Origin of the sequence: Aquirufa rosea, from assembly GCF_004118285.1 — a bacterium.
Lineage (GTDB): Bacteria > Bacteroidota > Bacteroidia > Cytophagales > Spirosomataceae > Aquirufa > Aquirufa rosea.
This window is the reverse complement of record NZ_SDHY01000005.1, coordinates 57,672-115,342: the sequence shown is the minus strand read 5'-3', so window position 1 is coordinate 115,342 and position 57,671 is coordinate 57,672. Positions and strand designations below refer to the sequence as shown.

Below are 57,671 nucleotides of genomic sequence, written 5' to 3'. Positions count from 1 at the left end.
GGTTAGTACATTGACGGAGAATCCTACCAGATACATGAAGAAAAATACTCCAATCAAGCTGACTGGTATAGCAGTCAATGGGATCAAGGTTGATCTCCAGTCGCGCAAGAACAAGAAAATGATGATAGTTACTAAAAGAATTGCCGTCAAAATAGTCTCTTCCACCTCAACCAATGACTTGCGCACATACTTGGTATTGTCAAAACCTTCCTTCAATTCCACATCAGGAGGAAGAGTTTGACGAATTTGTGGTAGTTTTTTATTGATGGCATCTACAATTTCAATTTGGTTAGAACCTGGCTGAGGAATTACAGCAATTGAAATCATAGGAGTCATGTCTCTCTTGAAAAAGGTCTTGTCATTTTCAGGAGATAATTCAGCAAAGCCTACGTCAGAGAATTTCACCGTGCGCCCATCTTGTTCTTTGATAATTAGGTTGTTGAAGTCTTCTACCGTAGTCATTCTACCTTGAGTACGAACGGTTAATTCGGTATTGGCTCCTTCAATACTTCCAGAAGGTAATTCAATATTTTGCTTACTTAAGGCAGATACAATATCCGGAGCAGTCAGTCGAAAAGAGGCCAAACGCTCTGGGTCAATGTGCATGCGCATAGCATATTTTTTCTCGCCCCATAATTGCACTGAACTTACTCCAGGGATAGTTTGGAATTTTTCTTTTACGTTTCGGGTCGCCAATTCATTTAATTCCAACAATCCACGAGATTTTGAAAAGATGTTGATGTTGTAAATTGGGTTGGCATCTGCGTCCGCTTTTGCTACTACTGGGGGATCCACATCTTTTGGTAATAAGGCCATTGCTCTCGAAACGCGGTCACGTACGTCATTGGCAGCATCTTCGATATTAACTGCTAAATCAAATTCGACTGTAATACTGGAACGTCCATCCCTGCTGGAGCTAGACAATGTTCTTACCCCGGCAATACCATTGATGGATTCCTCAAGTGGCTCAGTAATTTGAGATTCAATGATGTCGGCATTAGCTCCTGTATATGAAGTTTGAACCGTAACTACGGGTGGATCTACTGAAGGGAACTCACGAACTCCCAGATAGGTGTAACCAATGATTCCAAATACAATAATTGTAATGGACATGACAATGGACAATACCGGTCTTTTAATGCTGGTTTCTGATAGAGAGGCCATAGTATATATTATTTATGATTTGGTATTTCAGTAATTAAATGGTGTGTTTCAATACTATTTTGTATTTTTTGCCAAACTTCTTCAAAGCTTAGGTCTTTGGCTGGACCATGTTCACAGTATATCAGATTTGCCAATTTCCCCTGTTGATAGGCACCTGAGTATGACATGTATTTTTTAAAATCTGCAAATTCTCCCAACATGATTAGAGCAGGAATTTGGAAGGCATTGGCGCAATGTGTCGGCCCCGAATCTATACCAATAAAATAGTCGGCCGACTGAACCAAAAATAAACTTTCTTCCACGGTAGTTTTACCTACCAAAGAAAGGAATTTTGGATGGTCGAACTCTAGTCCTTGGCTGGTTCCCATTTCCACAATATTTACATCCCATTCCTCAATGGCCATTTTTACCAATTTCATCCAATTTTCATATGACCATTCCCTACATGGGTCATTGGAAATTCGGTGAATAAGCCAATAATTGCCTTCAAAAGGGGGGATGAATTTCTTTTTGGGCAAATAAATCTGTGGATGCCCACTGATAAGTCCCAAGCCTGCTAATTGAGAAAAATTCTCTAATAAATTATGCTGGTTGTAATAGTTATGAATGTTGATATTAAGCTCATAGGCTTTTTCATTCACTAGTGGGATATGAAAGAATGGGTCTTTTCTTAACTCATTTAAATGGAGATTAAAAAAATGATTACATGGGTTCCATTGACACAGAAAATAGCTAAAAAGCATATTCTCTTCTGTAATTAAACGATACAATCCGGGATGTTGCTCTAGTAAGGGTCTAAAATGCTTTTGTATAATCCAAACCACTTTTGCATTGGGATATTTGGCATTTAATGCAGGAATGATAGGCTCAGAAGCTACGATGTCTCCCAGATGTTGGGCTAATAATACCCCAACAACAGGCCTATTCGGCTGTAAAATGCGTTGAAAAATAACCCAAACACAGAACCGGCAATAGGCAATTAACCCAGCAAATAAATAGCTTAATTTGCGGAATTTATATTGCCAAAGGGCTGTCCTGAGGTAAATGCTGGGCATCTGGAATATTATTGAATTACCTCTTTAATATCGACTTCTCCATCTGGTTTAACCTGGATGATACCATTCGTAATTAGGGTGTCGCCAAGAGAAAGGCCTGATAATATCTCCACATTTTTCTCTCCACGAATACCCAATTCCACCTTGGTAGAAACGGCCTTGCCATTTTTAACAATAAATACTTTACTTCCTTTAGATTCAGGAATGACAGCCTCTGTTGGCACCAAAATAGCTGAACCTTTTGTCTTCAAAATTAAATTTACTTTAGCAAAAGCACCAGGTACTAACACTCCTCCTGGATTAGGAGATAAAGCTCTGATTTGAAGTGTACGAGTTAGAGGATCAATTTTAGGGTCTATCGCATAAACCTTACCCATGAATGTTTTGCTTTCGTTTTCTGTAACAAATTCAATCGTATTCCCTTTGCGAATTTGCGAGGCATATTTTGCAGGAATAGAGAACTCAATTTTAGCAGGATTGGTATTGGTCAGAGTGGCAATTTTAGTGGTAGGAGAAATATAACTTCCCATACTAACATACCGGAAACCAACAGTTCCTGAAAACGGCGCTCGCAAGGTAGTTTTTAAAATTTGAGCTTTTAAATCTTCAATATCTGCCGTGATGGTATTAACGGAATTGACAGCAATATCATATTCTCTCTGAGAGATAGCTTCTCTTTGAAGTAATACCTTTTGACGCGCCTCATTGTCTTCGGCTAGCTTTTTGTTATAACCTAATTTTTTCAATCGCGCTTGTAAATCATCATCATTAATACGAAGTAGGACAGTTCCTTTTTGAACTACATCGCCTTCTTTAATATTTAATTGAATGATGCGTCCAGCAATCTCGGAGCGAATTTCTACTTCTTCGTTGGGCAAAATGGTACCCGTAGAATTAATCATATCGTCTAATCTGGTAGATTTTACTACCATGACTACTACGGTAGTTTTTCCACCTTTTCCTCCTCCTGGTCCACCCTTACCTTTTTCCTTGCTTTCCTCTTTTTTCTCCGCGAAAAAAGTCTTCTTTACCTTCGGGTAAAAGGCAATGCCTAGTATTAATACAATGACTAATAGGCTGACGATTGTTTTTGTAAACTTGTTCATAAGGTCAATTCAAACGATGTTAGTCTTTCTAAGTTAGGTAATTTTATTGGAGCATCTACCCCAATTTATAGGTTTATCTAGTTTTTTCTTGATTTAACCAAGGTAAAATGCTTTCATTTTGTATTTGATTCATCACAAAATGGCTTTGTGCATTTCCAATATTCTTGATACTCGCCAGTTTATGTAGAATAAAATCACGGTATTCATCCATGTCTGCAACCACAATTTTCAGAAGAAAATCACTGTGTCCCGACACACAATAGCATTCTTGTACCTCCAATAAATTCATGACATCTTCCTCAAATTGTTTGAGGTATTCTGCGGCATGTTCTTTGAGTGAAATATCACAAAAAACAGTTAGGGATTTACCTAATTTATTGGGGTTTATGATGGCTTTATAGCCTGTAATAATTCCTTCTTTTTCCATGCGCTTGATGCGTTCATGGATCGGTGTAGGGCTCATTCCCAGGCGTTGCGCTATGTCTTTGTTGGACATGTAAGCATCTTCATGTAAATAGGCGAGTATTTGCTTATCAATATCGTCAATCTTGGACATGTGACCTATGGATTTGGAATTAAAGAAGCGCCCACGGATATGATACCCGCTAAGGTATCTGTTCGCATATCGTGCGACAATAGTAGCGTATATTTCCCTTTTTTAGGGAATTTCAATTGCTTGAAGATGGCGAATTTGTGGCTGTACATATCACCTAAGCCTTTACCCTTGGCTTTACCAGATTTTGGATCATATAAAATAGCCTCCGCCAAAGCTTGTTTGATAACTTGGCCATTAGACCCTAATATCTTGGGTACAAAATAAAAGTTATTGAAAGGGTAATCATTAGATTGCCTGATGGCTACGTAAAGGGTGTAGCTTTGGTCAATTTTTTTGATCTCAAAAGGATAGCTAATTTGATTTTTTTGTAGCCATCCTTTTTCCCCCATTTTGCTAACTTGATCAAAGACCTGATCACCTTGGCAGGCCATCAAAAAGCTCAAGGGCAGAACTAATTCAAAGAATTTAAGCAGTTGGAGTCTCAGGGCCATTTCTAGGAGGTCTCGGTTTAAATTTCTTTTTAAACTTCTTCTTAAAAGGTTTTGGAGTAGCCTCTCCCGAGTTTTCGGCATTTTCAGTACTTGTGCTTCCTGGAGCCGATTTTGGCTTGTTATCAGCTGGACGTTCTGTACGTGCCTCAGGTTTATTACTTGGTTTATTCGAATTAGCCACTTGGTTTTTATTCCCTTTAGCGAAGTCCCCTCGGTTTTTATTCCCTCCGTTATTTTTCTTTTGACCCTCCGAACGTTGATTTGGAGATTTCGATTTCCCATACTTTTTATCCATCCGTTCTAGGTCGGAATTTAACTCTGACAACTTAGGTTTTTCTACTTCAGGAACATCAGGGCTTAGATTTTCAAAGGAATCAGGAATGATACCTTTCTTATTTAGCTCAATGATTTCTTTGACGCGGTCACATGTAACAGGAATCCAGATGGATTCCTCCCCCGCAAAGCCAAACCACATCATACGCTTAAAAATATCCGTTTTCTGCAAAATGGCATCTCCGCGCTTGGTTTTTAATCTTCCTTCAATGCTCGGGATATCTTTCAGCGCATCCATATAAGTTTCCAGCTCATAATTGAGGCAGCACTTCAAGCGGCCACATTGTCCGCTAAGCTTTACTGGATTCAAAGATAGATTTTGATATCTTGCTGCTGAAGTAGTTACATTTTTGAAATCAGTTAACCAAGTTGAACAGCATAACTCCCTACCACAAACACCTATTCCACCCAATCTGCCAGCTTCTTGGCGCAATGAAATCTGTTTCATTTCTATCCGAATTTTAAATTCAGTGGCCAATAATTTGATTAATTCTCTAAAATCCACTCGGTCATCTGAGGAATAATAAAAGACAGCTTTGGTTCCATCCGACAAAAATTCTACGTCAGACAGTTTCATGTTTAATTTTAAATCACCAATGATTTGACGTGTACGATATAGGGTAGGTAAATCTCTTTCTAAGGATTGACGATGCTTTTCCTCATCTTTTTCTGTGGCTATGCGAATGATGTCCTTTAATTTGTCATCATCTTTAATTCCTTTTTTTAGCAATTGCAAGCGTACCAATTCACCTTGAAGAGATACCACGCCTAGCTGTACTCCGGTAGAAGATTCCACTATGACAGAGTCGCCAGTATGTAAAGCTAATTGGTTGGGATTGCGGAAATATTCTTTTCTACCTGCTTTAAATTTTACTTCAACCACATGAAAACGCTGAAATGAAGGTACATCTAAGTCAGATAACCAATCAAATACATTCATTTTATTGCAAGCGCCAGTCCCGCAGCTTCCATTGCTTTGGCAACCAGAAACTTGTTGATCTGCTGATGCTTTGGATCCACAGGATCCAGTAGAACAGGATTTACATGCCATAAGTATATGTGTCAATCAATCTCTCTACGAATTGTATCGTAATACATCGAGACCAATATCGCGTCTAAAGTTTTTACCTTCAAATTGGATAGTCTGAGCAGCCTTTTGAGACTTTTGAATGGCTCTTTCTAAGGTATTTGAAGTGCCAGTTAAAGCCATTACTCGACCTCCTGACGTAATTATTTGTCCGTTTTGTTCACGGGTTCCTGCATGAAAAATCAGTGCATCTTCCACTTTTTCCAAACCAGTCAAGGGATCTCCTTTACGGTATTCTTCAGGATAACCTCCCGCTACCACCATGGTAGTTACAGCATATTGATTGGAAATTTGTAAATTTTCATTCTTTAATTTCCCTTGTGCTGCAGCAATCAGCAAAGATAAGAAATCTGATTCGATTCTAGGTAATACTACTTCAGTTTCAGGATCTCCCATACGAGCATTGTATTCAATGACATAAGGTTCTCCTTCATGATTCATTAATCCAATGAAGATAAATCCTTGATAGGGAATGTTATCTGATTTGAGGCCTTGGATGGTTGGTTCTATCACCTTTTGTTTTACTAATTCCATGAATCGCTCTGTGGCAAATGGAACGGGAGAAACAGCGCCCATTCCCCCAGTATTCAAACCCTCGTCATTTTCACCGATGCGTTTGTAATCCTTCGCTTCTGGAAGTACCACGTAATTGTCCCCATCAGTCAATACGAAAACGGAAAGTTCTATGCCTCGTAAAAATTGTTCGATGACCACTTTTGAACTGGCTTCGCCAAATTTGGCATCAAATATCATCTCTTTGAATGCTTTTTCTGCTTCCGCATGGCTTTGAGCAATGATAACCCCTTTTCCTGCGGCCAGTCCATCCGCTTTTAGAACAATTGGTAGGCTATGATTGGCAATATACGTTAAACCTTCTTCGGCATTAGCATGCGTAAAAGTTTTAGAAGCAGCCGTCGGAATTCCATGTGCTTGCATAAAATTTTTGGAGAAGTCTTTGCTTCCTTCCAATTGGGCTCCTAAGGAACCAGGGCCCACTATAGTAACATGTTTTAAATCTTCCTGCGACTCAATAAAATCACGGATTCCTTTAACTAAAGGTTCTTCAGGGCCAACAATCACCAATTCAATTTGATAGGTTTTAATGGCCTCTATTATGGCAGGGAAATCCGAATATCCAAATGGTAAATTAACGCCTAGTTGGGCAGTTCCAGGGTTGCCTGGGGCAATAAATAATTGACTTAATAATGGACTTTGGGATATTTTCCAGGCAAATGCGTGTTCTCGTCCTCCGGATCCCAAAAGTAATACATTCATAATTTTTGTTAATTGGCTAGTTCACTTAAAAATTTAATTCGCATCAATCGCAATTCTTCTTCACTGACGTCATCGATGTTGCAATTATCTAACGCTTCAGTAATATTATCTGTATCGGCACTTAGGAAATAATCATAAATTTCCTCTTGCTTATCCGGTTCTATTACCTGATTAATATAATAATCAAGATTGAGTTTTGTCCCTGAATAACAAATGGCTTCAATCTCTTCAATCAATTCAGCCATGGTCAATTCTTTTTGATAGGCTATATCATCTAAATCAATTTTACGGTCTACTTGCTGAATGATATAAATCTTGATTTTGGACTTATTGACTGTGGATTTAACCACCACTTCTCGAGCCGTTTCAATTTCATTTTCATCCACATACCTGTTGATCACATCTAAGAAAGGCTTTCCAAATTTGATGACCTTACCCATTCCCACTCCATTGATTTGAGCCATTTCCTCTTGCGTACTTGGATAAGTAGTGGCCATTTCCTCTAGAGAAGGGTCTTGGAAGATCACATAAGGAGGAAGGTTTTTCTCTTTAGCTATCTTTTTGCGCAAATTTTTTAACAACTCAAATAAGGCATCATCGTAGGCTTTGGCACCTACACCTGCACTCATTTCATCATTTTCCTCCGGCTCTGCTTCTTTCTCGTAATCATGATCACGAGAAAAAGTAACAGGATAAGAATCTTGCATGAACTGGAGTCCTTTTTCACTTAATTTAAGTACTCCGTAGTTTTCAATATCCTTTGCCAAATAGCCATGAATGGTTACTTGTTTGATGAATGAAATCCAAGGGGATTTTTCATCATCGGAGTGTTGTTCTTTGGTAGATTTCTTTTTGATTTTTGGTTTTTTAGGAATTGGATTATCTTCATCCTCATCCTCCATTTCATCGTCATCATCGTCATCATCTTCTACTGCCTGTGCGTTCCATGAAACGGTTTTACCAGCACCAAAAATGGATAGTTTATCATGATCATAGCTTTGAACATATTGATTAATCTTACCCTCTAAAACATCTGCAATATGCTCTGCATCAAATTTTTCTTCTGTTTCTTGAACAGCTTTTAGTACTAAAACTACCTCACGCTCAGCTTTGAAAGTAGGTGTCGGGTGTAAACAGTTGTCACAGAATCCACAATTTTCCGCTAAATATTCCCCGAAATAATTGAGTAATTGTTTTCTTCGACATACTCCTAAATTGGCGTAATAGACCATCTCAGCCAGAAGCAACTTGGCATTTTCCTTTTCAGAGAAGGCCTTGTCCTTATTGAACTTATCTAGTTTTAATATATCATCATAAGTATAAAACAAGATGCAGGTTCCATCTAATCCGTCACGACCGGCTCTGCCTGTTTCTTGGTAATAGCCCTCCAACGATTTAGGAGCATCATAATGGATGACAAAACGTACATCCGGCTTATCGATACCCATTCCAAAGGCGATGGTGGCTACCATTACTTCTACTTCTTCATTTAAAAAAGATTCTTGGTTGGCCATACGAACAGCAGGGTCCAAACCTGCATGGTAGGGAAGAGCTTTGATTCCATTGACATGCAATAGATCCGCGATTTCTTCCACCCGTTTTCTGCTTAGACAGTAAATAATACCTGCTTTTCCCGTGTGGGCTTTGATGTATCGAATGAGCTGTTTGTCAATATCCTTTTTGGAACGTATTTCGTAATAGAGATTTTTTCTATTGAAAGAGGATTTAAACACCTTGGCATCTTCAAGATTCAAGGTCTTTTGTATATCTAATTGCACTTTGGGAGTGGCTGTTGCTGTGAGTGCAATGATGGGTAATTTTTCATCTACTGATTCGATGATGGCTCTAATTTTCCTGTATTCAGGTCTAAAATCGTGCCCCCACTCTGAAATACAATGTGCCTCATCTATGGCCACAAAGGAAATATTGGCTTGCTGTAGAAAGCTTAAATTTTCTTGTTTATTCAATGACTCAGGGGCGATGTATAACAATTTTACATCACCGCTGAGGACTTCATTTTTCACTCGATTAATTTCTGCACGGGTTAAAGAAGAGTTCAAAAACTGTGCATTGACACCAAATGCAATCATCTGATCCACTTGGTTTTTCATTAAGGCAATTAGAGGAGAAATAACAATAGCTGTTCCCGGCATCACAATGGCCGGCAGCTGATAGCAGAGGGATTTCCCAGCACCAGTTGGCATAAGAACAAAACTATTATTCCCTTGAAGCGTATTTTGAATGATTGCTTCCTGTTCTCCACGAAATTGGCTAAATCCAAAGGTTCTTTTGAGATGGTCCTTTAAAGTATCGCTGGAAATTTGAATGGGCATAATCTTGAGAACTACTGGTATGTTTCATAATGCAGAAGAATAATTTCGGACATAGTTAATAACTTTGTCTACTCAAATTCTACTAAAATTGAAATTAAACAAAAATATTCAATCCACAGCAAAAAAAGTTTTAAGGCAAGAAGCGGAGGCAATTTTGCAAGTCAGTGCGTATATCAATTCCGATTTTGAAGCTTGTGTGGAACATTTATTGTCCAGTACTGGAAGAATTGTATTTACTGGAATTGGCAAATCAGCCTTAATTGCACAAAAAATTGTAGCTACTTTAAACTCCACAGGAAGCCCTGCTTTATTTATGCATGCTGCTGATGCTATTCATGGTGATTTGGGTATGATACAACGGGGCGATTCAGTTATTTGTATTTCCAAATCGGGTGATACACCTGAAATTAAGGTGTTAGTGCCATTGATTAAGCGATTGGGAGTTTCCCTTATTGCCATGGTATCTAACAAACAATCCTATTTAGCTCAGCAGTCGGACTTTATTTTGCATGCTCAAGCTGATTCTGAGGCGGATTTATTGAATTTAGCCCCAACGACTTCTACTACTGTAGCTTTAGCCCTGGGGGATGCATTGGCGGTGTGTTTACTAGAATGTAAAGGTTTTACTTCCCAAGATTTTGCGAAATATCATCCTGGTGGGGCATTGGGAAAACGTTTGTATTTAAAAGTAGCCGATTTATATCCTCAGCATGAATTTCCCAGAATATTACCCCAAGCTAGTATTCAGGAGGCTATTCATGAAATAAGTTCAAAAAGATTAGGCGCCACTACAGTGATGAATGAGCAGGATGAATTATTGGGAATCATCACGGATGGAGATGTTCGACGGATGCTCGAAAAACATTCTGATTGGGCCAATATTCAAATTGTAGACATGATGAATACGCAGCCTAAGACCATTGATTCGGAAGCCTTTGCTACGGAGGCATTGGCTTTGATGCAGGCTAAAAATATCACACAGTTGGTGGTGATTGAAAATAAAAAGGCCGTGGGATTCATACATCTCCACGACCTTTTGCGAGAGGGTATCCTCTAAAATTATCTCATTCGATTGGAGGATTGCACCAACATCTCATCTTTGCGGATCAAACGATTGGCTATCATGTTGGCCAATAAGGCTACGATTAAGGCATAAAATCCTATTCCATAGGCACCTTGCATTTCTGGGTTGAAAAGAGGAATGGTCTTTTTATAAATGGTGTAAAATACATATCCCATGGTTCCAGCGATCAACATGGAGTTGACTAAGCCTAGCGCCATTTGGAGCATCCTATTTTTGAATTGAAAGATGATAAAAGCGGTTAAGCCAATCGAAATTAACAACAAAACAAGAGGAATATAATTGGCTTCTGTTTGAGTTTTACCTTGTATTTGTGATGTCCATTCGGAAATAAAAACTTGGGCAGTTTCTCCTGACATGCCAGTCTTGTCCCAAAGAGGCCAGCCGGCCACCACTAAGATTTCGGCAAGGAGAACAATAACTAGAAAAATGGATTGCGGTCTTTGAATCATGATTTATCAATTTTCTTCAAAATTACGCATTTTCTTGAAAAAGCTTGGCTGCAATTTTGGCAGAAGAGAGGCATAGGGGAATTCCTCCTCCAGGATGAACACTACCTCCTACCCAATATAAATTTTTAATGGATTGGCGATAATTAGGATGTCTTAGGAAGGCTGCAAAACGGTTGTTGGATGCATTTCCATAAAGAGCTCCTCCTGCGGAAGAAGTTCTGTTTTCGATTCGTCGAGGGTCTAAATAATCTTCTGCGATGATGTATGGACGAATATCTTGGCCTAGCACCCGACTGATTTTTTGAATCACTCTTTCGCGCGTTAATGATACTAATTCATCCCAATTTTGGCCGATATTGGACGGACAGTTAATGAGAATAAACCAGTTTTCTCCACCTTTGGGAGCGTCTTCAGGCGCTACCTTACTTGAAATATGCACGTAGACCGTAGGATCTTCATGCAAGGTTTTGTCAGTAAAAATAGCTTTGAATTCTTCCTGATAATGATCTGAAAAGAAGATGTTATGAACGCCAAGTTCATCCCACGACTTATTCATGCCCCAATAAAAAATGATGCCTGAACTAGATTGTTCTTGTTGAAGTAAACGCTTCGGCTGAATTTGGTCCTGTAATAACTTTTGATAAGAAGGACGAATGTCCATATTGCTTACCACTGCATCAAATGGGTATTGGCCTTTGGCTGTTTCCAAACCTATGGCTTGTTGGTTTTTACAAATTATTCGAGTCACCTTTTCATTAAAGCGAAATCTTACTCCTAAATCCACGGCCAATTGGTGCAAGGACTGGGTAATAGCAATCATTCCACCCCTTGGGAAATAGGCTCCTAGGTTATATTCCAAATGCGGAATAATGGACAGGGTAGCAGGGGTCTGATAAGGATCTGATCCATTGTAAGTTGCGTATCTGTCAAATAGTTGGACAGTCTTAGGATTCTTGAACGTACTTTTATGGTATTGGTGCATGCTAGAAAATAATCCTAAGCGAGGGATATTTAAATAACCTCTCCAGGCCTTTTTGCCCAGCCAAGTACTGGGTTGATGCAGGGAGTTTTCCAAAAATAGTTCGGAGATAATTTGGTATTTATCTTGTAATCCTAGTATGAAATCATGGACTTTTTTCTCGTTTTCACCTAAATTTTGGGCGATCTCATGGGCGGTATCAGCAGGATTTTGGTAAGTAGTTAAGCGGGTTTGATCTTCCCAAAAATAGCGACATATTTCAGGCAATCGTGTGTAATTGAAATAATCTCTAGGATTTTTTTGGGCTAATGTAAATAATTCATCCACTAAATGGGGGAGTGTAAAAAGGGATGGCCCTGCATCAAATCGATAACCCTCAATTTCAAATTCGGACAGTTTACCACCCGGGAAAGCATTGGCTTCAAAAATGTCTACTTGATGTCCTAGACATGCCATTCTTATTCCCATAGCTAGACTAGCCACTCCAGACCCAACTATCCCAATTTGTTTTTTCATCATGATATTTATCAGCTTGTCTAAACTTATTAAAAAGACAAAATGTTTAAGACGGATATTTTGCGTAATTTTGCACAAATTTTTTTAATCCGAGAATAAACTATGCTACGCACTCATACGAATGGCGAATTACGGTTGAATCATGTTGGACAAGAGGTGACCTTATGTGGTTGGATACAGCGAATAAGAGATAAGGGCGGGATGATTTGGGTGGATTTACGTGATCGTTATGGCATTACACAATTAATGTTGGAAGAGGGAAAATCCAGCGCGGAGGCATTGACTTTGGCTAGAAGTTTAGGGCGAGAGTATGTGGTAGAAGCCAAAGGACAAGTAGTAGAGCGTTTAGCCAAAAATGATAAAATTGCTACGGGGGATATTGAAGTGAAAGTGAGTGAGATTAAGGTATTAAATCCAGCTAAATTACCTCCTTTCTTGATTGAAGATGAGACGGATGGGGGTGAGGATTTGCGGATGAAATACCGATACTTAGACCTTCGTCGGACGCCAATCAGAGAAAGTTTACGATTGCGACATACCGTAGCCAAGGAGGTTCGTCGCTACCTAGATGATGCCGATTTCATTGAGGTAGAGACCCCTGTTTTGATTAAGTCCACTCCTGAGGGAGCACGTGATTTTGTGGTGCCATCCAGAATGAATCCGGGCGAGTTTTATGCTTTGCCACAATCTCCACAAACATTTAAGCAATTATTGATGGTTTCTGGTTTTGACCGGTATTATCAACTAGTGAAGTGTTTTAGAGATGAAGATTTGCGAGCAGACCGTCAGCCGGAGTTTACCCAGATAGACTGTGAAATGTCTTTTGTGGAACAGGAAGATATTTTAAACATGTTTGAAGGTTTGATTCGTCACTTGTTTTTACAAGTGAAAGGAATCGATATCGGCGAGGTACCTCGTATGACCTATGCACATGCTATGAAATATTATGGTTCTGATAAGCCAGATATTCGTTTTGACATGCATTTTGTGGAGTTGAAAGGAGAGGAAAATGACTTGACCTCTGGCAAAGATTTTCAGGTTTTTGATGCAGCAAGTCATGTGATTGGTATCTGCGTGAAAGGAGCATCGGAGTATACTCGTAAGCAAATAGATGAACTAACGGATTTTGTTCGTAGACCTCAAATAGGAGCTAAAGGTTTAATTTACGTGCGTCATCAAGCCGATGGGTTGAAATCTTCAGTAGATAAATTTTATGGGGAATCAGAGCTTCATAAATGGGCAATGGCTTTCCAATCTGAGCCAGGAGATTTGATGTTGATTTTAAGTGGTGATGGAGACAAGGTACGTAAGCAACTAAATGAATTGCGCTTGGAGATGGGTAGCAGAATGGGCTTGCGTGATCCTAATAACTATAAAGTCCATTGGGTGGTAGATTTCCCGTTGTTGGAATACAGTGAGGATGAAAATCGTTGGTTTGCGATGCACCATCCCTTTACTAGTCCCAAGCCTGAAGATATAGAATTGATGAAAGCTGGAGAATTAGGAAAGGTGAGAGCCAATGCATACGACTTGGTAGTCAATGGTGTAGAAGTAGGTGGAGGATCTATCCGTATTTTCCAAAAAGAGCTTCAGTCAACCATGTTTGAGGTATTAGGTTTTACCGAAGAGGAGGCGAAAGCGCAATTTGGATTCTTGCTAGATGCTTTTGAATATGGCGCACCGCCACACGGGGGATTAGCCTTTGGGTTTGACCGTTTATGCTCACTTTTTGGAGGGTCTGAATCCATCCGAGATTACATCGCATTCCCTAAAAATAATGCGGGGAGGGATGTGATGATTGATTCACCATCACCCCTAGCGCCTGCACAATTAAAGGAACTAAAAATTAAGGCGGATTTATAATTCCTCGTCGAAATCAAAAGAGAAAACAGAACTTTTCCACTCATTGGGATCAATGTTCAGAATTTCTTTAATTTCTCCATGATGCATATCGAATACCCAGCCATGTAAAAATGGGTATTCGAATTTTTTCCAAGCTTTTTGTATAATAGTTGTTTTGGCTAGGTTTTGAACTTGTTCCATCACATTTAATTCTACTAGGCGGTCGAATTGCTGTTTCTCTGTGGCTAATTCATGGATTTCTTTGAAGTTTTTCTCATAAACTTCCTTGATGTTTCTAAGCCATTTATTAATTAGACCAAAGTCTTTATTGCTCATGGCGGCGCGCACGCCACCACAGTTGTAATGTCCACAAACAATGACATGTTTTACCTGCAAAACTTCCACGGCATATTGTAATACAGACAATAAATTCATGTCAGTATGCACTACCATGTTGGCCACATTTCGGTGGACAAAAATATCACCAGGGTTGGCACTGGTGATATCTTCTGCTGGAACCCTACTATCTGCACAGCCTATCCAAAGAAATAAGGGTTTTTGGTCTTTCGATAGATTATCAAAATAATGCTCATCCACTGCCAACTTCTCTGAAGCCCAAGCTTTATTATTTAAAAGGAGTTTTTTGTATTCTTTCATGTTATTTCTTTTTGATTTCTGTGATTTCAGCTTCGATGCCCCTCTCTCGAGCGGAAGAGATAAATTCTTGGATTAATAGTTGAATATCGTGATCCATAAAATGGACTTTTGTGGTATCTATGTAAACTTCAGTCCCTGAAGGAATTTTTCTGAAAACTTCTTTAATAGCCATTTTGTGCAAAAATGTGACGTCTTTCTGGAATTTAATCAGAATTTCGTTTTGACGATTATAAACTGAAAATACGGAAGAATAATTGGTAATGATCACAAATCCTATTCCCATGGTGGTTCCTATAAAAATTCCCCAAAGTAAGTCCACAGAGACCACTATGATAATTGTAATAATGAATGGAATCCACTGTTTCCAACCTTCGCTGATGACTTTTTTGAATTGTGAGGGATGGGCCAATTTATATCCAGTATATAATAAAATACTAGCTAAACAGGCAAGTGGAATTTTATTGAGGTAGTGCGGTAATAAAAGAACCGCTAACAATAATAATATCCCATGGAAAAAGCCTGACATTTTACTTTTACCACCGGCGTACACATTTGTAGAAGATCGAACAATGACAGAGGTGATAGGAAGTCCACCCAAAAAGCCTGAAATGATATTTCCTGCCCCTTGTGCAAGTAATTCTCTATCTGCCGAGGAAATTCTTTTGGCTGGGTCTAAGGAATCGGTTGCTTCCAAAGATAACAGTGATTCCAAACTAGCCACCAAGGCAAGGGTAAGCGCTAGGCTATAGATTTGTGGATTTGAAAGAACAGTCCAATCGGGGGAAACCATTGACTGAGCAATTTCAGACAAGTTGGAGAATAAAGGAAGCCCAACCATGTGATCTTTTGAGTTGCCTAAGTACCATTCAGGAAGCCAAAGTTCAAACGAGGCATTAAGATAAACTCCAAGTAACACCACAAAAAGAGATGCTGGCAATTGAGATAAAAGGGGTAATTTTTTACTGAGGGTAGTCCAAAAAAACAATAAAAGTAGTCCACATAGAGAAATGATTAATGCTCCCGGATTAATGCTCAACAGTGAGTTGACTAATTCACTGAAAGTATTTTGTCCATCGGCTATTTGGTGGAATTCAAATTCTCCAATGAAATCCAAATCATCTCCGATAGCATGTGGGATTTGTTTGAGGATAATGACAATACCTATCGCTACCAACATTCCCTGAATGACTGATGAGGGGAAAAAGCTTCCCAATTTACCCATTTTGGCCAAGCCAAGAATTACTTGGATGAATCCCGCTAGGACCACTACCACTAGAAAGCCTGAGAAAGAGCCTACTTCTGTGATGGCGTTGGCAACGATAATGGTTAAACCGGCAGCGGGTCCACTGACTGATAATTGTGAGCCTGAGGCCCATGAAACAATAATTCCCCCAACGATACCAGCAATTAAACCAGCTAACAATGGGGCCCCTGAGGCTAGAGCTATACCTAAACACAAGGGTAGGGCGACCAGAAAGACCGCAATTCCTGATTTCCAATCCGTTTGTAAGAAGGATTGGCCGTAACTTTTGATTGACATAAATGTGTGGTTTGATTAAAATCTACAATAATTAAAAATAGAGATTAACCACGCATGTCAGGAGGAGGAGAGAAGCTTTGTAAATGGGGGTATGTAAGCCTGAGAGGCTGAAAAATAGAATCGTACCTGTTGTGATTCTCTGTAAAGGTACTGATATATTCGAAATTTTTGTGGAAATAGGCTAACTCATCATGTCTCGTACTATCCTCGTCCTCTTCTTGCTCTTCCTCTTCACACAATTCCACCCAAGGAGCCATAAACATCTTGGTTGCTAAATTATCTGATTTGATGGAGGTTTTTGAAACAGGAATGGTAGAGGCAGCCGTAATGGAGTTTAGCTGCGAGTAAATCGTAGCAACCATTAAAAAGGCAAATGCCAATAGAGTAAAACCTATCTGTTTCATTAATCAAATTTCTGGGTACTCTGATAGATAATTTTTGCTTGATTATCTCTTTCTTGTACTAGAACCGGCGCAAAGGTATCAAATTTATCTTTCCCATAGCGCCATTCTTTCTTTAATCTTCCTCCACTTCCTTTTTCATGGTATTCTCTCCAGCGACCCACTTTCACGCTGTCATCTAATTTCCCTTCTTCCTTGAGTAATCCATTAGGAAAGAATGATAAATACTGTCCTACTATTTTACCGTAAGCCTTTGGAATAACTTCCTTTATTTTTTTTTGTTCTTTGTCGTAATAACTGATGATGGATTCCGCGGGGAAACCCTTTTTATAATATTGCTTATTTTCCAATTCAAATTCTGGTCCATAATTTTCCCAGCGCCCATCCTTGACCCCCATGTAAAAATGGCCTTCTTCCACTAGATTATCATGGACAAATTTACGGTATGGCCCATGGCAAATTTGTGCATTTTTACTGTCTTTTATGGGACTATTGACAACCCTGGATTGGGCAGGGTCATACCACCAAATTTCCAAGCTATAAGGACTAAGAGCCTCATCTTCTACGTATTTCACCACATTGAGTTCTTCTACAGTCGCCCTATTTCCGCTGCCATAGCTTCCTATCCTTCGCTCTGTTTTTACCCCTTCATACTCATCTTTTATTTCTGTTTTTTTCTTTTTAGGGCTGGTTTTTGACTTGGCCCCAATCTGTTGAATCCCCAATTCGGATAAAATGGCCTTACTTTCCTTTTTCCAATTAGCACTTTCGTCTTTAGCTTTTTGAGTACTATCAAGGCTAGGTTTTTTGCTACTTGTGATAGCTTTACTTTGAGCCAACAGAGAGGATGTTGTTAAGCACAAAATACAAATACCAAGAAAAAGGGAATTTTTACTCATAAAAAATTGAACGATATCACGATAAAATTATTTTGCAAATTAATAATTTAAATATTTAGAACCTGCTTTTATGTATTTTTGCAGTCCTGATCTGTTGAGTCTGAATTTTATTTGAAAATAATTGGAAAAAGAAGCTAAAATATATGTTGCCGGACATCGGGGAATGGTAGGTTCCTCTTTGGTTCGTGAATTAAAGTTACAAGGGTTTAATAACCTGGTATTACGCACTTCAAGTGAGTTAGATTTAAGAAATCAAGCTGCCGTACATGCTTTCTTTGAGCAAGAAAAGCCAGATTATGTATTTCTAGCGGCAGCGAAAGTGGGAGGAATTGTGGCGAATAACACTTATCGGGCTGATTTTTTATATGAAAATTTAGCCATTCAAAATCATGTGATTCACGCTTCCTACCTTCAGAACGTGAAAAAGTTGATGTTTTTGGGTTCTTCCTGCATTTATCCCAAATTGGCTCCTCAGCCATTGAAAGAGTCTTATTTATTGAGCGGATATTTGGAACCCACCAACGAGCCTTATGCTATCGCCAAAATTGCGGGCATTAAGATGTGCGAGGCTTACCGTGCCCAATATGGCTGTCAATTTATTTCTGTAATGCCTACCAATTTATACGGGATAAATGATAATTACGATTTGGAAAACTCCCATGTCCTACCTGCCATGATTCGTAAATTTCATGAAGCAAAATTGAGAGGAGATGAATCGATTACCCTTTGGGGAACAGGTTCCCCTAAAAGAGAGTTTTTGTATGCGGATGATTTGGCTAAAGCCTGTTTATTCTTAATGCAAAATTATGACCAATCGGAATTTATCAATATCGGAACAGGAGAGGATGTTACCATTTTAGAATTAGCCGAAATTGTTAAAAAGGTTATTGGATTCAATGGATCTATCAATTGGGATACTTCCCGTCCTGATGGTACACCTAGAAAGTTGATGGATGTATCTAAGCTACATGGCTTAGGGTGGAAACATCAGGTGAATCTAGAAGAAGGTATACAATTAGCTTATCAAGATTTTTTACAAAACCCCAACTCTAGGAAATAAGGTAAGATGGATGTGAAGGAGTGGTTCAGTACATGGTTTGATTCTCCATATTACCATATTTTATACGCTCAAAGAGATGAAGCAGAGGCTGCAGCATTTATTCGTTCATTGCAGCAGAAACTTAAGCTTAAAAAAGAGACTCGTGTATTGGATGTGGCTTGTGGTAAAGGAAGGCACGCCATTACTTTGCATAATTTTGGACTTGATGTTAAGGCATTTGATTTGTCCCCATCCAATATTGAACAAGCACAAGAATTTGCATCAGAAGGACTAGAGTTTTTTGTCCATGACCTGAGAAAAGCGCTGCCCGATCACTTGAAATTTGAAGTCATTTTCAATTTTTTCACCAGTTTTGGTTATTTCGATACGCCTCAAGAAAATCAGCAAGCATTTCATGTGTTAAGTGATGGCTTATTACCTGAAGGTGTTTTAGTGATGGATTTTTTTAATCCTAGCTATGTGCTAAGTCATTTAATAGAAAAAGAAAGTTTAGTTCGAGGTGGAATTTCCTTCCATATCAAAAGGTGGGCATCAGAAGGATATTTATTTAAATCCATTGACTTTGAAGACCAGGGTCAACAATACCATTTTGAGGAGAGGGTAGAGCTCATCTCGAAAAACGATTTTATTGCCTATGCTGCTCAAGCTGGATTACACTTGGTAGATTTGCTTGGAGATTATAAATTGGGTTCTTTTGATGAAAAGAATTCAGCTCGAATGATTTTTATTTGGGTCAAAAAATAATATTCATGGAACAATTCAAAGCATTGTGGACTCGTCAAATACCCGACGGTACATTTGAGACAAATATTGAAGTTTTACCCATGGATACCATTTACGTTGAAGACAGGGTTCTCATTCAGGTGGAATATTCATCCTTGAATTATAAAGATGCTTTATCTTCCAGTGGGCATACAGGTATTACCAAAAACTTTCCCCATATTCCAGGGATTGATGCCGTCGGAAAAATTGTTCATGATCCAAGTGCTAGGTTCCAAAAAGGGCAAGATGTATTGGTGACTGGTTTTGATTTGGGGATGAATACCCACGGAGGCTTAGCAGAATATATATCCGTTCCAGTGAATTGGATCATCGCTTTGCCTGAAGAAATGACTAGCCTGAAAGCCATGCAATGGGGTACTGCAGGTTTAACAGCAGGAATGGCCATTGAGGCACTTTGGCACCATGGTTTACGACCTAATCAAGGAGAAGTAGTGGTTAGTGGGGCTACAGGAGGGGTAGCTATGATTTCCATCTTGCTATTGAAGCATTTGGGATTTCAGGTGGCCGCCATTACTGGCAAAATGAATCAGCTTGATATTCTCAAACGAATAGGTGCCGACCGAATCATTTCTCGAGAAGATCTTTTATCAGAGAAACCGCGTGCGCTTTATTCCATGCAATTTGCAGGGGCCATTGACGTAGTGGGCGGGGATGTATTGGTTAAAATCATAAAAAGTCTACAGTTGGGGGCAGCGGTATCTGCCTGTGGTATGGCAGGAAGTGTGGATTTGCCTTTGCAGATTTATCCATTTATTCTGCGGGGAGCAAGTATTCTTGGAATCTACTCAGCAGATTCCCCTCTCAATAAAAAACATGAAATTTGGCAAAAATTGGCAAAGGAGTGGAACATCTCATTGGATGCTATCTCTAGAACTATCTCTTTGAGAGACGCTCCTTTCATGCTAAATCAATTGAAAGAAGGTAACCATATGGGTAGGTCCGTTGTTCAAATCAAATCTTAGTATTTAATGAATTTTACGGGGCTTTGAGTTGGATTGTCTGCCACTCTCAACAAGTACGTGCCACCCGGAAGATGTTTGATATCAAGTCTGAAATTATTTTCATTACTAGTCGAGGCATTGATTGTACTTTCCATTACTTTTTTACCCTCAATGTCCCAGATTTCAATTTGGTAAGTATCTCTTATTTGTTCATCTGGTAAACCTATTTGAATAAAATCTTTACTTGGATTTGGGAACAAGGTCAGTTCATGGTAGGGATTTTCTTTCTTGCTAGCTAAGATAAGCACGTTGATATAATCTGATACTGCCAAGCAGCCATTTACATCAGTCACCTTTACTTGATAAGCTCCCGATTGGATCGGAATATAATTGGCCTGTGTCGCACCTGGAATAGGGTTTATTCCAAAATACCATTGATAGGCACTTGCATTGTTAGGAGCCTGTAATACACCGGTGATATAACTAACAATTGGTGTCGGAACGTTCCCAACATTAATGTTTAATGCCTTGCTGGTAACAGGACATGATCCGGCATAGCTGGCCACCATTTCAAATTTCCCTTTGGTGGTGGCTTTGTAAGTTAGACTAGTTGCACCTGCAATCAAATTTCCGTTTTGATACCATTGAATGCTGGTGTTTTCAGAGGCAATTCCTTGAATGGCAACGTTTGCACCTAGGCAAACCGTTAAGTCACCAGAAGGGCTGATAATGGAGGTAGGACTATTTTTGACATTGACTGCCACATTGACTCTTGGGCTTGGACATCCTAATGATTTAAACTTCATGTCATAGAAGTAATAATAACCAGTGGTGATGGTTCCGTTGTTAAAAAGGGCTCCCGGGATATTTAAAATATTGGGTATGGTGTATGGGAACCCCATACCAAGATTGCTCGATTTAGCTACGTTACTTCGGTAGATGGAGGCTCCGTCTAGGCAAGTTTGACTTAAATAATAAGTTCCTGCACTAGGAATTTGTAAATTTAAATAGACTAGCACGCCTTCATCATTACTATCATCTGGCAATTGGCCTGAGAGACCCTCGCTGCTTAGTGTTCTTGTCGCTTTAACCGTTTTGGTGACACTTGAAACGATGCTACCTGTTTCTTTACTAATGACATCAAAGGTAATTCTTCCAGCTGTTCCAACATATATGCGAGCACTCTCCAATAGAACAGGAACTTTGGCTTCCACAATGACGGTGGGCCCAAAGGATGAATAATAGGTTCCTCCTCCAAATTCCGATTTTGATTTGGGTCCTAGTCCGCCAGAAAAATCATTGTAAGAAGCCGAGTATTGGCTATTACTAGGCACTTTAAGATTTAATCCTGAACCTACCAATGCATTATTGCTATTATACCAAAGTGGAAATCCAGAGGTAGCAGATAAATTGATTTCGGTTAAGCCTTCACATTGCGTCCCACTTACAATGGGTGCGGATGGGTTTTCGACGGTTTTTACTAGTGTAAAGGTATTATTGGCTGTATTTTGATCGGTATTTAGTAATGTATTTAGTTCAAAAGAATAGGTTTGTCCAGCGTTCATTTTCAAGTTGACCGTAATGATTTCCTCCGTTTCTTTCCCAGAAATAATTTCCGCAATCGTGCCAGTATATTGAGCAATTTTGTTGCCAGCTTGTAACACATTGAATTGGTAAGGAATATTTACTTGGTTCTTAGTACCTTGATTTTTTACTACAATAGAAAAATTGCTACTACTATTAGATGCACAGAAATTGCCTGTAGGGGAGGAAATAGAAAGAGCAGTGATGTCATTAGAGGCATTGGAACTAAGAAGGACATATTCTTCAATCTCTCCAGTGCCAATTGTTCCGCATGATGCGGCAAGAGATGCCCCAGAACCAAGTTCAGTCACTACTCGCATACGAAAATATTGACCTGATTCAGTGATAGGGAAAGTGGAGGTGGTGGAGCTGAAGGTGGTGGCTGTAATTATGCCGCTATCCGCCATCAATTCCCCTCCATCATCAAAGTCCCCGTCCTGATTCCAATCTACAAATACTTTACTTTGCTTAGATTGATTTGTATTGAAATTGAGAGTAATTGGCAATTTAGAGCCAATCTCTACTGGAATGGCGTTGGAGGTAAAATCCTGACTGCTAGAAATGCTATTTGAATATGTACCTAAAGTAAATTTCTCTAGAGTATTGGCTTTATTTTGGGCTGTTATAGCACAATAGCTTTTGCCTCCAATACCAGATAGTAATAAAGCATAATCTTGCTTACCATTTTTCAAGGTTCCCTTGTGGGATAAGGTTAAGCTATAACTTTTCCCAGGAACTACATTTTTTACCCAAATTTGTTCAATATTATCTCGGATATTATCTCCAGGTATAGCTAATTTGGAAGGATTGTCGGGGTCTAAGGTAAATGGAAGTGTTTGCCCATCCGAGCTTTGGAGTTTAATGTCCAAGTCGTTCATCAACATAGGAATGCGAGAATTAAGACTAGATGTAACTATGGGTAATACTTTGCCGTTGCTTCCTTCATAGGCTGGGTCAGTCCATGCTACAGTTACTCGAAGTGGGCCCTTACCTGATGCGACGATATCCCATTTTTTTGAATTACTATTCAATAAGGTCTCTTCCAAAATTTGGTAGGATTTGTCTTTATTTTGAAGCATTTTGCCTGCCTTCTCCATATCTAATAAACCAAATCCACTGGTATAATCAGGCCCTTCTGCGCCTACATCAAATGCAGTATGTGTAACTAATCCTCGCAGGGTAGAGGCCCACATGAATTTTTTATATATCTGATTATGAAGCTGTTGTAATAAAAATATGGATCCAGACACCTGCGGAGTTGCCATAGAGGTTCCACTCATACGTTCATAATCGGTATTACTTTGATATCCAGTGGAAAATAAATCTTTTCCAATACCGAGAATTTCTGGTTTGATACGGCCATCATCAGTAGGGCCTCTACTAGAAAAGCTGGTTACAGTAACATCGCTAGGTTTCAGGGGAGGTGAAGCTAATGGTTCAGCTGCGCCTATACTCAAAATATTTTTAGCCGTGGCAGGGCTGGCTACCGTATTAAAACCTGTATTGGGTGCTCTGGCAATATTGGATGAATCTTTTGTATTTCCGATTAAATAATATTGGCCCGGAGCAGGACCTGTCTCATCCGCGCTATTTCCGGCTGCGGCTACCATTAAATAATAAGGCGAATTAAAGGCAATTTTGTCCTTGGCCTGAGCATCATCGTCATAAAAGCCAAATACATAATCTTCCAATATGCTCACTTTGTCATCTCCATACCAGCGATATTTATTGACATCTTCATCAAAACTCCACCCCGCAATGGCTCCGTATGAGTGGTTGCTAATTAATAGGTTGGGTGAAGCTGCACTTATTTTGGCATCATCATTTTGAAAATCCCAAGATTTTAAAGTGGCCTCAAATGCCATTCCTCGTGCTTCTGGATTAAATATGCCGGACGCAATCATGGTTCCACCCACATGGGTAGAGTGTTCACCAAATGTAATATTTCTTTCCTGAGGCAATACCCTTCCTGTCAGTTCTTGGTGGGTAGATCTTACCGTTTGCTCATCCCAAATGGCCAATTTGCCATATAAACTGTCCGACTTACCCGTGAGATTAAGTCCTAAAGAACCGCCACTGTAAAATTGATTTGTTTTGGTAGCAATGGAGGCTACCTTGTTGGAAAAAATACCTTTGTAGATGGGTCGTCCATTAGGATTAATACTTTGAAGGTAAATGGTTTTTTTGCCAATTTTTGCGGAGGTTGCAATTCCCTTTTGATTAGCTAATTGTTGGACTTTTAGGTAAAGGCTATCCTTTTGAGCACTAAATTGTTGTGCAAAATTTAGGATGGCTTTTCTCCTCTCTTGGGGGTATAATTCACCTTGGCCCCAAATTGTTTGAGCATTGAGAACGTAGAACGCAACAAGGATCCAAAAGCGAAATAAGGTAGTCTTTTTCAAAACATTAGCGGATATTACTTCACAAAATACGAATTTATTTGATTTGTACACGAAAGGTTTTTCGGTGATATTGGGTTAATCCATGAGATAGAATAGCCCTGCGATGCTCAATGGTAGGATAGCCTGCATTTCGCTGCCAACCATATTCAGGATGCTCCGATGCCAATTTTTCCATCAATTCATCTCGGTATGTTTTAGCTAATATGGAGGCTGCCGCAATGGAAAAGAACTTAGAATCCCCTTTTACGATGCAAGTATGAGGGATTAATGGGTAGCTAATAAAGCGATTTCCGTCGACCAATAAATGGTCAGGTTTATGCTTTAATTGATTAACTGCTTGGTGCATGGCCCTCACACTGGCTTTATAGATGTTGATTTGATCTATGGTGGGTGCATCTACTTCGGCAACAGCGAAGTCGAGGGCGACATTTTCGATCTCTTGCTTTAAAGTCCAGCGTTGTTTCACATTTAACTGCTTGGAATCATTTAAATAGGGATGATAAAAATCTTGGGGTAAAATGACAGCAGCAGCTACCACAGGGCCTGCTAAACAGCCTCTGCCAGCCTCATCTAGACCCGCTTCTAGTCCTAAGTTTGAAAAATAGGGAAGAAGTGTCGACATTTGTATATGAATTATTAAAATAGTTGACTTATAAAGACCTAATTTCTGCAAAATTGATGAATATTTCTCTATACAATCCCCTGCGCACTAAAGTATACTTCTTAGTCATTGTATTTTTTGCTTTGAATCTTTCAATGTCAGCGCAAGTAAATAAACCGAAGAAGATATTTCACTTAGCCGCTAAATCAGTGCGATTTACCGGTGATGGATCTGCAGGTGAGGCATTTTTGTTTAAACCTTCTGTAGAAGTTGGCTTTGGAATGCAATTTCCCATAAATAAGCAATGGAGTTTTAATCCAGAAATTAATTTAGCACAACGAGGTCATCATGGTAAATTGTATAGCTCTGATTCCACATTCAAGGAAAGAACTATCACTCTGAATTACCTCGATTTCAATCCAAATTTTGAGTTGACCTTGGGAAGAGTATCCGAGTTTTCTAGTAATATTTCCATTTGGGGAGGACCTTATTTTGGAATTGGTCTTTGGGATAATACCGTGGAAGTTAGTCGAGTAGTTAATCCAGCAAATCCAAATTTGTATATTACGGTTACCAATAACACAGAGAGTTTTTCAAGTGACTTTCGTCGCTTAGATGCTGGTTTTAAGGTGGGTATCGGTTTGATTTCGAAACGATTTGTAGCTGCAGGGTTCACCTACCAAACGGGAATGGTCAATATTAAAGACGCAACCAGCAAAACATTTAATCAATCATTAGGCATCTACCTAAGAGTCTATTTTGATGATATGTTCTAATCCCGTTGAAACAGTAATCTTTGACCCAACTGACTTTCGTTAAATTGACCATGGGAGTACGCCAAATGTCCTGAAACAAAAGTATGGGCAATGCTAGCTCCAAAGGTATGACCTTCCAACGGGGACCATTGACATTGGTAATGTATATTTGATTTTTCAACCAATTGAGGTTTATTGAAGTCGACTATGGCTAAATCAGCCCAGTATCCTTCTCTAATAAATCCCCGGTCTTCAATTTGGAAAATTTCTGCTACCGTATGGGCTGTTTTTTCGGCAATTTGTTCCAGGGAAAGGACTCCTTCTTTTTCTAGATCAAACAACATCAACAATGGATGTTGAACCAATGGAAGTCCAGCGGGAGATTTCCAATAGCCTTGCTGTTTCTCCTCCCAAGTATGAGGGGCATGGTCAGTAGCTATAATATCCAAACTTCCAGTTTGTAATGCTTTTCTTAGGGCGTTTTTATGTCTAGAATCTTTAATGGCTGGGTTACATTTGATTTGATTTCCCAAAGTTTCGTAATCAGCTGCATCAAACCATAAATGATGGACACAAACCTCAGAAGTAATACGCTTGTTTTTAGAGGCTTTATGGGCTTCAAACAGCGCAAGCTCTTCCTCCGTAGTGATATGTAAAATATGTAGTCTAGTATTCCATTTTTTTGCCAATCCAATGGCCATGGAGGAAGAAAGGTAACATGCCTCCTCGTTTCTAACGAGAGGGTGGATAAATGCCGGTGCCTCTTCTGGGTATTTTTCGCGAAATAATTGCGTGCGTGCTTTGACCGTCGGTTCATCTTCACAATGGGTGGCAATGAGTAATTCGCTTTTGGAAAAGATATTCTCTAAGGTTTGAACATTATCCACCAACATATTGCCGGTGGAAGATCCCATGAAGATTTTAATGCCGCAAACATTTTGCTTATTCGTCTTTAATACTTCTTCCAAATTATCATTACCGGCTCCCATAAAAAACGAATAGTTGGCCAATGAGGAGCGTTGAGCAATGGCGTATTTATCGGATAAAATTTCCTGACTTAAGGCATTTGGTACTGTATTGGGCATTTCCATGAAACTCGTAACGCCACCTGCCACAGCAGCCCTAGCTTCACTAGCTATATGTGCTTTGTGAGTAAGCCCAGGCTCCCTAAAATGCACCTGATCATCAATCATGCCCGGAAATACATGTTTCCCATTTAAATCTATGATTTCTTCGTTTCCTAGAGGACTGATACTGCTGGCAATTTTGTCTATTCGACCGTTCGAAATGCGTAAATCCCCTGCTATAATCTTTCCTTCATTGACAATTTGGGCATTTTTTAATAGGTAATTCGACATATTTATTCGGCTTTTATTTCGGTAATTTTAAACTCAGTTCTTCTGTTTTGTTGATGCATTTCTTCACTACATTCCACTCCATCGGCACATTCATTTACCAGCTGACTTTCTCCATAACCCTTGGCTTTGATTCTCTTAGCATCTATACCTCGCTGGATAATGTATCGAACGGCAGATTCAGCTCTCCTTTGGGATAATTTCTGGTTGTAAGGAACGCTTCCTCGGGAATCTGTGTGAGAGCCTAATTCAATGGAAACATTCGCGTTATCTCTTAGGAATTGTACTATTTTTTCCAATTCTTCTGAGGCATCATTTCGAATTTCTGCTCGGTCTAAATTATAATAGATGGGGTTGATTTGGTATAACTGCGTAATCTCTTTGCCGATTTCCGCTTTATCCATGACAATCTGCCAAACAAAAGTGGTGTCAGTAACCTCCTTTTTTAATAACCTGGCAGGAATTTCGCGCCCTTCCATAGAGAAGGTGGATCTTTTAGTTAAATAATCATCTTTTTCACAGATGAAATCGATTTGGTCATTTTCAGCTAAATCCAGTATTTCTAGTCGCCCTTTTTTATTCGAATAGGCCGGATCTATACTTTGACCATTTCGTCGAATACTCACTTTCACCGAGTCGATAGGTTTACCTGAAGGATCTATAATTTCTGTTTGCAAGAAATATTGGACAATCTTATTCTCAGTAGCCGCAATAACCGGTGGAGCCTCATTTGTCCACCATCTTTCCGAGTTGGCTGAACCAGATTTGAAATAATATATGTCATCATCGCCTTTTCCGCCTAAGCGGTTGGAACTAAAATACCCTGAAAGCGAATCCACTAGGCTGATCCCAAAATCATCTGCGATGGAATTCATAGGAACACCCAGGTGCTCTACCACGATTTCATTTTCATTTCTGGAAGCGACAAATAGGTCAAGTCCGCCCAGGCTAGGGTGTCCATCAGATGAAAAGTATAGCTTTCCATCCTCGCTCACAAATGGGAAAATTTCATCACCAGGGGTATTGATGGCCGAACCTAAATTTATAGGTCGACCAAACCTTCCCGAATTGTCCATGGGCGAGCGATAAATATCTAGTCCACCTTTACCACCCCTTCTGTTGGAACTGAAATAGAGAGTCTTTCCGTCAGCTGAGAAGGTCGGGCTGCCGTCCCAAGCAATAGAATCTGAAATGGCCAGTCTTTCAGGAACGGACCAATCATTGCCATTTTTTCTACTGATGTACAAATCTACATCAGGTGATAAATCTTTGTTTTTGCCAGTATTTCCTCGAGCGAATACGACGGTGTTCCCATCTTTAGAAAAAGCGGGAGTGCCTTCATTGGCATTTTCTTTGTCTATCATCGTACTAAATAGACTCAATGGGCCTATTTCCACAGGACTTTTTAAATTGGCGCGATATAAGCCTAGATATGGGAGCCCATTGTTTTTATAAATATTCTGTTTTCTAGAGCTAGTGATAATCAAATCCTCCCCCAATTTTCTCGCGGAAAATTCTGCCATGGGTGTATTTCCTTGAATAGCTTGAATGTCTACAGGGCTGTTTTTTTTCTGTAATTCACTGACTTGAGGGAGGTTTTCTAGTTCAATTTCCGCTTTAAGCTTAAGTGATTTACTCGGTTTGTTTTGCAGAAAATCAATTAAAGTGGCTTGAGCTAAGCTATAATTTCCAGTTGCTTTCGCAGCAAAAGCCAGATGAAATCGGATGGTATTATCAGTGTTTCCTTTGGCTAAGGCAGTCTGGTAATAAGGTAATGAAGCAGCAATGCGGTTAGAAAGTCGGTAAGATTCAGCAATAAAGTAAGACGTTTGATCTAATTGAAAGCCTTTTTCTGCCAATGGCCTTAGCTGCTGTATAACCAGCTCATATTCTCCTTTATCAAAGGAATTCAAGGCTTTTTTTAGCTTGAATTCATCTCCTTGGCATGCCATAAGGAATAGCGCAAAACTGCATCCTAACAAGGAAAGTATGCTCAATCGCAATGTTGACATCTGTTTGGCGGTTTTCATGGAGTGTAAAAGAAATTCAAATGTAACAAGCTAAGCTCATTTATTTCACGTACCTTTATAGAAATTTCGAAAATCGAAATAATTACAAGACAAAAGCGTCTTGCTTTCTACAGCAGTGATGTTGCAAATTTAGTATTATGAGAAAAAGAATTGATAAGAATGACAACCGTCGTTCAGATTCAAACCCCAAGTCTTCGGACGACCGCCGATCAAGTAGAGGCGGAGAAAGAGCACCATTTACAGGTTCTCATTCCAATTCAGAAGGACGTCCCTATTCAGGTTCACGTTCAGATAACCCAAGAAGTTTTTCTGGCCAAAGAAGAGATTCAGGAGATACCCGTCGCCCTTCAGGTGATGGAGAAAGAAGACCCTATTCAGGACCTCGAGGTGATTCAGACCGCAAACCTTACGAAGGAAATCGTGATGGAGGAGAGCGTCGTTCATTTTCAGGTCCTAGAAGAGATTCAGGAGACGCTCGTAGACCATTTGAAAATAGAGACAAACGTTCATATGAAGGTAATGATAGGCTAAATTCGGACGAAAACTCTTTTAAGCCAAGAGATAATGCTCGTTTTAAAGGGTCCCAAGATAGAGATGAGTCGAAATCAGGATTTGATTCACCTCGTCGTTCTTTTACTCCTAGGGATGAGAATTCAGAGAATAGAGAATCATCAGAAAGAAGCGGCAAGTTTTCTAAAAAGGATGCTTTCAAAAGTAGAAATCGCTACGAAGAAAAGCCAGCATATACCCCTCAGTATAGATTAGATCGATACAGAGAAAAAGCTCCTGCACGTGTACAAAAGAAGTTTATCCAGGAAGATCGGAAAAATGATTCGATTCGATTGAATAGGTTTATCGCAAATGCAGGAATTTGTTCCCGTCGTGATGCTGATAAATTGATTGATGCAGGTGTAATTAAAGTCAACAATAAAGTGGTGACTGAGATGGGTTACCAGGTTCAGCCTACAGACATTGTTAAATACGGGAATCGTAAATTGAATAGAGAGAAACCAGTGTATGTTCTCTTAAATAAGCCAAAAGATTTTATCACGACCACAGAAGATCCGAATGATCGTAAAACTGTGATGGAATTGGTGAAAAATGCGGGAGATGCTCGTATTTATCCAGTTGGCCGCCTAGATAGAAATACTACGGGATTAATTTTGTTGACAAATGATGGAGAATTAGCTGATAAATTGACGCATCCTTCCAATGAAATTGAGAAAATTTATCAGGCGGAATTGGATAAACCTTTAAATGAGGAGGATTTAGAGAAAATCAAAGCAGGTTTGACTTTGGAAGATGGAGAAATTAAGGTAGATGATATTGCCATCGTGACACCGGACCGTTATGTGGTTGGTATTAAAATTCACTCTGGTAAGAATAGAATTGTTCGACGTATTTTTGAGCATGTAGGTTATGAGGTAATGAAATTGGATAGGACTACTTTTGCGGGCTTGAACAAGAAAGATTTACCTAGAGGAAATTGGCGGTATTTAACGGAGAGAGAATTAGTGAAGTTGAAGTATCTTATGTAGGAACATACAAAAGGCCCATTTTCATGGGCCTTTTGTTTTAAATGATTAAAATGAACGAATTATTTTTAGATGTTCATTAAGGATTCTCTTCTTCTCATCTTTCCAGCTGGAATACCAAACATCATTTTGAAACGACGGCAGAAATAGGCAGTGTCTTTGTATCCAACCTCAGAACCAATGGCGCGAATGGACTTTTTCGTAGTTCTCAATAGACCCACCGCTGCTTCCATGCGCTGGTATTCAATGTAATCTTGAGGGTTGATACCTGTCAACATCTTGAAGTATTGACCTACATAATCCTCAGATACATTAGCAACGTTCGCTAAAACTTTATTGGATAAATCACCCCCTAAATTATCTTTGATATAAGCAAAAATGTCAATTAAACGTGGATCCTTGAAGTATGTGCTATTGGTGGCTAATTGCTCTACAAACAAGCGATTGCGAATAATATAGCGGATAACCTCGATAACGATTTCCTCCGTCTTGATTTTGATTATACGGCCTTTTCCAATCTCATCTGACATATCCTCTAACAAAATCTCTTTGATGGATTGAGCTAAGTTGTCATCCTTTTTGATTAAAAATGGAGGAATATCTAAAGAGGTAAAGAAGTTAACCGAGTCGAATACCTTAGCTTCGAAAGCAACCATGCCAAATGAATTATCTGCTTTACCAATGGTAGCAGGATCCATGTTCTGTTCGAAATACAATTCTCTGTGAGTCATAAACTCTTCGTTATTGACTGCCTTAGGTTTTTCAGAATTGCCGTAAGTTACACTAACCATTTTACCACCTGGAATAAAGAGCATATCTCCTTCCTCTACGGGAGTGTCCTCTTCTCCAAAAGAGACCTCTCCTTTGTACAAAATCAAGAGAGAGTTTTCTACATCATAATAATTTTTGATGCGAATTGGTTGTAATATTCTAATGTTTCTCGCCTTAATGAATTTAACGCCAAGGGATTCGATAATCTTGTTATAATCTTCCATTTTTTCGCTTGTTTACAAATATGCAGAACATTTGCTGGATTAAACTTGGACAAAACTAATAAAACAGATAATAATTCCAAATTATTTAATTCAAATTTTTCCTCAAAATGACAAATAAATTATTGTAATAAACCTATAATTGGGGACTTATATGTCCGAAAGTATTTAAAGTGAAGTCTAGGCGCACTTTTATAATTATTTCGAGGATATTCCATTTTTTGATTTAATTTAAATAATTAGCTCGTTTTTTATTGGTAAATTTGTTTTTTAGCACAAGTTCAGCTGCGTCATTAGGATTTATTTTACAATCTATTATGGGAATTTTTAATTTTCTTACCAAGGATATTGCCATTGACTTAGGTACAGCCAATACCTTGATTATTCATAAAAATCAAGTGGTTGTCGATGAGCCATCCATCATTGCATTGGATAGAAACACCAATAAAGTTTTGGCTGTAGGTCGACAAGCCATGATGATGCATGAAAAGACCAATGATAATATCAAAACGATACGTCCATTGAAAGATGGAGTAATTGCCGATTTTACGGCGGCAGAATTGATGATGCGCGGTTTGATCAAGATGATGGACAAGGGCAATTCGTTTTTTTCTCCAGCCTTGCGGATGGTGATTTGTATTCCATCGGGAATCACAGAGGTGGAAAAACGTGCGGTAAAGGACTCTGCTGAACATGCTGGTGCTCGTGAGGTTTATATGGTACATGAGCCAATTGCGGCGGCTATTGGAATTGGAATAGATATCGAACAACCTAACGGTTCCTTAGTGGTAGATATTGGAGGAGGTACTACGGAAGTGGCGATTATTTCTTTGAGTGGGATTGTGGTAGAGAACTCGATTCGTGTGGCGGGAGATGAATTCACCCGTGATATCAAGGATTATTTATTGCGTGAGCACAAATTGATTATCGGGGAGCGTTCTGCAGAGCAAATTAAAATTCAAGTAGGTGCTGCGCTTCCGGAATTAGAAAACCCACCAGCAGATTTTGAGATTCGAGGTAGAGATCAGATGACTGGAATACCTAAAGAAATTCTTATCAATTATTCGGAGATTGCGTATGCCTTAGATTCTTCTATCACCAAAATTGAGGTGGCTATCATGGAAACATTGCAAAGAGCTCCGGCGGAGTTATCTGGTGATATTTTCCATAATGGTATTCACTTAGCGGGTGGTGGTGCCATGCTTCACGGTTTAGACAAGCGTATAGAAAAGAAAACTCAATTAAAGGTCCATGTAGCAGATGATCCTCTAAAGGCAGTGGTACGAGGGACAGGAGAAATCTTGAAAAACTTAGAAAAATATAAGCCTGTTTTAATCACCTAGTATTTCCATCCTTTTGGTATGAATCAACTGTTCCAATTCCTCTTAAGACAAAGGAACTTCCTGCTGTTTTTTGTATTGGAGTTGATTAGTTTATGGTCAGTTTACAAATACAATGATTACCAGAGGACCTTATATTTTAATACCACCAATCAGTGGGTGGCCTCTATGCTAGCTCAAAAGCAAGAGGTGCTTAATTATTATCAACTAAGGGATATTAATAGGGAATTGGCGGCGGAAAATGCCCAATTGCGTCAAGAGGTTTTTCAATTGAAGGCCAAACAAGTTCCTGACTTAAAGTTACCTTATTTCATCAACGAAGGAGTTCTAAACCGTTATCAGCCAGTAGCCTGCAAGGTAATTGATCTATCCACTAGGCAAACCCAAAATTATTTAACCATCGATAAGGGTACCAAGGATGGAATTCATCCAGGTATGGCAGTGATTTCCTCTACTGGGGTGGTAGGTAAAATTCTTTCTTGTACAGAGAATTTATCTCTCGTCATTTCAATCCTGCACACGAATAATACCGTTTCCGCCAAATTGAAATCCAATGGAGAGTTAGGTTATGTTAAATGGGGTGGCTGGCAACCAGAAGTTGCTGAGATGATGGACGTGTCCAAATATAAAAAAGTAGTGAAAGGTGATACAGTAGTTACCTCCGATTATAATGCGGTTTTTCCTCCCAATGTACCCATTGGTATTGTAGCTAAACTTGGTTTAAAAAAGGATGGTAATTTCCATGATATTAAAATCATGTTGCTCACTCACTTTTCCACCTTGCAGTATGTCTATGTGATTAAAAATAGGTTGGCTTGGCAGCAAGCTAAATTGGAACAATCTAAACCTAAGCCTGAATAAGATGGGATCTAGCACCACCTTTCGTTGGATTTTTACGGTTATTCTAACTTGGCTGATTCAAGTCTTGTTTTTAAGAGATTTGACCATCGCCTATTTTGCATTTTGCTTCATTTATGTCTGGCCATTGATTAAAGCACCCATTGATACCGCTCCGGCTTACCTCATGTTGGGTGCTTTTGTATTAGGCTGGCTGGTTGACGTATTTTATAATACTCATGGCATGCATGCCTTCGCCTCGGTCATGATGGCGGCATTTCGTTCTCCCATTTTACGTTTATTGACTCCAGCTAATGGATATGATGAACGCTCTAATGTGAGCTTAAATGAAATGAGACCTTTGTGGTTTTTTACTTATTTGTTCCTCATGCTGATTTGTCACCATGCGGTCTTGTTTCTTTTAGAAGCTAGTGATTTCGAATTAGTAGGTATTAGTTTATTGAGAGCTATTTCTAGTTGCATCTTAGGTATGACGGTATTTGGTATCTTAGAGCTCTTTAATTTGAACAAATAAGCCTTTTTGTCAGATTTTAACTTTCTTTTTTCTTGGACACAAAATTGTAGGAGGGTAATTACGTTATCTGTACCTGATAATGTCTTAAAATTATGACTATGGACGTCCAAGTAGAAAATGAAATTGATCCTTCGCCACATGCAAGGCAAATTTTTGAAAAGGAATTTATGCCGCACCTAGATGCGATGTATAATTTTGCTTTGAGATTAACCAATGACGAGGATGATGCACAAGATTTGGTGCAAGATACCTGTCTAAAGGCTTATCGCTTCATTAATTCTTTTGAGCCAGGTACTTATGCTAAAGCGTGGTTATTTCGAATTCTAAAAAATAATTTCATTAATGATTACCGCAAAAAATCACGAGGCCCGTCCAAAGTAGAATTTGAATGGGTAGAGCAATCATTTGCCGGAGAAGATGATCCTGAGCCTTCACATCAGGCGGATTTGCATGCTGAAACAGTCAATGAAATGCTGGGAGATGAAATCACCAAGGCTATTCAAGCATTGCCAGTAGATTTTCGTATGATCATTATTTTGTGTGATTTAGAAGAGTTTAGCTATGAAGAAATGGCTAAAATTTTAAATATCCCTATCGGTACTGTACGTTCGCGTTTGCATCGGGCTAGAGCCTTGTTGAAAGACTCTTTGGCAACTTATGCTAAATCCAAAGGATATAAAGCTGACACTTTGTCAGGCAATGATTGAACTTTTACACCAAGGCTTACGTTAGCCCAAACAGACAGAATTAATTAAAGAGCATGAAGAAGAGCTGTGAACATCAGAAAGATTGTATGAAGCTAATTCAGCGGATATTGGATAAAGAGGCAAGTCCCGAGGAGGAAGCTGCTTTTTTAGCCAATAAAGACCAATGTATTCCTTGTCAAGAGGGATATGAATTGGAAACATCACTCAAAAAGGCGATCAAGGAAAAGTGTACATCAAAATGTCCAGATGAACTATTTACCCGAATAAAGGAGAAACTTTTTTTATTAATAATCCTTATTTCCATCTTAATTCCCTTATTTTGTTAGCTTAAACATCTATTAAATTATTGGAAGGGAAATTAATTATTTTTTCAGCACCTTCGGGTTCAGGTAAAACGACAATCGTTAAAGAACTCATTGAGCATAATCCCAATCTGGGATTTTCTATATCAGCATGTACCCGAGATAAGCGAGGTAGATCCGAGGAAAACGGGAAAGATTATTATTTTTTGACTCCAGAAGAATTTCGTCAAAAAATTGATGAAGACGCTTTTGTGGAATGGGAGGAGGTTTATCCTGGAGCTTATTATGGCACCTTAAAGTCCGAAATTGAACGTATTTGGGCCTCAGGTAAGCATGTGATATTTGATGTCGACGTCAAGGGAGGTTTGGCCCTTAAAAAATACTATGGAGATCGAGCTTTGGCTATTTTTGTTAAAGTCCCTACGCTTGAAGTTTTGGAAGAAAGGTTGCGCTCTAGGGGAACGGAAACGGAAGAATCTTTATCTAAACGAATATTTAAGATGAAGTTTGAATGGTCTTTTCAAGATCAATTTGATGTAGTGTTGGTCAATGACCAATTAGAAGATGCGATTCAGAAAGCTCAAGCTCTTTTTGATGATTTCACGAAATAATACATGAAAATCGGTTTATTTTTTGGTTCATTTAATCCCATTCATCATGGTCACCTGATGATTGCGCAGGCGGTATTGAACCAAACCGATGTACAGCAAATTTGGTTTGTGGTTTCTCCGCAAAATCCTCATAAGAAAAGTAAGAGCTTGTTGCATGAGTTTGACCGCTTGGATTTGGTTGAAAGGGCCATTGCCGACAACTTTCAGTTTAAGGCCAGCGATATCGAATTCAGTTTAAAGAAACCTTCCTATACCATTGATACGCTCATTCATTTGTCGGAAAAATACCCACAACATGAATTTGAGTTGATTCTTGGTGGAGATAATTTGGAACAATTCAAAAGTTGGAAAAATTACGATAAGATTCTCGATTATTTTGGGCTTTACGTATATCCTAGAGGGGAAGAACCTAGGTCTGATTTATGGGATCATCCTAAAGTTAAAAAAGTGAATGCTCCTGTATTGCATATTTCTGCTACCTATATTCGGAATTGCATTCAGAAAAATCAATCGATCAAATATCTAGTTCCTGATAGTGTAGAGCAATTAATCGCTCAGAAAAAATTCTACATTTAAGCCTTTAGAGCTTAGATATTGTTTTCATTTTTTAGCCCCTTCCCATTTTTAAGGATTTTCCTTTGTTGGATTGTAGGAATTCTGTCGGCTCAATACGTGACGATCGCCGTAGATAGAATCTTATATCTTTCCATAGGAATTTTGGCTTGCTTAGTCCCTTTCTTGTTTGGGCCTTATAAGCGATTGCTTATTTCCTTTATGTTCATTTTGCTCTTTTTTAGTCTAGCGCTGCTCCGTAGCAAAGATGTAAGTGCTAAGTATCAAAAGCTTCCCATTAAGCAGGTAATAGCCTTTCGATTCCGAGTGGCAAGTACGCCATTGGTTAAGTCCAAATCATATGCCCTCATGGGGGAAATTGTCAATTTCTTGGATTATCAAGGTAGATGGCATAAAACCAAATCATTAGGCCAATTCTATCTGGATAAGAAAGCGAAGCTTCCTCAAATAGGCGAAACCTATTTGAGCACTATAAAACTTCAATCCATTCGACCGAGTGCCTTTCCTTTTGGTCAAAACTGGCCTCAATATTATGCTCGTAAAGGAATATATGTTACTGCCTATTTACCTAGCCAAAGTTTTATTTTGGAGAGTTATTCAAAAGAATTTTCATGGCGTTTATTATTTGATCGGTGGCAAAAGATATTCGTTGAGCATCTACATCGGGGTTTACAAAGTGATAGAAACCAGGCGGTAGCAAGCACCATGTTATTGAGTGCCCATGAGGCCATTGATTTTGAAACACAAAAGACCTATGCGGCTTTGGGAGCCATTCATATTTTGTCTGTTTCAGGGATGCATGTGGGGATTTTATGGATGTGCATACAGTTTTTACTTAAGTTTATTCCCTTTCGAGGACCTACTTTTCGATTCTTGAATTTTATGATACCCTTATGTATCATTTGGGTATATGCGGGTATTACAGGTTTTTCAGCCCCTGTGTTAAGAGCAAGTGGGATGTTCACGGTACTATTTTTTGCTCGGAATTTTCGATTTAATGAAAATTCTATCAATTTGTTGTCGTTTACGGCTTTTGTATTATTGGTTTGGAATCCCTTGCAGCTGTTTGATGTTGGATTTCAATTATCTTTTTTGGCTGTTTTAGGTATTTTATTATTTAATACTCCTTTGCAATCCATTTGGACTCCTAAATCAAAAAATTTCATCATTTCCTATTTGTTGGAATCGATTTGGTCAATTACGACAGTGGCCATTTCTGCTCAATTATTAAGTTTCCCCTGGATATTATTTTATTTTCATCAGTTTCCGCATGTGGGGGTATTACTTTTTGCCAATCCATTTCTAACCCTATTTTCATCTCTTTCTTTGATTTTAGGTATGTTGTTTTTAACAGCTGCTCCACTGATGGCGGCATGGGGTTTTATGTCGATTTATCATTTCTTAGCCAAAATTTTTGAGTTTAGCTTGAACTGCTTGCATGATTTTATGTTTTGGGTAGATACCAAGTTCCATCCGACTATCCCATTTCTTCATTGGGAAAGCTGGATGACCTATGCTTATTATGGGATACTATTGTTGGGGATTTTATGGTGGAGAATAAGGTATGTGTTGCTTTTAAAAATTGGTATTTTGCTATTGACTATCAGCGTTTTAGTGTATCAATGGGGCCATTGGAACGCACTAAAACATCAGCAATTCGCATACTTGGCCCAGTATAAAGGAATGCCTGTTTGGCTTACCATCCAAGGCTTGAAGGCACAATTGATAGGACCAGCCCAGATGAAGAAAGATCCACCTTGGATACAGTCATCCATTTCGCCTGTCTTAGCTCATCATTTTGTTAGAGATACTACGCTTGTTTTTTGGAGGGAGGAGATTAATTATTCTTGGCACTGGAAGGGCAAGCTTTTTTATTTTGCCCAGCATGCAAAGATGAAAATTCCCAAAGTCATGGATGTTTTGGTAATCCCTAGTCAGTTAAAAAGGGATGTATTTAAAGGTATAAGCTACCATCCTACGGCTAAATGGATTTGGACTCATTCTTTCAGTGGTTTTTACCTACATAAATTCAATGAAACAGGGTATTTGCCTGCTAAGCAATTTGCATTGGATAGCATGTCTGCTATCTCCTTCTAATAAAAAAGGCTGTCGTAAAGGACAGCCTTTTCATTCAATTATTTATTCTTTTGCTCCTGACGCTTACGTTCGTTGGGATCCAAGTAGATCTTACGCATTCGTAAAGACTTAGGAGTAATCTCCAAGTATTCATCTTTCTGAATAAATTCCATACATTCTTCTAAAGAGAAATTCAATTTAGGAGCAATCTTGGTATTGGAATCTGTACCAGAGGCACGCATGTTGGTCAACTGTTTAGAGTTCTGCAAGTTAACCTCAATGTCGTTTTGACGGTTATGCTCTCCCACTACCATACCTGCATATACCTCCTCACCTGGATCGATGAAGAAAATACCTCTATCTTGTAATTTATCAATGGCGTACGGAGTCGCGACACCTGTATTCATAGAGATCAAGGAGCCATTAATTCTACCTGGAATTGGTCCTTTGAATGGTTCGTAACCGATGAAACGGTGGGCCATAATTGCCTCGCCAAAAGTGGCAGTTAATACTTTGGAACGTAATCCAATCAAACCTCTGGAAGGAATGTTGAATTCTAAGTGTTGTAAGTCACCCTTAGGTTCCATGATTAATAACTCACCTTTTCCTTGAGTGGCTAATTCAATTACTTTACCAGCTACTTCATCAGGGACATCAACTACCAAAGATTCAATAGGCTCTAACTTTTCGCCATTTTCACCTTCTTTATAAATTACTTGAGGTTGCCCCACTTGTAATTCATATCCCTCACGACGCATCGTTTCAATTAAAACAGACAAGTGGAGAATACCACGACCAAACACTAAGAATTTATCTTCACTTTCAGTGGTCATAACACGTAAAGCAAGATTCTTTTCGGTTTCCTTGAATAAACGCTCACGGATGTGACGAGAAGTTACCATTTTACCTTCTCTTCCGAAGAAAGGAGAGTTATTGATGGTAAATAACATGTTCATCGTAGGCTCGTCAATGGCAATGCGCTCTAAAGCTTCAGGATTTTCTGGATCTGCCAATGTATCACCGATTTCAAAATCTTCGATACCTGTAACCGCACAAATTTCACCACATTCTACAGTATCTACGCGAACTTTTCCTAAACCTTCAAAAACCTGAAGTTCTTTGATTCGCATTTTTTTGATGGTGCCGTCTGACTTACATAAGGCGATAGGCATATTTTCTGTCAATGTACCACGCTCCAAACGACCGATCGCGATACGACCGACAAAGGAAGAATAGTCCAAAGAAGTGATTTGCATTTGAGGAGTACCCTCTTTTACTTTGGAAGCTGGGATATGCTCAACAATCGCATCCAATAATGGTACGATATTATCAGTAGGAGTTTTCCAATCCGTATTCATCCATCCTTGTTTAGATGAACCATAAAGACAAGGAAAATCTAATTGTTCTTCCGTCGCATTCAAGTTGAACATTAAGTCAAATACTGACTCATGTACTTCATCTGGGCGACAGTTTTCTTTATCTACTTTGTTCACAACAACGATTGGTTTCAAACCCAAGGCAATGGCCTTCGATAATACAAATCGAGTTTGTGGCATAGGTCCTTCAAAGGCATCTACTAAAAGTAATACACCATCTGCCATACGTAATACACGTTCCACTTCTCCTCCAAAGTCGGCGTGACCAGGAGTATCGATAATGTTGATTTTTACACCATTGTACCTAACGGATACGTTTTTTGATACAATAGTAATACCACGCTCTCTTTCTAAGTCATTGTTATCTAGAATGAGGTCTCCAAATTCTTGATTTTCTCTAAAAATTTTAGAAGCATGAATAATTTTGTCGACTAATGTAGTTTTACCGTGGTCAACGTGGGCAATAATGGCAATGTTGCGAATGCTTTGCATAAAAAAATGGCGCTTTGATGAAATAAAATCTCTCTGCCTAGGAAATTTAAGGTGCAAAGGTAGGTATAATTTCTTAGAAAAGTACTAATTGAAAGAAATCAAATGGTTAAATCTTAGTCTTGATTGACTTTCACCGGAGAGGATTTGATCTTTGTTGGATAGAATTGGGCAATTTTCTGAAGGATACTTTCTGAGTCAATGCCACAAATTTGATATAATTCATTGGGCTCGCCGTGTTCAATGATATCATCAGGCACTCCTAGTCGCATAATTGATTTACTATAGCCATGATCCAGCATAAATTCAGCGATAGCAGATCCGAAGCCTCCTTGAACACAAGCATCTTCGACCGTTATAATCTGATTATAAGAAGCAAATACCTCATGTAGCAAATCCTCATCTAATGGTTTGACGAATCGCATATCATATAATGCAGGATTCATTCCCAATGATTTTGCTTTTTGACAGGCTAATTCTGCCTCATTACCCACATGGCCAATACTCAAAATGGCCACATTTTCACCTTTAAGAATTTGTTGACCTTTACCAATCTGAATTTCTTCGAAGCTTGTTCGCCAGACTGGCATCACACCAGCTCCTCGCGGATATCGGATACTAATGGCTTTTTGATGTTCCTTGAATTTATCCAAAGACGCGGTATACATGATATTTCTAAGTTCTTGCTCATTTCGAGGAGCAGCCACAATCATGTTAGGAATGCAGCGCATGTAAGCTAAATCATATAATCCATGGTGTGTAGGGCCGTCTGCCCCCGCCAGACCAGCACGGTCTAAGCAAAATATAACGGGTAGTTTTTGTAAACAAACATCATGCACCACTTGGTCATAAGCTCTTTGCATGAATGAACTGTAAATATTACAAAAAACAGTTAGTCCCTGAGTCGCTAATCCTGCAGAAAATGTCACGGCATGCTGTTCTGCAATACCCACATCAAAAGCACGATCGGGCATGGCTCTCATCATGATGTTCAAAGAGGAACCAGAAGGCATCGCAGGGGTGATTCCCATAATTTTGGGATTTTGTTCTGCTAATTCCAAAATGGTATGACCAAAAACCTCCTGATATTTAGGAGGCTGAGGATTGTCGTAGGTCTTTTTATGAATTTCTCCAGTGATTTTATCAAATTTACCTGGAGCATGCCAAAGCGTTTGGTCTTTCTCTGCCAAAGAGTAGCCTTTGCCCTTAGTGGTCACACAATGGAGAATTTTAGGGCCAGGAATATCTTTTAAGTCATTTAAAACGGTGGCTAAGTATTGTACATCGTGGCCATCAATAGGGCCAAAATACCTTAAATTAAGCGATTCAAAGAGGTTGCTTTGCTTTAACAAAGTAGCCTTTAAGCCATTTTCGATCTTAGAAACAATCTCTTGTGCTGATTTACCAAACTTGGACATTTTCCCTAGTAGATTCCAAACATCGTCTTTGACACGGTTGTAAGTATGGGAAGTAGTAATGTCTGTTAGGTATTCTTTTAATGCACCTACATTGGGGTCTATGGCCATGCAATTATCATTCAAGATAATCAACATGTTATTGGGAATATCTCCTGCATGATTCATGGCTTCAAAAGCCATTCCAGCTGTCATGGAACCATCCCCAATGACAGCAATATGCTGTTTATGAAATTCTTTTTTATACCTTGATGCCACTGCCATACCTAATGCGGCAGAAATAGAAGTAGATGAATGTCCTACGCCAAAAGCATCGTATTCACTTTCAGAACGTTTAGGGAAGCCACTTATACCTCCTAATAAACGGTTGGTATGAAATACGTCCCGACGACCCGTTAGGATTTTGTGGCCATAAGCCTGGTGTCCAACATCCCAAACGAGTTGGTCTTCAGGGGTATTGAATACATAGTGAAGAGCTACGGTTAATTCCGTTACCCCGAGTGAAGCTCCAAAATGACCTCCATTGACAGAAACATTGTCAATGATAAATTGACGCAATTCATGGCAAACAGCAGGTAATTCTGCAGGAGACAACTTCCGCAAATCCTCTGGGGACTGGATTTTGCTTAAGATAGGTCCGGCTTGAAATTGCATCGTTGAGAGTTAAATTTTGGATGAAGGTTTTGATTTAACAATACAAAGGTAAAAATGTTTTTGGCTGACTAGTCATTTTTTTGACTTGCTTTAAACAAACGTTTTTTCTCATGTTTGGTCAAGCTTTCATAACCCGAAGTGGAAATTTTATCCAATATGGCATTTAATTCATCTTCTTCAATGTCCTCGGCTTCATTTTGTTCTATGAAATCTTGGAATTTCTTTTGAACCGAAATCGAATAAGAATAAATTTTTTCTTCAGGAGCAGGTTTACTTAGCTGTTTTTTCTGGTAGGAATAGGCATATAAAAAGCCTAATAAGGCACCTCCTAAATGAGCAATATTACCCCCTGCATTGGTCCCCGTAGTTTCAATCATGGACCAAATAATGTAGAAGGCAGCAACGTATTTGATGGATACTTCTCCTAAAATTAACAAGTGCACCTTGTAATTAGGTTGTATTGTCGCTGCACCTACTACGATGGCGAATACACTTGCCGAGGCTCCATTTAGGTAAATAGGGCCTTTCATTACAAAATAGGAGAAGCTGTTTAATAGTAAAATAAAGGCAATAGCTCCTGCCAAGCCTCCCAAAAAATACAGTTGAATAAGGCGTTTTTGGCCTACAAATGACTGGATGATGCTTCCAAACCAGTACAAGAAAAGCATGTTGAAAACCAAGTGAAATATTTCAAAATGCGCAAAGAAATAGCTAATGAATGTCCATGGTTTGTATAGGGCTATCTTGGGCTGAGAGGATAGAGCAATTTGTTCTAAGAGCCTATCATACCAGGATTCTTTACCTGCAATTAGGAGAATAACATGACTTAGTGAAATCAGGACAAAAATAAATATATTGGTCAGAATTAGTCGCCATAATCCATTTTCAGGATTTTGGATGATGAGTTTAATATCTTGCCAAATACTTTTCATTTTTTTAATAAAAATTATTTCTTTGGGTTTTCCATACTTTTAGCAGGATGACAGCGAAAATCATTCCTCCTATGTGAGCAAAATGTGCGACATTATCACCTTGACTTTGTTGAATCCCGGCATAAAGCTCATAAAGTCCATAAAAGGTGACAAAATATTTTGCTTTGATGGGAATAGGAAAAGGAAATAAAAACATTTCAGAGTTGGGGAATAAATAACCAAAGGCCATAATAATTCCAAAAATGGCTCCAGAGGCACCTCCTAAGGCTCCTAAGTTGATCAAGGCATCATAATTTGCCAACACCCAATTGGCATTTATCTGACCACCAGGAGCTGAAATGGCTCCGTAATGCTGGGCATAGTCGATTAAATTTTCTGAAGAAGGGTTGGATAAAACCAATTCAGTTGCTCTTCTAAGTTCAGCAAAATCGATGAAGTGCTGAATTCCCATGTATAAAACTCCTGCACCCACACCACAAAAAAAGTAAAAGAAAAGAAAGCGTTGGGCACCCCAAATTCGTTCCAGCAGAGAACCAAACATGTAAAGACCAAACATATTACCCAAAAGGTGCATGAAATTAGCATGAACAAACATATAACTCACCAATTGGTAAATACGAAAATCGCTCGCTCCAAAATAGTGCAGGGTTAGAAATTCTTGTGGAAAGCCGAAGCCCTTGATTAAATAGAGGCCTACATTAATCAGTAACAAGGTTCTAACCGTGGGTGTTAAGTTCTGTAACATGCTTTTTATTCTTCATAACCCCAATCGATGGAGTTTTTCATATCCTTGATAATCAATCCCATGGACTTAAAAGTAGCTCTAATTTCATCTACTTTGTGGTATTGCTTGCTTTGTTTGAATTCCTTGTAAAGCTGCAATAATCCTTGTATCATGCTATCCCAATTTTCTGGAAGCTCTTCTTTAATGCCCAGAATATCCTCCAAAAACGTCATGTAGTTGGATTTTAGTGTTTCAAATGACTCTTTGCCGAGAGAAGCCAAGGAAACTTGTCCTGTATGTAATTGGTTGATTTTTTTGAGCAAGGTAAATAAATTAGCAATACATACCGCAGTATTTAAGTCATCATTCATACCATCATAGCACCCCTGAATGGCAGATTGAATTTCTTCGCCATGTTTTGGATCAATTTCCGTAGGATCTGCTTCAGGCAAAAACTGTATCTTTTTAATAATTCTAAGTCCGTTGGCAATGCGTTTATACCCTTTTTGCGCGGCTTTTAGGGCCTCATTGGAGAAGTCAAGTGTACTTCTGTATTGCGATTGTAGCATGAAAAAACGAACAGTCATAGGACTGTAAGCCTGATCCAGCAAGGGGTGATTGCCGCTAAATAGTTCAGCCGGTAAAAAGGAGTTACCTAAGGATTTACTCATTTTTTGGCCGTTCACCGTTAGCATATTGGTGTGCATCCAGTAGCGAACAGGCTGCTGTCCATAGGTAGCATTTGCCTGAGCTATTTCGCATTCATGGTGTGGGAATTTTAAATCCATTCCACCTCCATGTATATCAAATGTATCTCCTAAATACTTGTGACTCATACAGGTACATTCTAAATGCCATCCAGGAAATCCCTCTCCCCAAGGCGAAGGCCAATGCATTAAATGCTCTGGTGCTGCCTTTTTCCAAAGAGCAAAGTCGAGCGGATTTCTTTTTTCACCTACTCCATCCAAATCACGAGTTTCAGTTAATAAATCCTCTAAAACGCGCCCTGAAAGTTTGCCATATTCTCCTCCTTGTTTATTGTAGGCTTCAATGTCAAAATAAACGGAACCATTGGATTCATAAGCTAAGCCTTTATCCAAGAGAATCTTGGTAGTCTCAATTTGCTCAGAAATATGTCCTGTGGCAGTGGGCTCAATGCTCGGAGGAAGCAAGTTAAACTGTTCTAAAACCTGGTGGAAATTTTGGGTATACCGATGCACAATTTCCATAGGTTCCAGTTTTTCCAATTTGGCCATTTTCCCAATCTTATCTTCTCCTTCATCTCCATCTCCCACTAAATGGCCTACATCCGTGATGTTTCTTACGTACCGAACTTGATATCCAATGTGCTTTAAATACCGATGCAATATATCAAAAGAGGTGAAAGTCCTTAGATTTCCTAGATGGACATAATTATAAACTGTGGGTCCACACACATACAAACCTACGTGAGGATGATTGATTGGAGTAAATAATTCTTTTTCTCTGGAGAGAGTATTGTATAATTTTAAGGCTTGCATGGTATAAATTTTCCTTTCGGAGGTACTATTTATAAAAGAACTAAAATTACTTTGATTCTTTTAAACCACCAAACGATTTAGAGTCCTTGAATGTTTTATGGATTGGGCGGATTGCTCGCCTCATTCTATTATCTTTGTCAAAATATTAAAATTCCAATTTTCTTCAGGCATGTATTTAAGAGAAGTAGCTGACAATAATAGCCTAAAAATGGCATTTTTGACTTTCCCGGTTCAATTATATGCGCAAGATACTAACTGGATTAGGCCCTTGGATTCGGATATAGAATCCGTTTTTGATCCTAAAAAGAACCCTCATTTCAAACATGGGGATGCTATCCGTTGGTTGTTGTTTGATGAAAATAATCAAGTGATTGGTAGGGTAGCGGCTTTCTACGATGGGAAGCCTGCCAAAGAGGGAGAGTTGGCTGCGGGTGGAATGGGCTTTTTTGAGTGTATTGAAGATGAAAAAGCGGCATTCACACTATTTGATGCCTGCGCGGAATGGTTAAAGTCCAAAGGTCTAGAAGCAATGGATGGCCCCATTAATTTTGGAGAAAGAGATAGTTTTTGGGGATTAATGGTGAAAGGCTGGGAGTTTGAACCGACCTATAAAATGCCTTGGACCAAAGAATACTATATTGCGTTTTTTGAGCATTATGGATTTAAAGATTATTTTCAGCAGTATGTGTTCGTTTCACCTATTCAGGCGGCCAATGTAGCTCCTGCCATAGAGGAGAAAGCACAAAGAATATATCAGAATCCGAGTTATGTTTTCAAGCACATTGAAAAAGATAATCTAGGGAAATATGCAGAGGATTTTAAGGTTATTTTTAATGCTGCATGGGCGAAATTCCCAGGGGTGTCTGCCATGAGTTCTGAGCAGGCGCAAAAGCTTGTGAAAAAAATGAAGCCAATCATTGATGAGCAATTACTTTGGTTTGCCTATACCGCTGAGGGAGATCCCGTAGCATTTTTTATCGTTATCCCCGATTTGAATCAAATCGTGAAGCATCTTAATGGAAAAATGAATATTTGGGGTATGATTAAATTCTTGTTATTGAAATGGAAAGGGGTTTTGACTCGTTCATGTGGCGTTATTTTTGGTGTGGTCCCTGACCACCAAGGGAAAGGAGTAGAATCTGCCATTGCATTGCGCTTCCGACAAGCTGCCCGTGAAAATCCATTCTATCCATATGAGACCATGGATATGAATTGGGTGGGAGATTTTAATCCCAAAATGCTTCGATTTGTCTCTCAATTGGGGGCTACTATCGATAAAACATATATCACTTATCGTTATTTATTTAATCCAAACCAGCCCTTTAGTCGTTGTCCTAAAGTTGGCTAAATAATTTAAAATGAGCTTATTATCAATTGGAACAGTGGCATTTGATGCCTTGGAAACCCCTTACGGAAAAACCGATAAAATTATCGGCGGTTCATGTACTTACATCAGTTTGTCCGCTGCATTTTTCTTACCAAAAGTGAATGTGGTGGCAGTAGTTGGAGATGATTTCCCCAAAGAGTATATGGAAACCTTGGAAGAAAAGGGGATAGATTTGGAGGGTTTACAAGTTAAACCTGGAGAAAAGACCTTTTTCTGGGCAGGTAAATACCACAATAATATGAATACCCGGGATACGCTTGTTACCGATTTAAATGTGCTAGCGGATTTTCAGCCTACTATTCCAGCTTCTTATCAAGATTGTGATTATTTGATGTTGGGAAATTTGACACCGCAAGTTCAAATAGATGCTATCCAGGGTTTGAACAAACGTCCAAAGTTGATTGTCATGGATACCATGAATTTTTGGATGAATGTGTCGATGGACGATTTGAAAAGAGTCTTGAAAATGGTGGATGTGTTGTGCATCAATGACGAAGAAGCGCGTCAGCTGTCAGAGCAGTATTCCTTGCGAATCGCTGCTAAATTGATCATGGCCATGGGACCAAAGACCTTGATTATCAAAAAAGGGGAGCATGGAGCACTTTTATTCCAAGAAGATAATATGTTTTATTGTCCGGCATTACCTTTGGAGGAAGTATTCGATCCAACAGGTGCTGGGGATACCTTTGTGGGTGGATTTATAGGTTATTTAGCCCAAAAGGATGATACATCTTTTGAAAGCATGCGCCAGGCCATTGTGTATGGTTCAGCCATGGCTTCCTTCTGCGTAGAGAAGTTTGGGACGGAGCGTTTATTTGAGATTACTCAGGACGACCTAGAAGCTCGAGTAAATGAATTTAGGGAGCTAGCTAGGTTTTAAGCTCCCACCATCACCACATGCAATTCATCCAAGTTCAAGTATTGATTGGCAATTTCCCTCAATTCTTGAGCTTGGCATTGCAAAATTTCTCTTTGAAATTGATCATAGAAATTGGGAGCCAAGTTTTCTAATTGAACTACTTTGATTTTTTCAGCGATATCAAAGGCTTGAGTCAGCTCACCCGTAAAGCTTCCCATCAGGTAATTCTTGACCAATTCTAGTTCTTCTTCAGGAATCAACTCTTGTTGGAGTATTTTGATTTCTTTTCTTATTTCATCTAATGTTTGCTCCGAATTTTCTCCGTTAACATCAGTTCCTGTCACCCAATAGGAGGCATCATGTAAGGGAACAATGGAGGAGGAAATTCCATAGGTAAAACCTTTATCTTCTCTGATGTTATTTTGAAGTCGAGAACCAAAATATCCCCCTAAAACAGTATTTAAAATACTTAATTTAAAATAGTCTGGATGTTCTCTACCAATGGCTAATTTTCCCATCCGGATAGATGTTTGTAAGGCACCTTCCCTGCGGTCGTGTTGTATTTTGACCTCTTGGGATGTCGAAGGGTTTGATTCCTTTGACCAGGAATTTTCAAAGTGGAGTTGACCAATACTAGCATCTAGAAGTTTTAATTCCTTATCTGAGATTTTTCCAGATAAAAATATAATAGGTCGAATGGATGCCCAAGTAGAGATATAGAATTGAAACAAATCGGATTTTTTCAAATTGCCTAAAGTTTCTGGCGACATATATCTACCATAGGCATGGTCTCCAAACAATTGATTTCTAAATAATTGGCTAGCTGCAAATGAGGTTTTTTGCCAATTAAGTTTGGCTTTTTGCGTCTCAATCGCAATTTCTTTTTCGAATTCCTCTGTGCTAAATTGAGCTTCTTTCAATATTTCAGCTACCCAAGGTAACAAGGAGTCAAAATGCTTATTTAATCCATATATTGAAAAGTTGGCATAATCTAGATTGCACTGTATGTCCCAAAAGGCCCCTAAAAAATCAAAAGCTTCATGAATGGCTTGTGCTGAATGCTTTAGTGTGCCTCGTTTCATGAGGTTGGCTACCATAGAAGCCATTCCTGCTTGAGATCCGGCTTTTGTCCCCGCTGGACTAATAATCTCCAGTTTAAACACAGGTTGCTCTCCCAAATTGATAGAATAGACGGGTATTCCATTAGACAAATGACCTACTTGGTTAGATGGAAATTTGACTAATTCAATAGGGAACGCAGGTGGGGGGATGGTACGGTCCAGCATGTGCTTATGGGCTAAAATACAAATGACATCCCGAAGAATGTCATTTGTTATCAACATGATATTGTAATCTTATTTTTTGGCAGCACCATTGTTAATGGCAGCTAATAAAGAAACACGCAGAGTGTTGGCTAGCGGGCTTCCTGATCCTGTAGGAACTAAGTAAGCGAAGTCAAATCCGTATTTCTGGTCTAGTTTGAAACCAACACCGAATGTGAAATACTTACGATTTCCTTTCATTTCGCTTTCGTGGAAATAACCAGTTCTTAAAGCAAATGAGTTGTTGAATAAGTACTCAGCACCAAGAGAAGTTGTAATTTCTTTTAATTCCTCACCGAATCCGTCTGGAGCGTCAAACAATGAACTGAAGATTCCACCAATCGCAGTAGCGTCATTAGGATCGTTACCTACTTTGGCGCCATTAGCATCGATTGAGTATGGAGTTGGAACCATTAACTTGTTGAAATCTAAAGTAAATGTTAAGCGGTTTCCTTCAGAAATATCTTTGCTTGTAGCTACACCGAAACGTAAGTTGGTTGGGATGAAGTTTTTGTCAACACCACCATAAGAAACTTTACCAGAGATGTTAGATAAAACTAATCCATAGGTATATTTCCATTCTTTTGCAGAAACGCTGTTCCAATATAATGCTACATCCGCTGCAACAGTCTGAGCAGGCTTCATGGCTACACCAGAACCATTGGTTCCAGTATAGTTTCCTAACAAGTTGGAGTTGATGTATTTTAAATTAACACCTAAAGATAGAGTATTGGACAACTTACGAGCATGTGAAGCTGTGATGGCATATTCTTTTGAATTAAAGTTTCCAGCACTTTGACCTGTGGAAGTAGTGGCCTGGAATAAACCTTGATCAAAATAGTTAATAGAGAAACCAAAGGCTTGATCTTTGCCTGTTTTTTTGTAACCAGCAATATTATAAAGAGCCATATCATTCACTAGGTTTCTCAACCAAGGAGTGTATGAAATAGAAAACCCTAGATCTTTCTCAGCTGTTGCCAATTTTGCTGGATTCCAATAAATGGCATTTACATCAGAGGATATTGCGACACCAGCATCTCCCATACCAGCCGAACGTGCATCTGGAGCCACATTCAAGAATAACATGGTTGGTGTAGGAATTCTTCCTGAATTTATTTGACCAGAAACTAATGCTTGTCCAAAGGCATACGTACTAATCAAACCTGCTATCAAGGTCAATACTGCTTTTGGGAAAAATGAATTGTTTGTCGTCATTGTTTAAAAAAATTAGAGAGTCTATTCAGCATAAAGCTAAGTCCAAAAATAGGTATTTTTAAGCTAATTGTTGTTTTACAAACTAAAATATTTGTCAAAATTTATTTTAAGGTCAAAATTTTCCCCTTGTACTTCCTTAAATCCGAACCATCTTTATCTTTTAGCTCTAATTCATAGTAGGCTCCCATTCCCAAATTCGTCAATTCTGCGTCCTGAAAAGTCACCGTCAAATCCACCGATTCATCCGCACTACCTAATAAATTTCCAGATTTTTCAAGGATTGTTTGGCCCAATAGACTGATAATTTTTAGATGATATTCATTATCTGACCAAAATTTTTCTTGGATTAAGCGAAAATGAACTTGATTTAGGAATGGATTAGGGTAAACTAGTAAGTAATTACTACTAAGGTTCTCTTTTGAAACTTGAAAACGAAACGTAGACTCGTTCGGCTTATTGTCTATATCTACACATTTTACTTGAATTTTATACTCACCTGGAGGTAAATTCCTAAATGAATATAATACCTTTCCCTCATTGTTTTGGTCATTAGTTGGATTAAAGTAATCCAATAAAGGGATTTTTAATGTATCATTAACGAGTATATAAGAGACGTTTTCAACTCCCTTTTGCCATAAAAATCCTCTATCATCTTTTAATTCAATTTCTAAAATTGGATCAGGACTAGTGGCCTGTATGTTGGATTCGTTGACCAAGCTGATCTTGATTTGTGGGGCTTGATTATCTATGATTGGGGTATTATTAGGTATCCATTGGATGGATTTAGCCGCTGCCCAAGTTTTACCTTTGGCATCTTTAGCTACTAATTTTATGGTCACTGTTTGTGGGGTTGAATATATGGAGGGGATACTGTTCAAGGGTAATGTGATACGGCCTTGTTTGTTGCTAAGTTTGGCTTTCCAGAAAATATCTCCTTCTTTTTCGTAGGAATAGGTATTAGTTTTCGTACCTAGGGTCTTTTGTGCCATTTTGGGACCTTGCAAAAACAAGGTGACTTCTGACAATACATCTGGAACTGCTAACTCTATAGGTTTTTCCAAGCCCAATTTTAAGCTGTCAATGGCCAGTGGCAAAGATTGGTAATTCCATGGGACAGCCATAGAAGGGTCCCCCAGCAATGTAATATTTCGATTGATGACACCCGCATGACTTTGATTTTTAGTATCCCGAAATAAGTCTCCCATTCGGTAATTGAGATCATGGGCATGTTCTTGAATGAGGCGATAAAATGCTCTGCCAAAGACGTAATTACTACTTTGAAATACGGGTCTGCTTGTGCTAATTAATCCGATGGCTCCCCCCTTGTCGGAAGCTAAACTTAATTCTGCTCCTGATAAGACGTTAGGGTCATCAAATCGACCGAATTGACAGGTGGCAGTGAGAACCCACGGTAAATGCTGTGAGTTGTTTAATTTCTGAATATCCTCTGTTGTCCAAATTTTTTCATCAGCCCATACTGTTTCAGCACCATGACCAATGTAATGAATGAAATCTCCTTGAGAATCCCAGGCATTTTTTACTTGTTTTTTTGTAGCTGATGAGGTATAAATCCCATTATTTAGTTCCATGGGAAATTGGTCTACATAGATTTTACCTTGTTGAAACACGGGATTTGTTCCAGCTAGGTTGGAGGAAAAATCTTCTGCATCTTGAACATGTAAGTTAAAATCTCCATCGTCTGCCACCCATACAAATGGATATAATTTGGCCGGTGCCAATTTTTGTTTTTCCGAATAGTCAATCAATTTATTCACCAGCATCAAAGCCTCAGAAAGATTTCTTGCAGGTATACGTCCCACGCCAATGCTTAGGTTTTCATTGATGGGAGATTCTCCTTCCTGCCATTCTCCTTGCCCAGGAGCTAAAAAACCAAAGTAGTCATCAGAGGCATAGCTTAATAAGGGATGGTAGGACTCCCGACTCTCATAAGTTGGGACATAGGATACTTTTTCAACGGGGCTCGCTACGGAATTCTTGTTTTTATAATCCACGGTGGCATCCCCTAAAATGAGGACATATTTTAGCAGGGCATTCGGCCTGTTCTTTTGGTCGAACAAAAAATCTCGAATGGCAGTAATATCTTGTTTGCCACCTGAATATTGATGATAAATTTGGTCAGTAGAAATGACAGCAGTACTAATTTGTGCTTGTTTATTTTTGTATTCTGCTAATTTATCTGCAGCAGATTTAAGGGCTGGACTACAAATGATAATGAGTTCTGTAGTGGATATTTGTTTGATATCTTGATTACTAATGGTTTGGGCAAAGCTTGGGCTGGTCAATTTATTGGGATCAAACACAAGAAGTTTGCTACCAGGCATACAGTTGATTTTGCCGATAGAGGTCTGGTTGCTTAAGCTTCGCCAAGCATTTTCTCCATTTTTCAACCAAACTTGATGTTGCTTAGATAAATTTTGAATCGAAATGGTGAAGCTTGAATCCTGTGAATTCGTAAAATAATAGAGCGGGTTTTCGTTGGAGGCATTTAACAGTCTAGGATAATTAAAACTCAAATTATTCAGGTACCCCGTGCCTACTGAATTGGAGTAGTTCAGTTTCCATGACCATTGATCGTTTTTTATGAGTGGATTGACCCATTGCGAAAACTCTATTACCTGAACTTTTTGGTCATAGCGGTCGCCCGAGACACTAGCAATTTCTTTGGCAGGCAAGGTATTGTTTTCTATGTTGAATGAAAATACACCGGGTTTGACCGAGCTAGAGGCCAACTGGCCAAAAAGTTGTGCGGGTTTGCCTTCTTTGTAATTCCTAATGGGGTATTGAATGATTTTTTCGCTATTGCCGTAAAATGCATCTCCCAACCAGTTTCTTCCTGATTGAATAACATTGCTGATTTCGGGTTGGTAGTGAAAATGCGACCAAGCGTAATCTAGCTTTGGTTCTTGGCTTGCTTCCCAGTTAGTGGCTTGTACCCTAGTTCTAATGGGATTGTTCCAACGGATGAAATAATACGCGGTATCTGTATAAGGGTGGTTGGAAGTCATCCATTTTTTCTCAATTTTATTCCATTCAGTAATATGAGGAGATTCAGCAAAAAAGCAGAGTATATCACTTTCATCCCAGATGTCATTTTCTTCTCCCAAGAATAGTGTTTCTACGGGAGTCAAGTCCACACTGCGAGGGTTATTGGTGGATTGTGGCAACACACCCCGGTGTCCTTGAAATATTTCTACTTGTTGAGGTTTAATTCGATCAGGGTTGATGTTGTTTTTGCGCAGCCATTCTGTATTAATTTGATAAACCCCAGTTTGAGTTATGGCTATTTTTGTCCAAGTTCCTTCAGACAATACAGAACGGTTCTGAGCTCGAAGACTAAATGAAAAGATTATTAGGCTGAATATGCCTAGAATGAAATGACCAGCCTTACTCGTCATGAGGATTTTCCAAAAGACTAACTTGGGCATTTTTAGCAACTAAATAGAGTTTTCCGCTAATCTGTTCTTTGCAAATGTAACGTGTTCTTCGAAGTTTCCCCTTGATTAGTCGAAGGTTTTTTAGAAAAAATAGTTGATTCTCTTTTACCAGGTGTAAACTGATTAATTGGCTTTCTGGATCAAAGGTTTTTAATACCTCCACTAGCGGCGTATGCATGGAGGATGAGGCTCCTGGGTTTTTAAGGTATTCTTTGAGAACTTTAACGAGTGGCGTTGGAAGTAATTCAGGGTCTAAAATGGGTTCAAAAAGTTCAAAGAATGCTTCTTTCCATTCTTTCCCATGGGGAAGGACCTTATTTTTATGTTTTAGGTAGGTACATAAATGTGCCACTTCATGGATGTAGGTGACTAAAAATGCGTAAGGATTTAAATTATGGTTAACAGTGATCTGATGTCCTTTTTTGGGGGAAAAGCGATAGTCCCCTAATTTGGAATCACGTTCTTTGCTGATAACAAAGTCAAAGGAATGATCTTGCCACAGTTGAAAGCAGTATTCGGCAACACTGGCAGGGAAATGATCGAAAAAGGATTGAACTTTTCTGTTTTTGACCATTGGGAATAGGGCATAAAAAAAGTCCTCCGCAGGCGAAGGACTTTTTTCTCTTTTGCTTAGAAATTATTTCTTAGCAGCAGTGTCAGCAGCAGCAGTGTCAGCAGCAGCAGTATCTACAGCAGCAGCAGCAGCAGTATCAACAGCTACAGAATCAGCAGCAGCTTCAGTTTTTTTCTCACCACAAGATGCCAAAGTTACCATTGCAGCAACGAAAGCTAGAGCGAATACTTTTTTCATTTTTTTGATATTTAAGGTTTGAGCTACAAAACTAATGGATTGAATTGTATCTACCAATAGTTTGATGAAAAATTTTAAGAAATTTTTAAGTATTGGATCTCTTGAATAGCAAAAACTGCATTTGCTGCTTTATTTGCGAGCTTTTCTCATTAATAAATACTAAGAAATTCTTAAGTATTTATTAAGAAGTGGAAGCATTATCGAATTAAATCCTTGAATCGGTCATAAAATCCGCTGCTTTTAAATGTAAATGATTTGTGTAAAACATAGTTGGATAGGAAGCTAAAGCCCATGCCATTGATGGTAGTTAACACCTGGGTTAAATTGATTTTTTTTACTGAATAAGGTATATGCCAATAAAAATCAGAGGCAAATTGATTGATTGCTCGATAGGGAATAACACTAAAAAACCAGGTTACAAATCCTGAAAAAGAGGCTACCATCAAAAATTTGACCATTTCTCTTCTTGTTTGTTGTGACTGGCGAGCATTGAAAGCAAAGAGCTTTGTCAAGATAAATCCAACCACTAAGGAGATGTAATAGGCCGGAAGAATGGACTCTTCGTATGTTACCTCAAACCAATCTTTTATGAGTCCACCCGCAACCAGTTGAACCAATGCACCAGTTCCTGCTATCAAGAAATAGGCTAATAGGTCTTTTTTATTAAATAGTTTAGAGTTGGGTTTGCTCAAAATAGTGATTTATTAGAAAACACTTTTTACTAAGTTTGGGTAAATACCCAATATAATGGTTCCGATAGTACAAGCCCACAATGCCACTTTATATAAAGTAGGCACTTCAATTTTTTCAATTTCACCTGATTTAAAATACACGGCAATAATACCTTTGAAGTAATAATAAATACCTACGGCTGACATAAGGATGGCCAGAATCACTGGATAAATAATATTCCTGCTGAATGTATCGGAGAAGATAAAGAATTTACCCCAAAAACCCGCAGTTAGTGGTATTCCTGCAAGCGATAACAAAGAAATGCTGAAACACAAAGCTAATCCTGGGTTGTTTTTAGCTAAGCCTTGGAAAGAACTAAAATTCTCTGGTTTTTCTACTCGAGCACTTTGGTATTCAGATACTAAAATCAATACGGCAAAAGCAGCTACCGTAGCCAATGTATAGGAAAGTGAATAATATAAAATGCTGGAAGTGGTGCTCAGTTGTTTTGAGCTAACGGTTAACAATAAGTAACCGGCATGTGAAATACTAGAAAAAGCTAGCATTCTTTTGACACTCTGCTGGTATACTGCGGAAATATTACCAACCACCAAGGTGAGCATACTGATAAAGTAAACAGGCAGAACCCATATGGTGTAGAGACTACCAAATATGCCAGATACCAAATGGAATAAGGCTGCAAAACTGGCTGTTTTCACAATGGTAGACATAAACATAGTGAAAATGGTAGGAGCTCCTTCGTACACATCAGGAGTCCAGAAATGGAAAGGAGCAGCTGAAACTTTGAATAACAAACCAACGATGATTAAAAGCACTCCGATAAATAAGAAGGTCGGCATGGATTCAGGGGCCGTACTAGTCAGGATCGTTCCAATGTTAGAAATGTAGAAAGAACGGGTCGCGCCATAAACTAAGGTAATACCAAAGAGTAAAATACCTGTAGTGAATGAACCCATTAGGAAGTATTTGATAGCGGCTTCATTCGATCTCAAATTACGTTTATCACTTCCTGTAAGGACATACATGGCAACAGATAAGATTTCTAAGCCTACAAATAAAACAATCATGTGGTCAAAGGATACCATTAAGATGGCTCCTACCACTGAAAATAACATAATGGCATAGTATTCTGCTGGATGGCTATGCTCATCATCTTCTCCAAATGCTTTGGAAAAAGCCACCACAAAAAAAGCCGCTAATTGAATGATTAGGCTAAAATTGATGGAAGTATTGGTCGTACGGAACATATTTCCAAACCACAGTAACTCATGATTCCAATCGGAAACAGTTAATGCCATGCTCAGCACTAAAAATAATAGTGTGATGTTTTGTATTGTTTTTCTTGGGAACCAAAAACCCAAAAACAAATTACTAATTCCAAAAAGAGATAAAGCAATGATAGCCGTCATAATTGTATGCGATGCTGTTTATATTATTTTGGGATCTATTTTAATAAAGAAACCAAAGTCTGAACTCCTGGTTCAGTAAAATTTAAAATCCAACTAGGATAAACACCTCCAATAAGCACTAATGCGCAAAGAGGAATTAATACCCATTTCTCCGCCACACTTAGATCTTCAAAATCCTTCGTGATACGCGAAAAATTACCAAACATGGTTTTTTGTATTAAGCGTAGCGTATAAACGGCTCCTAAAATAATGGTGATTCCTGCCACTATACCTATGATCATGTTGTAATCAAAGACGCTTTTTAGGAGTAAAAACTCTCCAATAAAACCATTGGTTAATGGAAGCGCTACCGAGCCTAAGCTAAGAATGATAAAGGCAACCGTTAAAAGATAAGAGAACTGGGTAATTCCTCCAAGTTGGGCAATTTCCCTGGATTTGGTTCTTCTTTCAATGATTTCAATGATAAAGAAAAGTCCCACGATATTGATACCATGTGAGAGCATTTGATATAATGCGCCTTGGATTCCTTCGACACTTTCACTTAAAATTCCTGCCGACATCAATCCTACGTGAGCAAAGGAAGAATAAGCCAACAAACGCTTGGCATCTTTTTGCTGAATGGCG

The 57,671-nt window shown here is 38.9% G+C and carries 49 protein-coding genes (2 of these 49 cut by a window edge); 17 read left to right on the top strand and 32 right to left on the bottom strand.

The features are described 5' to 3' along the window. The 8 genes from ESB04_RS09015 to ESB04_RS08980 all read right to left on the bottom strand — a co-directional run. Positions 1 to 1,164, bottom strand: partial view of an efflux RND transporter permease subunit gene (locus tag ESB04_RS09015; protein ID WP_129027411.1) — the start only. 1,941 nt of this gene lie to the left of the window's left edge; the window shows 1,164 of its 3,105 coding nt (coding positions 1-1,164); its start codon is at positions 1,162 to 1,164; the stop codon falls past the left edge of the window. Between the two features lie 8 nt (positions 1,165 to 1,172). Then, entirely contained in the window at positions 1,173 to 2,219 is a 1,047-nt protein-coding gene (locus tag ESB04_RS09010) for a glycosyltransferase family 9 protein (protein ID WP_129027410.1), read from the bottom strand. A gap of 8 nt (positions 2,220 to 2,227) precedes the next feature. Continuing rightward, complete coding sequence (locus ESB04_RS09005; protein WP_129027409.1) at positions 2,228 to 3,325, bottom strand: efflux RND transporter periplasmic adaptor subunit; 1,098 nt, start codon at positions 3,323 to 3,325, stop codon at positions 2,228 to 2,230. A 73-nt stretch (positions 3,326 to 3,398) separates the two neighbouring features. Continuing rightward, positions 3,399 to 3,881: an Lrp/AsnC family transcriptional regulator gene (locus ESB04_RS09000; RefSeq protein WP_129027408.1), complete on the bottom strand. Its 483-nt coding sequence runs from the start codon at positions 3,879 to 3,881 to the stop codon at positions 3,399 to 3,401. A gap of 5 nt (positions 3,882 to 3,886) precedes the next feature. Beyond that, positions 3,887 to 4,372: a gliding motility lipoprotein GldH gene (locus ESB04_RS08995; protein ID WP_164969627.1), complete on the bottom strand. Its 486-nt coding sequence runs from the start codon at positions 4,370 to 4,372 to the stop codon at positions 3,887 to 3,889. After that, positions 4,347 to 5,756: a PSP1 domain-containing protein gene (locus ESB04_RS08990; protein ID WP_129027406.1), complete on the bottom strand. Its 1,410-nt coding sequence runs from the start codon at positions 5,754 to 5,756 to the stop codon at positions 4,347 to 4,349. Before ESB04_RS08990 ends, ESB04_RS08995 begins: the two co-directional genes overlap by 26 nt. A gap of 24 nt (positions 5,757 to 5,780) precedes the next feature. After that, positions 5,781 to 7,067 carry a phosphoribosylamine--glycine ligase gene (gene purD / locus ESB04_RS08985; RefSeq protein WP_129027405.1) on the bottom strand — a complete coding sequence of 429 codons (1,287 nt, stop codon included), beginning with the start codon at positions 7,065 to 7,067 and terminating at the stop codon, positions 5,781 to 5,783. 8 nt (positions 7,068 to 7,075) lie between these two features. Beyond that, positions 7,076 to 9,400, bottom strand: a complete 2,325-nt coding sequence (locus tag ESB04_RS08980) for a RecQ family ATP-dependent DNA helicase (protein WP_129027404.1) — start codon at positions 9,398 to 9,400, stop codon at positions 7,076 to 7,078. An 88-nt stretch (positions 9,401 to 9,488) separates the two neighbouring features. On the opposite strand from ESB04_RS08980, the gene ESB04_RS08975 reads away from it, so the two are divergent. Continuing rightward, positions 9,489 to 10,457 carry a KpsF/GutQ family sugar-phosphate isomerase gene (locus ESB04_RS08975; protein ID WP_129027403.1) on the top strand — a complete coding sequence of 323 codons (969 nt, stop codon included), beginning with the start codon at positions 9,489 to 9,491 and terminating at the stop codon, positions 10,455 to 10,457. A 2-nt stretch (positions 10,458 to 10,459) separates the two neighbouring features. Here the strand turns inward: ESB04_RS08975 and ESB04_RS08970 are convergent, their stop codons facing one another. Together ESB04_RS08970 and crtD are read right to left on the bottom strand one after the other, a co-directional pair. Further along, a complete protein-coding gene (locus ESB04_RS08970) occupies positions 10,460 to 10,933 on the bottom strand; it encodes a DUF4293 domain-containing protein (protein ID WP_129027402.1) in 474 nt (157 codons plus the stop codon). 22 nt (positions 10,934 to 10,955) lie between these two features. Next, positions 10,956 to 12,431 carry a 1-hydroxycarotenoid 3,4-desaturase CrtD gene (crtD, locus tag ESB04_RS08965; RefSeq protein ID WP_317127033.1) on the bottom strand — a complete coding sequence of 492 codons (1,476 nt, stop codon included), beginning with the start codon at positions 12,429 to 12,431 and terminating at the stop codon, positions 10,956 to 10,958. Positions 12,432 to 12,530: 99 nt separating this feature from the next. Here crtD and aspS point away from each other — a divergent pair, with 99 nt between their 5' ends. Next, positions 12,531 to 14,291 (top strand): aspartate--tRNA ligase, encoded by a 1,761-nt coding sequence (gene aspS, locus ESB04_RS08960; protein WP_129027401.1) that lies wholly within the window; start codon positions 12,531 to 12,533, stop codon positions 14,289 to 14,291. Here aspS and ESB04_RS08955 read toward each other — a convergent pair. The 4 genes from ESB04_RS08955 to ESB04_RS08940 are packed head-to-tail and all read right to left on the bottom strand — an operon-like array spanning position 14,286 to position 17,767. After that, positions 14,286 to 14,927, bottom strand: coding sequence for a carbonic anhydrase (locus ESB04_RS08955; RefSeq protein WP_129027400.1), 642 nt, complete (start codon positions 14,925 to 14,927; stop codon positions 14,286 to 14,288). The genes aspS and ESB04_RS08955 overlap by 6 nt on opposite strands. A 1-nt stretch (position 14,928) precedes the next feature. After that, positions 14,929 to 16,467, bottom strand: coding sequence for a SulP family inorganic anion transporter (locus tag ESB04_RS08950; protein ID WP_129027399.1), 1,539 nt, complete (start codon positions 16,465 to 16,467; stop codon positions 14,929 to 14,931). Between the two features lie 44 nt (positions 16,468 to 16,511). Next, on the bottom strand, positions 16,512 to 16,871 hold the full coding sequence (locus ESB04_RS08945; protein WP_129027398.1) for a hypothetical protein: 360 nt from the start codon (positions 16,869 to 16,871) through the stop codon (positions 16,512 to 16,514). Further along, positions 16,871 to 17,767 (bottom strand): toxin-antitoxin system YwqK family antitoxin, encoded by an 897-nt coding sequence (locus ESB04_RS08940; protein ID WP_129027397.1) that lies wholly within the window; start codon positions 17,765 to 17,767, stop codon positions 16,871 to 16,873. The genes ESB04_RS08945 and ESB04_RS08940 overlap by 1 nt, the downstream gene beginning before the upstream one ends. 121 nt (positions 17,768 to 17,888) lie before the next feature. Here ESB04_RS08940 and fcl point away from each other — a divergent pair, with 121 nt between their 5' ends. Genes fcl through ESB04_RS08925 form a run of 3 tightly spaced genes read left to right on the top strand, consistent with a single transcriptional unit; the run spans position 17,889 to position 20,572 of the window. Then, positions 17,889 to 18,827 carry a GDP-L-fucose synthase gene (gene fcl / locus ESB04_RS08935; RefSeq protein ID WP_129027396.1) on the top strand — a complete coding sequence of 313 codons (939 nt, stop codon included), beginning with the start codon at positions 17,889 to 17,891 and terminating at the stop codon, positions 18,825 to 18,827. Between the two features lie 6 nt (positions 18,828 to 18,833). Further along, positions 18,834 to 19,571, top strand: a complete 738-nt coding sequence (locus ESB04_RS08930; protein ID WP_129027395.1) for a class I SAM-dependent methyltransferase — start codon at positions 18,834 to 18,836, stop codon at positions 19,569 to 19,571. A 5-nt stretch (positions 19,572 to 19,576) separates the two neighbouring features. Next, the gene (locus ESB04_RS08925; RefSeq protein WP_129027394.1) at positions 19,577 to 20,572 is read left to right on the top strand and encodes a YhdH/YhfP family quinone oxidoreductase; all 996 of its coding nucleotides are present in this window, start codon (positions 19,577 to 19,579) and stop codon (positions 20,570 to 20,572) included. Here ESB04_RS08925 and ESB04_RS08920 read toward each other — a convergent pair. Beyond that, positions 20,569 to 24,537 carry a S8/S53 family peptidase gene (locus tag ESB04_RS08920; protein ID WP_129027393.1) on the bottom strand — a complete coding sequence of 1,323 codons (3,969 nt, stop codon included), beginning with the start codon at positions 24,535 to 24,537 and terminating at the stop codon, positions 20,569 to 20,571. The two genes, ESB04_RS08925 and ESB04_RS08920, sit on opposite strands and share 4 nt — an antisense overlap. 34 nt (positions 24,538 to 24,571) lie before the next feature. Then, positions 24,572 to 25,159, bottom strand: a complete 588-nt coding sequence (locus tag ESB04_RS08915) for a ribonuclease HII (protein WP_129027392.1) — start codon at positions 25,157 to 25,159, stop codon at positions 24,572 to 24,574. A gap of 134 nt (positions 25,160 to 25,293) precedes the next feature. On the opposite strand from ESB04_RS08915, the gene ESB04_RS08910 reads away from it, so the two are divergent. Beyond that, positions 25,294 to 25,914 (top strand): outer membrane beta-barrel protein, encoded by a 621-nt coding sequence (locus ESB04_RS08910; protein WP_164969626.1) that lies wholly within the window; start codon positions 25,294 to 25,296, stop codon positions 25,912 to 25,914. Here the strand turns inward: ESB04_RS08910 and ESB04_RS08905 are convergent. Further along, positions 25,911 to 27,251: a dihydroorotase gene (locus tag ESB04_RS08905; protein ID WP_129027390.1), complete on the bottom strand. Its 1,341-nt coding sequence runs from the start codon at positions 27,249 to 27,251 to the stop codon at positions 25,911 to 25,913. The genes ESB04_RS08910 and ESB04_RS08905 overlap by 4 nt on opposite strands. Positions 27,252 to 27,253: 2 nt before the next feature. Next, positions 27,254 to 29,278 (bottom strand): OmpA family protein, encoded by a 2,025-nt coding sequence (locus ESB04_RS08900; RefSeq protein ID WP_235832212.1) that lies wholly within the window; start codon positions 29,276 to 29,278, stop codon positions 27,254 to 27,256. A 137-nt stretch (positions 29,279 to 29,415) separates the two neighbouring features. Here ESB04_RS08900 and ESB04_RS08895 point away from each other — a divergent pair, with 137 nt between their 5' ends. Continuing rightward, positions 29,416 to 30,816, top strand: coding sequence for a pseudouridine synthase (locus tag ESB04_RS08895; RefSeq protein WP_129027389.1), 1,401 nt, complete (start codon positions 29,416 to 29,418; stop codon positions 30,814 to 30,816). A 65-nt stretch (positions 30,817 to 30,881) separates the two neighbouring features. Here ESB04_RS08895 and ESB04_RS08890 read toward each other — a convergent pair whose 3' ends face one another. Beyond that, entirely contained in the window at positions 30,882 to 31,808 is a 927-nt protein-coding gene (locus tag ESB04_RS08890) for a helix-turn-helix domain-containing protein (RefSeq protein ID WP_129027388.1), read from the bottom strand. A 314-nt stretch (positions 31,809 to 32,122) separates the two neighbouring features. Between ESB04_RS08890 and ESB04_RS08885 the strand changes: the two genes are divergently transcribed. The 8 genes from ESB04_RS08885 (at position 32,123) to ESB04_RS08850 (ending at position 38,807) form a co-directional block, all read left to right on the top strand. Continuing rightward, on the top strand, positions 32,123 to 33,148 hold the full coding sequence (locus tag ESB04_RS08885; RefSeq protein ID WP_129027387.1) for a rod shape-determining protein: 1,026 nt from the start codon (positions 32,123 to 32,125) through the stop codon (positions 33,146 to 33,148). 18 nt (positions 33,149 to 33,166) lie between these two features. After that, a complete protein-coding gene (gene mreC, locus ESB04_RS08880; RefSeq protein WP_129027386.1) occupies positions 33,167 to 34,006 on the top strand; it encodes a rod shape-determining protein MreC in 840 nt (279 codons plus the stop codon). A 1-nt stretch (position 34,007) separates the two neighbouring features. Beyond that, positions 34,008 to 34,517 (top strand): hypothetical protein, encoded by a 510-nt coding sequence (locus tag ESB04_RS08875; RefSeq protein ID WP_129027385.1) that lies wholly within the window; start codon positions 34,008 to 34,010, stop codon positions 34,515 to 34,517. Positions 34,518 to 34,615: 98 nt separating this feature from the next. Further along, positions 34,616 to 35,224, top strand: coding sequence for a sigma-70 family RNA polymerase sigma factor (locus ESB04_RS08870; protein WP_129027533.1), 609 nt, complete (start codon positions 34,616 to 34,618; stop codon positions 35,222 to 35,224). A gap of 53 nt (positions 35,225 to 35,277) precedes the next feature. After that, positions 35,278 to 35,550 (top strand): phosphohydrolase, encoded by a 273-nt coding sequence (locus ESB04_RS08865; protein WP_129027384.1) that lies wholly within the window; start codon positions 35,278 to 35,280, stop codon positions 35,548 to 35,550. A 20-nt stretch (positions 35,551 to 35,570) separates the two neighbouring features. After that, the gene (gmk, locus tag ESB04_RS08860; protein WP_129027383.1) at positions 35,571 to 36,137 is read left to right on the top strand and encodes a guanylate kinase; all 567 of its coding nucleotides are present in this window, start codon (positions 35,571 to 35,573) and stop codon (positions 36,135 to 36,137) included. 3 nt (positions 36,138 to 36,140) lie between these two features. Further along, positions 36,141 to 36,713 (top strand): nicotinate (nicotinamide) nucleotide adenylyltransferase, encoded by a 573-nt coding sequence (nadD, locus tag ESB04_RS08855; RefSeq protein ID WP_129027382.1) that lies wholly within the window; start codon positions 36,141 to 36,143, stop codon positions 36,711 to 36,713. A 96-nt stretch (positions 36,714 to 36,809) separates the two neighbouring features. After that, positions 36,810 to 38,807, top strand: a complete 1,998-nt coding sequence (locus ESB04_RS08850; RefSeq protein WP_129027381.1) for a ComEC/Rec2 family competence protein — start codon at positions 36,810 to 36,812, stop codon at positions 38,805 to 38,807. A gap of 38 nt (positions 38,808 to 38,845) precedes the next feature. Here ESB04_RS08850 and typA read toward each other — a convergent pair whose 3' ends face one another. From typA to cysS, 5 genes are all read right to left on the bottom strand, one after another. Beyond that, positions 38,846 to 40,654: a translational GTPase TypA gene (gene typA / locus ESB04_RS08845; RefSeq protein ID WP_129027380.1), complete on the bottom strand. Its 1,809-nt coding sequence runs from the start codon at positions 40,652 to 40,654 to the stop codon at positions 38,846 to 38,848. 113 nt (positions 40,655 to 40,767) lie between these two features. Then, positions 40,768 to 42,720, bottom strand: coding sequence for a 1-deoxy-D-xylulose-5-phosphate synthase (gene dxs / locus ESB04_RS08840; RefSeq protein ID WP_129027379.1), 1,953 nt, complete (start codon positions 42,718 to 42,720; stop codon positions 40,768 to 40,770). Positions 42,721 to 42,788: 68 nt separating this feature from the next. Further along, complete coding sequence (locus tag ESB04_RS08835; RefSeq protein WP_129027378.1) at positions 42,789 to 43,652, bottom strand: rhomboid family protein; 864 nt, start codon at positions 43,650 to 43,652, stop codon at positions 42,789 to 42,791. A 4-nt stretch (positions 43,653 to 43,656) separates the two neighbouring features. Next, positions 43,657 to 44,397: a rhomboid family intramembrane serine protease gene (locus tag ESB04_RS08830; RefSeq protein ID WP_129027377.1), complete on the bottom strand. Its 741-nt coding sequence runs from the start codon at positions 44,395 to 44,397 to the stop codon at positions 43,657 to 43,659. A 5-nt stretch (positions 44,398 to 44,402) separates the two neighbouring features. Then, the gene (gene cysS, locus ESB04_RS08825; protein ID WP_129027376.1) at positions 44,403 to 45,896 is read right to left on the bottom strand and encodes a cysteine--tRNA ligase; all 1,494 of its coding nucleotides are present in this window, start codon (positions 45,894 to 45,896) and stop codon (positions 44,403 to 44,405) included. 169 nt (positions 45,897 to 46,065) lie between these two features. Between cysS and ESB04_RS08820 the strand changes: the two genes are divergently transcribed. Continuing rightward, positions 46,066 to 47,244 (top strand): GNAT family N-acetyltransferase, encoded by a 1,179-nt coding sequence (locus ESB04_RS08820; protein ID WP_129027375.1) that lies wholly within the window; start codon positions 46,066 to 46,068, stop codon positions 47,242 to 47,244. 10 nt (positions 47,245 to 47,254) lie between these two features. Beyond that, complete coding sequence (locus ESB04_RS08815) at positions 47,255 to 48,163, top strand: PfkB family carbohydrate kinase (RefSeq protein WP_129027374.1); 909 nt, start codon at positions 47,255 to 47,257, stop codon at positions 48,161 to 48,163. Here the strand turns inward: ESB04_RS08815 and ESB04_RS08810 are convergent. The 8 genes from ESB04_RS08810 to ESB04_RS08775 all read right to left on the bottom strand — a co-directional run. After that, on the bottom strand, positions 48,160 to 49,485 hold the full coding sequence (locus tag ESB04_RS08810) for a M16 family metallopeptidase (protein WP_129027373.1): 1,326 nt from the start codon (positions 49,483 to 49,485) through the stop codon (positions 48,160 to 48,162). The two genes, ESB04_RS08815 and ESB04_RS08810, sit on opposite strands and share 4 nt — an antisense overlap. A gap of 12 nt (positions 49,486 to 49,497) precedes the next feature. After that, positions 49,498 to 50,679 (bottom strand): type IX secretion system outer membrane channel protein PorV, encoded by a 1,182-nt coding sequence (porV, locus tag ESB04_RS08805; protein WP_129027372.1) that lies wholly within the window; start codon positions 50,677 to 50,679, stop codon positions 49,498 to 49,500. Between the two features lie 101 nt (positions 50,680 to 50,780). Then, positions 50,781 to 54,125 carry a type IX secretion system sortase PorU gene (gene porU / locus ESB04_RS08800; RefSeq protein ID WP_129027371.1) on the bottom strand — a complete coding sequence of 1,115 codons (3,345 nt, stop codon included), beginning with the start codon at positions 54,123 to 54,125 and terminating at the stop codon, positions 50,781 to 50,783. Further along, positions 54,085 to 54,708, bottom strand: coding sequence for a SprT-like domain-containing protein (locus tag ESB04_RS08795; RefSeq protein ID WP_129027370.1), 624 nt, complete (start codon positions 54,706 to 54,708; stop codon positions 54,085 to 54,087). Before ESB04_RS08795 ends, porU begins: the two co-directional genes overlap by 41 nt. A gap of 63 nt (positions 54,709 to 54,771) precedes the next feature. Next, entirely contained in the window at positions 54,772 to 55,002 is a 231-nt protein-coding gene (locus tag ESB04_RS08790; RefSeq protein WP_129027369.1) for a hypothetical protein, read from the bottom strand. Positions 55,003 to 55,142: 140 nt separating this feature from the next. Next, positions 55,143 to 55,637 carry a GtrA family protein gene (locus tag ESB04_RS08785; RefSeq protein ID WP_129027368.1) on the bottom strand — a complete coding sequence of 165 codons (495 nt, stop codon included), beginning with the start codon at positions 55,635 to 55,637 and terminating at the stop codon, positions 55,143 to 55,145. A 12-nt stretch (positions 55,638 to 55,649) separates the two neighbouring features. Then, positions 55,650 to 57,047: an NADH-quinone oxidoreductase subunit N gene (locus ESB04_RS08780; RefSeq protein ID WP_129027367.1), complete on the bottom strand. Its 1,398-nt coding sequence runs from the start codon at positions 57,045 to 57,047 to the stop codon at positions 55,650 to 55,652. A 35-nt stretch (positions 57,048 to 57,082) separates the two neighbouring features. Further along, positions 57,083 to 57,671, bottom strand: the end of a protein-coding gene (locus ESB04_RS08775; protein ID WP_129027366.1) for a complex I subunit 4 family protein. Its footprint extends 860 nt past the window's final position; only the last 589 of its 1,449 coding nucleotides appear in the window; the start codon falls outside the window, past its right edge; its stop codon occupies positions 57,083 to 57,085.

What these genes read in the sequence shown, in the direction of transcription:
- ESB04_RS09010 (WP_129027410.1), bottom strand. Translation starts at nt 2,219, where the DNA reads ATGCCCAGCATTTACCTCAGGACAGCCCTTTGGCAATATAAATTCCGC.
- ESB04_RS09005 (WP_129027409.1), bottom strand. Translation starts at nt 3,325, where the DNA reads ATGAACAAGTTTACAAAAACAATCGTCAGCCTATTAGTCATTGTATTA.
- ESB04_RS09000 (WP_129027408.1), bottom strand. Translation starts at nt 3,881, where the DNA reads ATGTCCAAGATTGACGATATTGATAAGCAAATACTCGCCTATTTACAT.
- ESB04_RS08995 (WP_164969627.1), bottom strand. Translation starts at nt 4,372, where the DNA reads ATGGCCCTGAGACTCCAACTGCTTAAATTCTTTGAATTAGTTCTGCCC.
- ESB04_RS08990 (WP_129027406.1), bottom strand. Translation starts at nt 5,756, where the DNA reads ATGGCATGTAAATCCTGTTCTACTGGATCCTGTGGATCCAAAGCATCA.
- purD (WP_129027405.1), bottom strand. Translation starts at nt 7,067, where the DNA reads ATGAATGTATTACTTTTGGGATCCGGAGGACGAGAACACGCATTTGCC.
- ESB04_RS08980 (WP_129027404.1), bottom strand. Translation starts at nt 9,400, where the DNA reads ATGCCCATTCAAATTTCCAGCGATACTTTAAAGGACCATCTCAAAAGA.
- ESB04_RS08970 (WP_129027402.1), bottom strand. Translation starts at nt 10,933, where the DNA reads ATGATTCAAAGACCGCAATCCATTTTTCTAGTTATTGTTCTCCTTGCC.
- crtD (WP_317127033.1), bottom strand. Translation starts at nt 12,431, where the DNA reads ATGATGAAAAAACAAATTGGGATAGTTGGGTCTGGAGTGGCTAGTCTA.
- aspS (WP_129027401.1), top strand. Translation starts at nt 12,531, where the DNA reads ATGCTACGCACTCATACGAATGGCGAATTACGGTTGAATCATGTTGGA.
- ESB04_RS08955 (WP_129027400.1), bottom strand. Translation starts at nt 14,927, where the DNA reads ATGAAAGAATACAAAAAACTCCTTTTAAATAATAAAGCTTGGGCTTCA.
- ESB04_RS08950 (WP_129027399.1), bottom strand. Translation starts at nt 16,467, where the DNA reads ATGTCAATCAAAAGTTACGGCCAATCCTTCTTACAAACGGATTGGAAA.
- ESB04_RS08945 (WP_129027398.1), bottom strand. Translation starts at nt 16,871, where the DNA reads ATGAAACAGATAGGTTTTACTCTATTGGCATTTGCCTTTTTAATGGTT.
- ESB04_RS08940 (WP_129027397.1), bottom strand. Translation starts at nt 17,767, where the DNA reads ATGAGTAAAAATTCCCTTTTTCTTGGTATTTGTATTTTGTGCTTAACA.
- ESB04_RS08930 (WP_129027395.1), top strand. Translation starts at nt 18,834, where the DNA reads ATGGATGTGAAGGAGTGGTTCAGTACATGGTTTGATTCTCCATATTAC.
- ESB04_RS08925 (WP_129027394.1), top strand. Translation starts at nt 19,577, where the DNA reads ATGGAACAATTCAAAGCATTGTGGACTCGTCAAATACCCGACGGTACA.
- ESB04_RS08915 (WP_129027392.1), bottom strand. Translation starts at nt 25,159, where the DNA reads ATGTCGACACTTCTTCCCTATTTTTCAAACTTAGGACTAGAAGCGGGT.
- ESB04_RS08910 (WP_164969626.1), top strand. Translation starts at nt 25,294, where the DNA reads ATGTCAGCGCAAGTAAATAAACCGAAGAAGATATTTCACTTAGCCGCT.
- ESB04_RS08905 (WP_129027390.1), bottom strand. Translation starts at nt 27,251, where the DNA reads ATGTCGAATTACCTATTAAAAAATGCCCAAATTGTCAATGAAGGAAAG.
- ESB04_RS08900 (WP_235832212.1), bottom strand. Translation starts at nt 29,278, where the DNA reads ATGAAAACCGCCAAACAGATGTCAACATTGCGATTGAGCATACTTTCC.
- ESB04_RS08895 (WP_129027389.1), top strand. Translation starts at nt 29,416, where the DNA reads ATGAGAAAAAGAATTGATAAGAATGACAACCGTCGTTCAGATTCAAAC.
- ESB04_RS08890 (WP_129027388.1), bottom strand. Translation starts at nt 31,808, where the DNA reads ATGGAAGATTATAACAAGATTATCGAATCCCTTGGCGTTAAATTCATT.
- ESB04_RS08885 (WP_129027387.1), top strand. Translation starts at nt 32,123, where the DNA reads ATGGGAATTTTTAATTTTCTTACCAAGGATATTGCCATTGACTTAGGT.
- mreC (WP_129027386.1), top strand. Translation starts at nt 33,167, where the DNA reads ATGAATCAACTGTTCCAATTCCTCTTAAGACAAAGGAACTTCCTGCTG.
- ESB04_RS08875 (WP_129027385.1), top strand. Translation starts at nt 34,008, where the DNA reads ATGGGATCTAGCACCACCTTTCGTTGGATTTTTACGGTTATTCTAACT.
- ESB04_RS08870 (WP_129027533.1), top strand. Translation starts at nt 34,616, where the DNA reads ATGGACGTCCAAGTAGAAAATGAAATTGATCCTTCGCCACATGCAAGG.
- ESB04_RS08865 (WP_129027384.1), top strand. Translation starts at nt 35,278, where the DNA reads ATGAAGAAGAGCTGTGAACATCAGAAAGATTGTATGAAGCTAATTCAG.
- nadD (WP_129027382.1), top strand. Translation starts at nt 36,141, where the DNA reads ATGAAAATCGGTTTATTTTTTGGTTCATTTAATCCCATTCATCATGGT.
- typA (WP_129027380.1), bottom strand. Translation starts at nt 40,654, where the DNA reads ATGCAAAGCATTCGCAACATTGCCATTATTGCCCACGTTGACCACGGT.
- dxs (WP_129027379.1), bottom strand. Translation starts at nt 42,720, where the DNA reads ATGCAATTTCAAGCCGGACCTATCTTAAGCAAAATCCAGTCCCCAGAG.
- ESB04_RS08835 (WP_129027378.1), bottom strand. Translation starts at nt 43,652, where the DNA reads ATGAAAAGTATTTGGCAAGATATTAAACTCATCATCCAAAATCCTGAA.
- ESB04_RS08830 (WP_129027377.1), bottom strand. Translation starts at nt 44,397, where the DNA reads ATGTTACAGAACTTAACACCCACGGTTAGAACCTTGTTACTGATTAAT.
- cysS (WP_129027376.1), bottom strand. Translation starts at nt 45,896, where the DNA reads ATGCAAGCCTTAAAATTATACAATACTCTCTCCAGAGAAAAAGAATTA.
- ESB04_RS08820 (WP_129027375.1), top strand. Translation starts at nt 46,066, where the DNA reads ATGTATTTAAGAGAAGTAGCTGACAATAATAGCCTAAAAATGGCATTT.
- ESB04_RS08815 (WP_129027374.1), top strand. Translation starts at nt 47,255, where the DNA reads ATGAGCTTATTATCAATTGGAACAGTGGCATTTGATGCCTTGGAAACC.
- ESB04_RS08810 (WP_129027373.1), bottom strand. Translation starts at nt 49,485, where the DNA reads ATGTTGATAACAAATGACATTCTTCGGGATGTCATTTGTATTTTAGCC.
- porV (WP_129027372.1), bottom strand. Translation starts at nt 50,679, where the DNA reads ATGACGACAAACAATTCATTTTTCCCAAAAGCAGTATTGACCTTGATA.
- porU (WP_129027371.1), bottom strand. Translation starts at nt 54,125, where the DNA reads ATGCCCAAGTTAGTCTTTTGGAAAATCCTCATGACGAGTAAGGCTGGT.
- ESB04_RS08795 (WP_129027370.1), bottom strand. Translation starts at nt 54,708, where the DNA reads ATGGTCAAAAACAGAAAAGTTCAATCCTTTTTCGATCATTTCCCTGCC.
- ESB04_RS08780 (WP_129027367.1), bottom strand. Translation starts at nt 57,047, where the DNA reads ATGACGGCTATCATTGCTTTATCTCTTTTTGGAATTAGTAATTTGTTT.